The sequence below is a fragment of the Brevibacterium sp. UCMA 11752 genome (assembly GCF_021532235.1).
GTDB lineage: Bacteria > Actinomycetota > Actinomycetes > Actinomycetales > Brevibacteriaceae > Brevibacterium > Brevibacterium antiquum.
The window spans coordinates 919678-977348 of the sequence record NZ_JACBOS010000003.1; the positions used below are offsets into that span (position 1 = coordinate 919678).

Annotated in this window: 46 protein-coding genes and 4 pseudogenes (2 of these 50 only partly in view); 24 read left to right on the forward strand and 26 right to left on the reverse strand. The window is 62.3% G+C overall.

Annotated elements, in window-relative coordinates:
- A protein-coding gene (locus tag HU144_RS04165; protein WP_268825804.1) for a hypothetical protein crosses the window boundary here: on the forward strand, nucleotides 1-239 show its final stretch. 331 nt of this gene lie to the left of the window's left edge; only the last 239 of its 570 coding nucleotides appear in the window; the start codon falls outside the window, past its left edge; the stop codon is at nucleotides 237-239.
- A gap of 124 nt (nucleotides 240-363) precedes the next feature.
- On the opposite strand, the gene HU144_RS04170 is transcribed toward HU144_RS04165, so the two are convergent.
- From HU144_RS04170 to HU144_RS04180, 3 genes are all read right to left on the reverse strand, one after another.
- Entirely contained in the window at nucleotides 364-1656 is a 1293-nt protein-coding gene (locus HU144_RS04170) for a M20 family metallo-hydrolase (RefSeq protein WP_235350256.1), read from the reverse strand.
- Nucleotides 1657-1707: 51 nt separating this feature from the next.
- A complete protein-coding gene (locus HU144_RS04175; RefSeq protein ID WP_235350257.1) occupies nucleotides 1708-3363 on the reverse strand; it encodes a thiamine pyrophosphate-dependent enzyme in 1656 nt (551 codons plus the stop codon).
- A 91-nt stretch (nucleotides 3364-3454) separates the two neighbouring features.
- A complete protein-coding gene (locus tag HU144_RS04180) occupies nucleotides 3455-4786 on the reverse strand; it encodes an MFS transporter (protein ID WP_235350258.1) in 1332 nt (443 codons plus the stop codon).
- A gap of 184 nt (nucleotides 4787-4970) precedes the next feature.
- Between HU144_RS04180 and HU144_RS04185 the strand changes: the two genes are divergently transcribed.
- Both HU144_RS04185 and HU144_RS04190 read left to right on the forward strand, forming a co-directional pair.
- Nucleotides 4971-6140, forward strand: a complete 1170-nt coding sequence (locus HU144_RS04185; protein ID WP_235350259.1) for a helix-turn-helix domain-containing protein — start codon at nucleotides 4971-4973, stop codon at nucleotides 6138-6140.
- Nucleotides 6141-6315: 175 nt separating this feature from the next.
- On the forward strand, nucleotides 6316-7365 hold the full coding sequence (locus tag HU144_RS04190; protein ID WP_235350260.1) for an LLM class flavin-dependent oxidoreductase: 1050 nt from the start codon (nucleotides 6316-6318) through the stop codon (nucleotides 7363-7365).
- 46 nt (nucleotides 7366-7411) lie between these two features.
- Here the strand turns inward: HU144_RS04190 and HU144_RS04195 are convergent, their stop codons facing one another.
- Nucleotides 7412-7780, reverse strand: a complete 369-nt coding sequence (locus HU144_RS04195) for a MerR family transcriptional regulator (RefSeq protein WP_198397872.1) — start codon at nucleotides 7778-7780, stop codon at nucleotides 7412-7414.
- Between the two features lie 215 nt (nucleotides 7781-7995).
- On the opposite strand from HU144_RS04195, the gene HU144_RS04200 reads away from it, so the two are divergent.
- Nucleotides 7996-9519, forward strand: a complete 1524-nt coding sequence (locus tag HU144_RS04200; RefSeq protein ID WP_235350261.1) for a SulP family inorganic anion transporter — start codon at nucleotides 7996-7998, stop codon at nucleotides 9517-9519.
- A 304-nt stretch (nucleotides 9520-9823) separates the two neighbouring features.
- Here HU144_RS04200 and HU144_RS04205 read toward each other — a convergent pair whose 3' ends face one another.
- Nucleotides 9824-11158: a copper amine oxidase gene (locus HU144_RS04205; RefSeq protein WP_235350262.1), complete on the reverse strand. Its 1335-nt coding sequence runs from the start codon at nucleotides 11156-11158 to the stop codon at nucleotides 9824-9826.
- A gap of 262 nt (nucleotides 11159-11420) precedes the next feature.
- Nucleotides 11421-12884: a choice-of-anchor G family protein gene (locus HU144_RS04210; protein WP_235350263.1), complete on the reverse strand. Its 1464-nt coding sequence runs from the start codon at nucleotides 12882-12884 to the stop codon at nucleotides 11421-11423.
- Nucleotides 12885-13534: 650 nt separating this feature from the next.
- On the opposite strand from HU144_RS04210, the gene HU144_RS04215 reads away from it, so the two are divergent.
- Nucleotides 13535-14758 (forward strand): PucR family transcriptional regulator, encoded by a 1224-nt coding sequence (locus HU144_RS04215; RefSeq protein WP_235350264.1) that lies wholly within the window; start codon nucleotides 13535-13537, stop codon nucleotides 14756-14758.
- Between the two features lie 12 nt (nucleotides 14759-14770).
- On the opposite strand, the gene HU144_RS04220 is transcribed toward HU144_RS04215, so the two are convergent.
- A complete protein-coding gene (locus HU144_RS04220; RefSeq protein ID WP_235350265.1) occupies nucleotides 14771-15751 on the reverse strand; it encodes a DUF2332 domain-containing protein in 981 nt (326 codons plus the stop codon).
- A 189-nt stretch (nucleotides 15752-15940) separates the two neighbouring features.
- Here HU144_RS04220 and HU144_RS04225 point away from each other — a divergent pair, with 189 nt between their 5' ends.
- The 3 genes from HU144_RS04225 to HU144_RS04235 all read left to right on the forward strand — a co-directional run bounded on the left by HU144_RS04225 (nucleotide 15941) and on the right by HU144_RS04235 (nucleotide 21096).
- Nucleotides 15941-17308, forward strand: a complete 1368-nt coding sequence (locus HU144_RS04225) for an MFS transporter (protein ID WP_235350266.1) — start codon at nucleotides 15941-15943, stop codon at nucleotides 17306-17308.
- Nucleotides 17309-17392: 84 nt separating this feature from the next.
- Nucleotides 17393-18814: an FAD-binding oxidoreductase gene (locus HU144_RS04230; RefSeq protein WP_235350267.1), complete on the forward strand. Its 1422-nt coding sequence runs from the start codon at nucleotides 17393-17395 to the stop codon at nucleotides 18812-18814.
- Between the two features lie 332 nt (nucleotides 18815-19146).
- Nucleotides 19147-21096 (forward strand): HNH endonuclease signature motif containing protein, encoded by a 1950-nt coding sequence (locus HU144_RS04235; protein ID WP_235350268.1) that lies wholly within the window; start codon nucleotides 19147-19149, stop codon nucleotides 21094-21096.
- 73 nt (nucleotides 21097-21169) lie between these two features.
- On the opposite strand, the gene HU144_RS04240 is transcribed toward HU144_RS04235, so the two are convergent.
- Nucleotides 21170-22069: a LysR family transcriptional regulator gene (locus tag HU144_RS04240; RefSeq protein WP_235350269.1), complete on the reverse strand. Its 900-nt coding sequence runs from the start codon at nucleotides 22067-22069 to the stop codon at nucleotides 21170-21172.
- 82 nt (nucleotides 22070-22151) lie between these two features.
- Between HU144_RS04240 and HU144_RS04245 the strand changes: the two genes are divergently transcribed.
- Entirely contained in the window at nucleotides 22152-23165 is a 1014-nt protein-coding gene (locus tag HU144_RS04245; RefSeq protein WP_235350270.1) for a DMT family transporter, read from the forward strand.
- Between the two features lie 13 nt (nucleotides 23166-23178).
- On the opposite strand, the gene HU144_RS04250 is transcribed toward HU144_RS04245, so the two are convergent.
- Nucleotides 23179-24246: a siderophore-interacting protein gene (locus tag HU144_RS04250; RefSeq protein WP_235350271.1), complete on the reverse strand. Its 1068-nt coding sequence runs from the start codon at nucleotides 24244-24246 to the stop codon at nucleotides 23179-23181.
- A 337-nt stretch (nucleotides 24247-24583) separates the two neighbouring features.
- Between HU144_RS04250 and HU144_RS04255 the strand changes: the two genes are divergently transcribed.
- On the forward strand, nucleotides 24584-25546 hold the full coding sequence (locus tag HU144_RS04255) for an ABC transporter substrate-binding protein (protein WP_235350272.1): 963 nt from the start codon (nucleotides 24584-24586) through the stop codon (nucleotides 25544-25546).
- 96 nt (nucleotides 25547-25642) lie between these two features.
- On the forward strand, nucleotides 25643-26974 hold the full coding sequence (locus HU144_RS04260; protein ID WP_235350273.1) for a D-serine ammonia-lyase: 1332 nt from the start codon (nucleotides 25643-25645) through the stop codon (nucleotides 26972-26974).
- A gap of 60 nt (nucleotides 26975-27034) precedes the next feature.
- Here the strand turns inward: HU144_RS04260 and HU144_RS04265 are convergent, their stop codons facing one another.
- Entirely contained in the window at nucleotides 27035-30208 is a 3174-nt protein-coding gene (locus HU144_RS04265; RefSeq protein WP_235350274.1) for a hypothetical protein, read from the reverse strand.
- Nucleotides 30209-30383: 175 nt separating this feature from the next.
- Between HU144_RS04265 and HU144_RS04270 the strand changes: the two genes are divergently transcribed.
- Nucleotides 30384-31382, forward strand: a complete 999-nt coding sequence (locus tag HU144_RS04270) for a hypothetical protein (RefSeq protein WP_235350275.1) — start codon at nucleotides 30384-30386, stop codon at nucleotides 31380-31382.
- 147 nt (nucleotides 31383-31529) lie between these two features.
- Here the strand turns inward: HU144_RS04270 and HU144_RS04275 are convergent, their stop codons facing one another.
- Nucleotides 31530-32939, reverse strand: a complete 1410-nt coding sequence (locus HU144_RS04275; protein WP_235350276.1) for an APC family permease — start codon at nucleotides 32937-32939, stop codon at nucleotides 31530-31532.
- Nucleotides 32936-33868, reverse strand: coding sequence for an ornithine cyclodeaminase family protein (locus HU144_RS04280; protein ID WP_235350277.1), 933 nt, complete (start codon nucleotides 33866-33868; stop codon nucleotides 32936-32938). The genes HU144_RS04275 and HU144_RS04280 overlap by 4 nt, the downstream gene beginning before the upstream one ends.
- 236 nt (nucleotides 33869-34104) lie before the next feature.
- Here HU144_RS04280 and HU144_RS04285 point away from each other — a divergent pair, with 236 nt between their 5' ends.
- The gene (locus HU144_RS04285) at nucleotides 34105-34491 is read left to right on the forward strand and encodes a hypothetical protein (protein ID WP_235350278.1); all 387 of its coding nucleotides are present in this window, start codon (nucleotides 34105-34107) and stop codon (nucleotides 34489-34491) included.
- A gap of 10 nt (nucleotides 34492-34501) precedes the next feature.
- On the opposite strand, the gene HU144_RS04290 is transcribed toward HU144_RS04285, so the two are convergent.
- Nucleotides 34502-35428 (reverse strand): LysR family transcriptional regulator, encoded by a 927-nt coding sequence (locus HU144_RS04290; protein ID WP_235350279.1) that lies wholly within the window; start codon nucleotides 35426-35428, stop codon nucleotides 34502-34504.
- A gap of 106 nt (nucleotides 35429-35534) precedes the next feature.
- Here HU144_RS04290 and HU144_RS04295 point away from each other — a divergent pair, with 106 nt between their 5' ends.
- Together HU144_RS04295 and HU144_RS04300 are read left to right on the forward strand one after the other, a co-directional pair.
- On the forward strand, nucleotides 35535-36839 hold the full coding sequence (locus HU144_RS04295) for an aromatic ring-hydroxylating oxygenase subunit alpha (RefSeq protein WP_235350280.1): 1305 nt from the start codon (nucleotides 35535-35537) through the stop codon (nucleotides 36837-36839).
- A complete protein-coding gene (locus tag HU144_RS04300; RefSeq protein WP_235350281.1) occupies nucleotides 36839-38050 on the forward strand; it encodes a hybrid-cluster NAD(P)-dependent oxidoreductase in 1212 nt (403 codons plus the stop codon). The genes HU144_RS04295 and HU144_RS04300 overlap by 1 nt, the downstream gene beginning before the upstream one ends.
- 159 nt (nucleotides 38051-38209) lie before the next feature.
- Here the strand turns inward: HU144_RS04300 and soxR are convergent, their stop codons facing one another.
- Nucleotides 38210-38674: a redox-sensitive transcriptional activator SoxR gene (soxR, locus tag HU144_RS04305; protein WP_235350282.1), complete on the reverse strand. Its 465-nt coding sequence runs from the start codon at nucleotides 38672-38674 to the stop codon at nucleotides 38210-38212.
- A 75-nt stretch (nucleotides 38675-38749) separates the two neighbouring features.
- Here soxR and HU144_RS04310 point away from each other — a divergent pair, with 75 nt between their 5' ends.
- The 3 genes from HU144_RS04310 to HU144_RS04320 are packed head-to-tail and all read left to right on the forward strand — an operon-like array spanning nucleotide 38750 to nucleotide 41720.
- Nucleotides 38750-39388, forward strand: coding sequence for a DsbA family oxidoreductase (locus HU144_RS04310; RefSeq protein ID WP_235350283.1), 639 nt, complete (start codon nucleotides 38750-38752; stop codon nucleotides 39386-39388).
- Nucleotides 39385-40317, forward strand: coding sequence for an NADP-dependent oxidoreductase (locus HU144_RS04315; RefSeq protein WP_235350284.1), 933 nt, complete (start codon nucleotides 39385-39387; stop codon nucleotides 40315-40317). The genes HU144_RS04310 and HU144_RS04315 overlap by 4 nt, the downstream gene beginning before the upstream one ends.
- Entirely contained in the window at nucleotides 40314-41720 is a 1407-nt protein-coding gene (locus HU144_RS04320) for an MFS transporter (RefSeq protein ID WP_235350285.1), read from the forward strand. The genes HU144_RS04315 and HU144_RS04320 overlap by 4 nt, the downstream gene beginning before the upstream one ends.
- Nucleotides 41721-41762: 42 nt before the next feature.
- Here HU144_RS04320 and HU144_RS04325 read toward each other — a convergent pair.
- Nucleotides 41763-42093 (reverse strand): annotated as a pseudogene (locus HU144_RS04325) (integrase core domain-containing protein); the annotation flags it as partial.
- 63 nt (nucleotides 42094-42156) lie between these two features.
- On the opposite strand from HU144_RS04325, the pseudogene HU144_RS04330 reads away from it, so the two are divergent.
- Together HU144_RS04330 and HU144_RS04335 are read left to right on the forward strand one after the other, a co-directional pair.
- A pseudogene (locus HU144_RS04330) lies at nucleotides 42157-42366 on the forward strand (transposase); the annotation flags it as partial.
- Nucleotides 42315-43379 (forward strand): IS3 family transposase, encoded by a 1065-nt coding sequence (locus HU144_RS04335; RefSeq protein ID WP_235350286.1) that lies wholly within the window; start codon nucleotides 42315-42317, stop codon nucleotides 43377-43379. The pseudogene HU144_RS04330 and the gene HU144_RS04335, both read left to right, overlap by 52 nt.
- A gap of 26 nt (nucleotides 43380-43405) precedes the next feature.
- On the opposite strand, the gene HU144_RS04340 is transcribed toward HU144_RS04335, so the two are convergent.
- The 4 genes from HU144_RS04340 to HU144_RS04355 form a co-directional block, all read right to left on the reverse strand.
- On the reverse strand, nucleotides 43406-43576 hold the full coding sequence (locus HU144_RS04340) for a hypothetical protein (RefSeq protein ID WP_268825805.1): 171 nt from the start codon (nucleotides 43574-43576) through the stop codon (nucleotides 43406-43408).
- 52 nt (nucleotides 43577-43628) lie between these two features.
- Nucleotides 43629-44612, reverse strand: coding sequence for a helix-turn-helix domain-containing protein (locus HU144_RS04345; protein ID WP_235350287.1), 984 nt, complete (start codon nucleotides 44610-44612; stop codon nucleotides 43629-43631).
- A gap of 169 nt (nucleotides 44613-44781) precedes the next feature.
- Nucleotides 44782-45975, reverse strand: a complete 1194-nt coding sequence (locus HU144_RS04350) for an alcohol dehydrogenase catalytic domain-containing protein (protein ID WP_235352658.1) — start codon at nucleotides 45973-45975, stop codon at nucleotides 44782-44784.
- A gap of 199 nt (nucleotides 45976-46174) precedes the next feature.
- Nucleotides 46175-46393, reverse strand: coding sequence for a DUF4186 family protein (locus tag HU144_RS04355; RefSeq protein WP_235352659.1), 219 nt, complete (start codon nucleotides 46391-46393; stop codon nucleotides 46175-46177).
- 24 nt (nucleotides 46394-46417) lie between these two features.
- On the opposite strand from HU144_RS04355, the pseudogene HU144_RS04360 reads away from it, so the two are divergent.
- Nucleotides 46418-46627 (forward strand): annotated as a pseudogene (locus HU144_RS04360) (transposase); the annotation flags it as partial.
- The gene (locus HU144_RS04365) at nucleotides 46576-47640 is read left to right on the forward strand and encodes an IS3 family transposase (protein WP_235350286.1); all 1065 of its coding nucleotides are present in this window, start codon (nucleotides 46576-46578) and stop codon (nucleotides 47638-47640) included. The pseudogene HU144_RS04360 and the gene HU144_RS04365, both read left to right, overlap by 52 nt.
- A gap of 21 nt (nucleotides 47641-47661) precedes the next feature.
- Here HU144_RS04365 and HU144_RS04370 read toward each other — a convergent pair.
- A pseudogene (locus HU144_RS04370) lies at nucleotides 47662-48315 on the reverse strand (IS481 family transposase); the annotation flags it as partial.
- Nucleotides 48316-48386: 71 nt separating this feature from the next.
- On the reverse strand, nucleotides 48387-49256 hold the full coding sequence (locus HU144_RS04375) for an NAD(P)H-binding protein (RefSeq protein WP_235350288.1): 870 nt from the start codon (nucleotides 49254-49256) through the stop codon (nucleotides 48387-48389).
- Nucleotides 49257-49347: 91 nt separating this feature from the next.
- Between HU144_RS04375 and HU144_RS04380 the strand changes: the two genes are divergently transcribed.
- On the forward strand, nucleotides 49348-50118 hold the full coding sequence (locus tag HU144_RS04380) for a helix-turn-helix transcriptional regulator (protein WP_235350289.1): 771 nt from the start codon (nucleotides 49348-49350) through the stop codon (nucleotides 50116-50118).
- Here HU144_RS04380 and HU144_RS04385 read toward each other — a convergent pair.
- Both HU144_RS04385 and HU144_RS04390 read right to left on the reverse strand, forming a co-directional pair.
- Nucleotides 50070-50243: a hypothetical protein gene (locus tag HU144_RS04385; RefSeq protein ID WP_235350290.1), complete on the reverse strand. Its 174-nt coding sequence runs from the start codon at nucleotides 50241-50243 to the stop codon at nucleotides 50070-50072. The genes HU144_RS04380 and HU144_RS04385 overlap by 49 nt on opposite strands.
- A 156-nt stretch (nucleotides 50244-50399) precedes the next feature.
- On the reverse strand, nucleotides 50400-52493 hold the full coding sequence (locus HU144_RS04390) for an oxidoreductase (protein ID WP_235350291.1): 2094 nt from the start codon (nucleotides 52491-52493) through the stop codon (nucleotides 50400-50402).
- Between the two features lie 167 nt (nucleotides 52494-52660).
- Between HU144_RS04390 and HU144_RS04395 the strand changes: the two genes are divergently transcribed.
- The gene (locus HU144_RS04395) at nucleotides 52661-53386 is read left to right on the forward strand and encodes a GntR family transcriptional regulator (RefSeq protein ID WP_235350292.1); all 726 of its coding nucleotides are present in this window, start codon (nucleotides 52661-52663) and stop codon (nucleotides 53384-53386) included.
- A 133-nt stretch (nucleotides 53387-53519) separates the two neighbouring features.
- On the opposite strand, the gene HU144_RS04400 is transcribed toward HU144_RS04395, so the two are convergent.
- From HU144_RS04400 to HU144_RS04410, 3 genes are all read right to left on the reverse strand, one after another.
- Entirely contained in the window at nucleotides 53520-55043 is a 1524-nt protein-coding gene (locus tag HU144_RS04400; protein WP_235350293.1) for an MFS transporter, read from the reverse strand.
- Nucleotides 55044-55448: 405 nt separating this feature from the next.
- Nucleotides 55449-57146, reverse strand: a complete 1698-nt coding sequence (locus HU144_RS04405) for an RNA polymerase sigma factor (RefSeq protein ID WP_235350294.1) — start codon at nucleotides 57144-57146, stop codon at nucleotides 55449-55451.
- A gap of 290 nt (nucleotides 57147-57436) precedes the next feature.
- Nucleotides 57437-57671, reverse strand: the end of a protein-coding gene (locus HU144_RS04410; protein ID WP_235350295.1) for an aminotransferase class I/II-fold pyridoxal phosphate-dependent enzyme. The gene runs 1280 nt beyond the window's last position; the window shows 235 of its 1515 coding nt (coding positions 1281-1515); its start codon lies off the right edge, out of view; it ends in the stop codon at nucleotides 57437-57439.

Sequence of the window (57671 nt, forward strand, 5' to 3'; positions counted from 1 at the left end):
ACGGGTGGGGAACCCACGGGCAGATCACCGATGCGGTATACGCCTCGAAGTCCTTCTACGGAGTCAATCCGGAGTGCCCGAACCCGGGGCTGCTCCAGATCGCGGGGTGGGAGACGATGGACCCCGGTGCCGCGGCCCAGGCCGTCCAAGGCTCAGGACATCCCGAGGCCTATGACAAGTGGGAGTCGCTGGCCGAAGAGCTCGTCGACGAGAACCAGGACGTCGAGCCCATCGCTTGACGCACCTCTATGTCCCGGCTGCGCGATCCCTGCGAGCACTGACGCCCGCTAGCCAAATGTGCTCACGTAGAGCATTTGTGCTCTACCAGGGCACTTTTGGCTAGCGGAAGCGAGAGGGGCGAGTTCACCCCAGCGCGCCAGCGGCCAGCCGTCGCACCACCTCGGTGAGGTGATGCAGGCCGGACACGAGGTCCTCGTCCTTCGTGAACTCCTGCAGGCTGTGGGAGACGCCGCCGACGCTGGGCACGAAGAGCATGACCGTGGGCACGGTGTCCTTCATGTTCGTCGAGTCGTGTCCGGCCACGGTCATCACCCGCGCCGAGGTGAGTCCCAGGTCCTCGGCCGCTGACCGTGCCAGCTCGACCCCGTCCTCGGAGTACGGGTTCTGATCCCAGCTGTGTTCGGCGACGATCTCGATCTCGACACCGACCACTTCGCGGACCCGGGCGACCGTGGACATGAGGGACTCGTGGGCGGCGGCGATCACCTCGGCGCTGGGGGAGCGCAGGTCGAGCAGCAGGCCGACCTCGCTCGCGACGACGACCGGGGAGTTGGGGTAGACGTTGAGCTCACCGCACGCCGTGTGCAGCGCCCCGGGCTCGAATTCGTCGACGAGTTCACGCGCAGCGACGACGAGGCGGGCGGCACCCAGCAGCGCATCGCGACGATCACTCATCAGCGTCGAACCGCTGTGGGCCTGCTCGCCGGTGACGCGGAACTCGAACTTATGAGCAGCCCACGTGGCGTTGACGAGGCCGATCGTGACACCGTCCTCCTCCATGCTGCGTCCCTGCTGGACATGGATTTCGGCATAGGCCGCGATCTTCGGCGCGGTGAAGTCGCCACGCTCACCGATCGCATCGAGTGCCTCGGCGACAGTGACACCATGCGGATCGGTGGTGGCCAGTGCCGCCTCGAGCTCGGCCTTGCCGGTGAAGACATTGCTGCCCATCATCGACGGTTTGAAGCGCGAGCCCTCTTCGTTGAACCAGTTGATGACGGCGAGGTTGTACTTCGCCCTTGCCGGGTCGGCGCGAAGTTCGTCGGCGACGGCGAAGCAGGCGTGAGCCGAGGACATGACGCCATACGCCCCGTCGAAGCGTCCGGCGGTCGGCTGCGAATCCATGTGCGATCCGGTGAGCACATACGGGGCGCCGGGAACGAGTTCGAGCAGTCCGAACTGGTTGCCGATGGCATCGCGGTGCACGCTGAACCCGTGCTTGTCCAGCAGCTCGGCGAACCATCTGCGCTGCTCACCGTCGGCCGCGCTCGCCGCCTGCCGATCCACGCCGTTCGTGCCCTCGACGGCGCCGAAGCGCGAATGCACCGACCAGTCGGCAAGGAAGTCGTCGTCCCGATCGGTCTGCGTCGTCGCTGGTGAGGAAGCTGGAGTCTGCGAGCGGGGAGTCTGCGTCATGGTTCGTCCTTTGCGGGGTTGTGGGGACTGTCGTGGATGTTCGGGGAACCGTCAGGCCGGGATCTCGTCGGCGGCCGGGGGCATGAGCTCAGAGTCGATGAGGACGTGGACGAGCGCCGGACCGTCTGCAGCCAGGGCTCGGTCCAGGGCGGCCTCGAAGTCCTCGGTCCGCTCGACCCTTTCGCCGTGCCCGCCGAACGAGGACATCCACACTGCGAAGTCGGGGTTGACCATGCGGGTGCCCGAGGGACGCCCGGGATAGTGCTTGACCTGGTGTTGGACGATTGTGCCGTACACGCCGTTGTCGACGACGATGACCAACGGCTTCGCCCCATGAGCGAAGGCCGTGGCCAGCTCCTGCCCATTCATGAGGAAGTCCCCGTCACCGCAGATCGCGACCGCGCGACGCTCGGGGAAGACGAGCGAGGCCGCGACCGCACCGGGAACGGCAAGGCCCATGGCTCCGTTGCGGGCGCCGACTAGGCTCGCCGGCTCACGATGCCGGATGAATCTGTGGCCCCAGATCGTCGCATTGCCGGCTCCGTACGTCAGAACCGCAGAGCCGCCGAGGCGGTCGTCGAGGATCCCGAACGCAACCCCGAGATCGACCCCGGTTCGAGGACGGGCACCAGCCACCTCGGCGTCGGGCCTGTGCTCGGCGACCTGGGACTGCACGTCTGAACGCGACTCCATCCACGCGTCGTTGCGTTCTCCGCGCAGGTCTGAGGCATCGATCGAGTTCAGAGCCGTGACGAAGCTGCGTGGGGAGGCCAGAATCTGCTGGTCGATGCGCCCGGCATGCTGGGTCGCCTCCGGGTCGAGACCGACGACGACGGTCTCCGCGTCGAAGCCGCGGGTGTAGCCGTCGCTGGCGACATCGGAGCGGGTGGCCCCGACGAAGACGAGGAGGTCGGCATCACCGAATCCGGCGGCGACCGCCTCGGTGCGGCCATATCCCAACCATCCGGCCCACGCGGGTCCGGTGTGGGGGACGGCGTCGTAGGCGCGCCAATCGCAGAAGACCGGGATCCCCGCCGAGGCGGCCAGGTCGAGCAGTGCGCGGCCGTGGCCTTCGTGCCACCCGTCCCCACCGAGGACGAAGGCTGGCTTCTGCGCGGCGGCGAAGCGGGCGCTCAGCGATTCGAGGTCGATGGCCGAGGGCCGAGGTTCGGCGATCGGAGCGGGTGTCGTTGCTGGTGAGTCGGTCAGGCGGACGAGGACGTCCTCTGGCAGACCCACGACCACGGGACCGGGGCGACCGGATGCGGCGATGCGCAGGGCATCGGCAGTGAGGTCACCGGCACGGTGCTCGTCGTCGACGATGATGACCTTCTTCGCGGTGGAGGAGAACCATTCAGCCAGGCTGAATTCCTGGAACGATTCCCGGGCGCGGTCCGCGATGGGCACGAGTCCGACGAAGAGGACGAGCGCGGTGGCGTCCTGGTAGGCGGTGTGCACGGAGATCATCGCGTTCGCGGCACCCGGACCACGGGTGACCATGGCGACTCCGGGTCGCCCCGTCAGCCGTGATTCGGACAGAGCCATGAACCCTGCGCCGCCCTCCTGCCGGCACACGACGGGCTCGATGGGAGAGTCGTAGAGTCCGTCGAGGACGTCGAGGTAGCTTTCGCCGGGGACCGCGTAGATCCGCTCGATTCCGGCGTTCTCCAGGGTGCTGACGATGAGGTGACCGGCCGAGCGGGACATGCGTATGGGGGCCTTTCGTGAAGGTGAGTGCAGATGGGGGCTGGTGGTGGGAGTGCCGGTGGCGGGAGTGCTGGTGCTGCGCCGTCTGTCCTCAGTGCTTGAAACCGGGCAGGTCGACGCTCAGGCGCGGTGCGATGGCTCCGGCGAAGGCCGTGAACAGGGACAGGAAGGCCAGCATCGCGGCGGCCGGCCACCAATGATCGGACGCTGCGGCGACGAACCCGGTGGCGAGCAGCGGAATGAATCCGGAGATCATGCCGGCGACGTTCTGTGCCAGGGCGACACCGGTGTAGCGGGTGCTGGCCGGGAACAGACCGGTCATGACTGTGCCCGAGGCGGCGTAGGGCAGTGACAGAGTGCCGACCGCCAGGGTCATCGCGAGGACGACCAGAACCGGGTTCCCGGAGGCGAACATGAGGAAGGCAGGAACCGAGACCACCGCCGAGGCGATGCCGCCCCACAGGATGACCTTGCTGGCCCCGAACTTCGTTCCGAGCGCTCCGCCCCAGATGAGGGCGAAGATCTCGACAGCGGCGGCGACCATGCTGCCCAACAGCAGAAGCGAATCGTCGTAGCCGAGGACGTTGACGCCGTACCAGACGCAGAATGCGGTGACGAGGTAGAAGCCGCCGACGCCGAGGAGAGCCGCGGCCATACCGACGATGATCTGCTTCCAGCTGTCGCGGAAGGTGGTGCGCACGGGGCTCTTCTCGAGCTCGTCGGACTCCTCGAGCTGGCGGAAGACCGGGGATTCTTCGAGGCGGCTGCGGATGTAGACGGCGACGAGGAGGAGTGGGATGGCGGCGAGGAACGGAATGCGCCAGCCCCAGGCGCTGAAGCTGTCCGCCGACAAGATCAGTGTCATGACGAAGAAGCCGCCCGAGGACAGGATCGTGCCGATGGGCGAGCCGATCTGCGGGATTGCGGCGTAGCGCGCGCGCAGGTGAAGCGGGGCGTTCTCGACGACGAGCGTCATGGCGCCCGACCATTCGCCGCCGACGAAGAGTCCCTGCAGGATGCGCAGGAGCACGAGCAGGACGGGTGCCGCGAAGCCGATCGCGGCGTAGGTCGGGAGCGCGCCGATGAGGCCGGTGACGATGCCGATGCCCACGATCGTGACCATGAGGACTTGGCGGCGGCCGAGCTTGTCGCCGATGCGGCCGAAGATGAGTCCGCCGATGGGACGGGCGGCGAGTCCGACGCCGAAAGTTGCGAAGGATGCCAGCGCAGCGGCAGTGGCGTTCTCGCTGGTGAAGTACTGCACGTTGAAGACCAGTGCCGCAGCCGCGCTGAAGAGGAAGAAGTCGTACCATTCGAGCGCGGTGCCGAGGAGGGCGCCGAGCGCGACCTTGTTGGCGTCTTTGACGCTGAGTTCATGAGTTGCGGAGTATTCCGCCGCAGCTGTGGGATCGGTGTGGCTCATGTTTCTCTCCATCGAGTGCGGGACTGGGTGGCATGGTTGGGTTGCAGGGCATGGTCGGCTAGGGCATTCAACCTGTAACTTAGAACACTACAGAGTGAGATCGCACGATTTCGAGTATCTTTTGCCCCGAGATCTCGGTTGCCTATTGTGCATCTGCACAGCCTTCCGCACATAGTCTAGGACGATGCCGCCAACACACGAGAGACAGCTCAAGGATCAGCCGCTGCCCGGTGACCGTCAGCGCTGGATCGAACTCCTCGACGCCCTCGATCTCGAGCAGCTCACCGAACGGTTCATGTCCCGAGTCGGCAGGGTGCCCGGCTACGATCCCGCCCCGATTCCGGTCTCGGAGCTGCGGCGGACCGGGTTCGTCTCATTCCAGTCTCTCGTCGAGGGCCTGCGCGCCGGCGGCTTCGACGGCCCGGTTGCGGTCTCCACGGAGGTCGGGGTCTCTCGCGCTCGTGCCGGGATTCCGCTGGAGGCGCTGATGACGGCGATCAGGCACGACTTCAACGTCCTGTGGGAGGCCCTGACCAGGGTCGCGACGCAGGATGATGCGGAACTCGTCATCCGACATACCGGGATCGTGCTCTCCACCGTCGACGAATACGTCTCCCAGGTCCAGCATGCCTACACAGCAGAACGGGAGCGGATGCGCGAGGAGGAATCCTCCGTCCGGCAGGGGCTCATCGCGGGACTCTTCGATGATCTCAACCCGACGGATGAACGCCTGGCCACGATCGCCTCGGCGCTGGGCCTCGATCCCGACGGACCGCTGCTCGTCGTGGCCGCACGCGGTGAGGACACCTCGGCGCTGCGGGTTCTCGTGTCCGATCATGAGCGTGCGGGCGGGACCATGTTCACGCACCACCTCGGTGATGTCCTCATTGCCTTCACCGGGTCATCCGAGCTCTCCGGGTCGCGCTTGGAGACGGTCGAACGTCGGCTCGCCGAGGCGCGGGTGGGCCTGGTCAATACCCGGGGAATCGGGTCCCTGCGCAGGTCAGCGCTGACAGCTCGGGATCTGGCGCAGGTGCTCACCGCTACCGAGGTGGGGGCGATGACCTGGGAGCGCGGGTGGGCCAGATTGGCCGCTCAGGCGCTGAATGCGGCGGGGAACTCCATCGTCACCGACGTCGAACGGGCGCTCGCCGTCTGCGGATCGGGCGAACGTGAGCGCCTCGTCGAGGCCGTGCACACCTATCTGCGCTCGGGCAGCATCGCCGGCAGTGCCGCCGAGCTGTTCTGCCATCGCAATACGGTGGCCAACCGCCTGCGCCGATTCGCCGACCTGACCGGGGTCGACCCGATGATCCCCGCCGAGGCGGCCCGCCTCGTTGTCGGGTGGGCGTGAACTCGGCTGCGCTTGGTTGTTGGAGTAACGTCGTTGTTGGAGCGCCGTCACGGAGATGAGGATGCGAGCTCGCCGATGCGTCGGTATGACGGCCGATGTTCAGGCGATGCTGATATGAATTGATGGTTCAACTACTTGAGGTGGCGCCTCAGTGAGACGTCATGGGGGAGAAATCGTGAGCACACAGACGACTCGGCCACTCGATCACCTGGGCTTCATCCATCTGGTTCCCTTCGAGCGCAGCAACCCGGCACGGGGGCTGCAGGAAGGCATCGAACTCTTCAGGTTTGCAGAGGAGCTGGGCCTCGACAGCGGTTGGGTGCGCACCCGACATATGCAGTACGGTCTGCCGTCTCCGGCGGTGTACTTTGCCGCGCTGGCCCAACATACGGAGCGCATCGGCTTGGGGAGCGCGGTGATCCCCGTCGGGCATGAGAACCCCTACCGTCTGGCCGAAGACCTCGCTGTTGCCGATGTGCTCTCCGGAGGGCGAGTGCTCCCCGGGCTGAGTGTGCATCCTCCTGCATTCACCGAGGAGGTCAACGATCTGGTCTTCGACGAGGGTTGGCGTGGCAGCGATTTCAGCTACCGACGCATCGATCGGCTGAGGGACTTCCTCGCCGGAGCTCCCGTCCGCGAGAAGCCGGAGTACCAAGGGTTCGGGGGAGACATCGATTCCGAACGCGTCGAACCGTACTCACCAGGGCTCTCGGACAGGCTCTGGTACGGCGGTGGTTCTCTGAAATCAGCCACCTGGGCCGGAGGAGCCGGGCTCAACTGGCTGATGAGCAACATCTCCTCCGCCGAGGACGGCATCGAGGACTTCTCGCTCAACCAGGCCAACCAGATCGAGACCTTCCGCAAGGCCAGGGCCGGTGGCGCCGGAGCTGAAGATTCGGGCGGCGAAGGCCGAGTCAGCATCGCTCGGGTCATCGTCCCCACCGACGGTGCCAGCCCCCACCAGGTGAAGAAGTATCGCGACTATGCGGAGGCCAGGACTCCGCGGACGAAGAAGGTCCACGGGAAGAACACGATCATCGCCACCGATGTGCTGGGGTCTAACGAGGAGATCGTCGATCGGCTGCTCAGCGATCCGGCGTTCGGGCAGTCCGATGACTACCTCTTCGAGCTGCCCTTCGAGTTCGAACTCGAGGATTGGAAGCACATCCTCCACCAGCTCGCGACCGAGATCGGACCGAAGCTGGGGTGGACAGCGAAGATGTGAGCGAGTCGGTGTCGGCCGTGTAGGGGCAGTTGCGAGCAGGCGTTCCTCAGCCGAGGCGATGACGGAGGATACCGAGGAACTCGTCGGCGCGTTCGACCTGGCGGGCGAGTTTCTCACGTCTGGCATCGGCATCGTCGAGCAGTGCCAGCAGTCTGCGCCGAGCCTCGGCTCGTTCCTCCTCGGGAGAGTCTCCCTCCAGGATGTCCAGGTGGGCCAGCAGCTCACCCATCTCGGCGGTGGAATAGCTGAGGGCCTTCATCCGCCGGATCGTCATCAGGCGACGGAAGTCCTCGTCGGTGTAGACGCGGAAACCACCCTCGGTCCTGCCCGTGGCAGGAATGAGCCCGATGTCTTCGTAATGCCGCAGGGTCCGTGAGGACAGTCCTGATTTCTCCGTCATCTCGCCGATGTGCATGCCACGCACCCTTTCGTCGCCTCCGGTCTCGCTCCAGAACTGTGCCAGCCTCGCTCCGGTCTCGTTCCTGGCCTGTGCCGGCCGCAGGAACTGGTTTGCACCAACCTTAACGCAACGTTAATGTTGGTTGGGAACTCTGACGTGCCGTGAAGGTTCGTGACGACTCCCGGTACCAACTCGTTTCCCGTCTTCTTCCTGCCTGTAGGAGCCCCACTGTGTCCACCACCCTGCCCCCAGACAGTGCACGGCACACTCCGACACCGGAGGAGCGCCAAAGTGTGCTCCGGACGCTGAAACGGCCCGGTTGGCTCAAGACCGAGATTCTGGGCGGGCTCGTCGTCGGTCTGGCGCTCATCCCCGAAGCGATCGCCTTCTCCGTCATCGCCGGTGTGGACCCGCGAGTCGGACTCTTCGCATCATTCACGATGGCTGTGACTGTGGCGATCCTCGGCGGACGACCGGCAATGATCTCTGCGGCGACCGGTGCAGTGGCGCTCGTCATCGCACCCCTGGTGGCCTCGCACGGCACGGACTACTTCATCGCCACAGTCATCCTGGCAGGTCTGATCCAGGTGATTCTGGCACTGGTCGGAGTCGCCCGCCTCATGCGATTCATCCCGCGACAAGTCATGGTCGGATTCGTCAACGCCCTGGCCATTCTCATCTTCATGGCCCAGGTGCCCGAACTCTTCGACGTCCCGTGGCTGGTCTACCCACTGTGCCTGCTCGGCCTCATCATCGTCTTCGTCCTCCCGAAGTTCACGTCCATCGTGCCGGCGCCCCTGGTCGCCATCGTCGTCCTGACCCTTCTCGTCGTGCTCTTCGCCTGGGATGTTCCCAATGTGGGTGACAAGGGCCAGCTGCCTGAGTCGCTGCCGACCCTCCTTGTTCCGCAGGTGCCGCTGACACTTGAGACGCTGAAGGTCATCGCCCCCTACGCGGTGGCGATGGCCCTGGTCGGTCTGCTCGAATCACTGATGACGGCCAAACTCGTCGACGATGTCACCGATACCCGTTCGAACAAGACTCGAGAGTCCTGGGCGCAGGGTGTGGCCAACATCGTCACCGGGTTCTTCGGTGGCATGGGCGGCTGCGCGATGATCGGTCAGACCATGATCAACGTGCGTGCCTCGGGGGCTCGGACACGGCTCTCGACGTTCTGCGCCGGTGTCTTCCTGCTCATCCTCGTCGTCGTCCTCGGCGACATCGTTGCGCTGATCCCCATGGCCGCACTGGTAGCGGTCATGATCTTCGTTTCCTGGGCGACCTTCGACTGGCACTCCATCCGCCCCAGCACTCTCAAGCGGATGCCGAAGTCAGAGACCACCGTCATGCTGGTCACCGTCATTGCGACTGTCTGGACGAACAATCTGGCGATCGGAGTGATTCTCGGCGTGCTCGTGGCCATGGTCGCCTTCGCCAATCGAGTGGCGCACTTCGTCAGCGTCAACCGTGAGATCGTGGAATCTGACGGACGTCCGAGTGCCCGCTACACCGTCAACGGTGAACTGTTCTTTGCATCCTCCAACGACCTGTACACGATGTTCGACTACGCCGAAGACCCTGAGCGCGTCGTCATCGACATGCATCAGTCCCATCTCTGGGATGCTTCGACGATCGCTGCATTGGACTCTGTGACCGACAAGTACGAGCACTATGGAAAGCACGTAGAGATTGTGGGACTCAACGACGCCAGTGCCAGAATGCGGGCCCGCCTCGGCGGTCAGGGTCTTTCGTAGCTCAGGTCGTGCGGTCCGGTCAACGCGATCGCCGCGTGACATTATTAGTGCAAATCTGATGTAGTTAATAGATATTAGGACTCCCGAGCGCACGGGAAGCTGCGTGCGCTCAGGAGTTATCGCATTTCCGCTCTGAGGTACTTTAATGCGATTGCCAAGTAGCTAATATGCTAAGTCAGCAAAATCAGCCTACCTTGTAACGCTATTTACCCGCAATGCTAATCTCGCGCCTCAAGACGATTTTGCCAGGCAGATCAGCAGTCCTCTCAGGGGAATTTTCCATTTGCTACTAAACAGTAGCTAATCAATTCGTCGGTTCCTGATTCCATTCGGAGTCGGGAACACCATTCACTTCTTCATGCCCTTCGGGAATGTCGAATCGTTGAGCGGTGAGATCACGAGGGAGCAGTTTGAATCCCTGCCAGTGCATCTCCATGGGCGACTGCTCTTCATCACGGGGGACATGATGGAATCCGACAGCGACCCACGACACGACGTCGTCGAGCTTCTGACCCTTGCCGTCATCGACGAACTCAGGGACTCCACGGCCGCAATCGCCTCGATTGTTCGTCGCATACTGCTCGCATTCGTTGAAGTTCGTGAAGCCGACGTCGTACCCGGGCTCTTCCTCGTGGGAGTGGGCATGTTCGACGTCATCGACGAACTCGAATGAGTCCGACTTTCCGGTATCGATCTCATAGGAGATGGGATGGCCGTCGTCGTTGAGTACATCGGGGTTGAGGACTCGCCACCAACGGCGGTCCTTCCATCGTGCGAGAGTCGGGTGGTCGATATCCTTGAGCTTGCCGGTCATGATCGGTGATTCCGGTCCGGATTCGCCCGTCGGCGTGGCGTCGAACTGCTGCGCCTTCATTCCGCCTTCGCCTCCGAGTCCCCAGCGGACCTTCCAGACGGCGTTATGCGAATGACTTGCCGCATGTTCATCGTCTCCGACGTCCCAGCCGTGATCCTTGTCCGTGTAGTCGGCAGGCGAGAGGTCGCCGGTTGCCCCGAGCTGCACGTCGATGGATCCATCCGAGCCGAATGTGTACTGAGAGACGTACTCATACCAGCCCACCCGTGAAACCGTCGACAGTCGCAGAGCGTTCTTTCGGTCGGAGGCTGGTGCTACGAGATCGCTCGAATGATAGGCGAGTCCGTCGTCGATGACCTCGGTGCACAGGACATTGCGTGTCTCGGTTTCTCCGTACTTGCCGTCGCCGATCTTCGGGATCTCCATCGAGTTCAGGTCTCCCGCACAGGCATCGGCCTTCAGCGTCTTCATCTTGCGGCCGCCGAAGCCGGCCGCGGTGATATCCGATGTATTGCGTTTTCCGGTGTCGTACGGGACTTCCAGTTGAGCGATGGAGGCAGAATCGATGATTCTGATCGGGTCCTTGCCGGGAGGTGCGATGAAGACCTCGGAGAGACTGAGGCCGAAATCGGGATGGACACCCCAGCACATCGTCCAGGTCGCTCCGCTGGATAGGGTCTGCGAGACCTTCTTCGCGGGCTCCTTGCAGCTGCTGGAGGCGACTGCAGAGGAATCCGCGGTCTTCGCATCTTTGAGTGAGGTGTCACCTCGAGTGCACGCCGAGACGAAGAGGATGAGACATAGTCCTCCTGCCAGGATCTGCAACAGACGTCTGTACGTGTAGGCATGTCTACTCAAGGTTGTTCAGCTCGTCTTTCCCGGCGGTATCTGATGGACAAAGCGGTATCCGATGGACAAATGGGAGTGGTGGCGGCACATGAAATGTGTCGCCACCACCCGGGTGCTCATCGCGGAATGAGCGTCGTGCATTCGCTGTGTTCGCCGCATTCGCAGTGTTCGTGAACGCGTGTGCTGCATTGTTGTGGACTGCGATGACTGGCATCGCGATCAGCAGCGGTCAGGAGTCTCACAGACCAGGGAACAGATTGCGTGGGTCGAACATCGACCTGTTGCTGTGCCGCTCGACCGGTCCCGGCTTGACGGCGTCTGCTGACTCACCACAAGGGTCGGTGCGGACTCCAGCGTTGCCGAAGCCCATCCGTGACTTGCCACCGGCAACGCCGAGGCTCAGGGCGGAGACGTCCACGCCGCTGACGACCTTTTCGCCGTCCGCAGTCTTGCACTCAGTCGTCTCCTGGTGGTTGATCTGCAGCGAAACGAGGTTATCAGCCAGCAGCTCGAGGAATGGATCAACTGCCGCGCGAATCGGGACCGTCATCATGTCGGTCTTGATCGTGGTGAACGCCTTGTACAGCAGGCCTGATGGGTCCGAGAGTTTGTCATAGATCGGGCCTGTGACGGTCTTCATCGAGTTCATCACGGTGTCGATCGTCGTGCAGGACACCGATCCCGTTGCGCCCGAAGGTTTGCAGTCGTAGTTGCTGACCTTTCCGGTGAGGTCCATGTCCCATCCTGCGGTGGTTCCATCGAGGGCGGTGATATCAACGTTCACTTTCGCGCTGCGCAGCGATTCGATCGCTGTGTCCACTGCGACGTCGATGACCTTCTCAATGGCATCGTGAATGCTGCTGGCGATGAGCGGGTATGTCTCATCGTCGATCAGCTCGGAGTTCGGGTCCTGATTGTTGATTCCGACCGGACGATCGGTCACTCCGTCGTCGTTGCCGCCGAGGCGGGCGAGGTCGACCTCCACCGAGCCCTTTCCAAGGTCGATCGTGGCGAGTCCGTCATCCGTCTTGATCGGTTCACGCAGGATCGCATCGAGAACGTCTTCCTCGATGTTGGAGGTGACGGTCGTGTCGACCTTCATTCCCGGGAGGGCTTTGCCGAGTCCGAGCGCGTCGTTGACCTTGTCGGCCACCTCGTCTTCCATCTGACCTGCAGCGTCCGACACTCCGTCGCCGGCATCTTCGATGGCGGGGGAGTGGAGATTGAGCTTTGCGTCACCGACGCGGTACTGTCCGTACCCGCCCACACCGTCTGGGTCCTGGAGCTCGCCGTCAACTGCTTCGACCCAGGCACCGCCGAGACCGAAGTTCAAGTCTGCCTGGTCGATGAGTCCGTCGGTGACATCAGACTTTCCGGTGGCATCGACCAGCGAAAGGAGGTCGACGCTCGCGGTGCCGAAGTCGCTGTCTTTGCCGTCGAGTGTGAGTCCACCGTCGGCGCCGACGATTCCGGTGACGGACTTGCCGTTCTTCGAGTCGGCAGCGGTGGATTCGCTGTGGATGGCTCCGGCTTCACCGAAGCTGAGGAAATCATCGAGCGGGATCTCGTAGCCTGCACCGAAATCGACGACCTCGTCGGCGCCGATGGCGCCGTTGAATGCTTCGCGGTTCGGGCCCGGATCCGATTCGGATGCGGCCTTGGACTTACCCAGTGCGACAAGTTCTTTCGAGTCTAGAGTCATGCCTGCGACACTGGCTCCGGCTTCCGTCGGCTCATCGGCTTTGACGTCCTGTGCCGATACCGCGGTCGAAGCCAACAATGTTCCCGCGACTCCGACAGCGAGGCCAGGCAGAATTCGCCTGAGAGCCGTCTTTCTCTTTCGATGACCATCGTGGGGACGTGATTGCACGTGGTGAGACACGAATTTACCTCCAAAGTACCGCTCGTTGTTTGGACCGCTCCCTCAGATGTCGGCATATGCACCAACGAGCGTTACCCACAGGACATACTTCCGAAACGCTCAGGCCGTGTCCAGAGATTTTGAGAGTTCTATTGAACTTTGACACGAAGAACAAGCCTGGTTGTGATGTGCAACAATTGCTGGATAGCGACAGGAGACCTGAGGTTTTGCGTCATAGTTGATCGCTTTTTACCGATCGATCCGCCTGAAGCGAGATATTTTCGTGATCGTCCTTCCGGTGCTTTCTTCGTCGCGGAAATTACGTACACAGATAACGGCGTTTTTCCAGGGAAATCAAGGTGAATTGTCCTTGGGTCGAATATGACGGTAACGAGGATCATGCGTGCATGACTAGCTTGAAACTTGTACTATCGGTACACATCGGTTGGACGCGAGGTTGAGGAATGGGTACAGGGTTGCACCTTTCAGAGATGAGCCGGCCGGCGGGAGCGCTGACGATGTCGGATGCCGATCAGCTCGTGTATTGGGCTGATTCGCAGATGCCGCGCATTGTCAGGGAGGCCCACGACATGATTCTCGAGCGAATTCCGCTCTACGAGCGCGCAGATCCGCTTCTTCAGAAGGACCTTCATCGATCGATCGAGGACAACCTGAGGGCCGCGGTCAACGCGATGAACCACTGTCACGACACGTTGCAGATGACGGCGCCCCGTGAGACAGGCAGACGTCGAGCCCAGCAGGGGATTCCTCTGGCCGAGATCCTGCAGGCGAACCATCTGAGCTTCGGCGTTCTGTGGGGCGCGCTGGTCGAGGCAGCGAAGCCTGGAGGCGATTGTGAAGCCCCGGAGGCCATCTTCGCGGTGGCAACTCGACTGTGGTCAGTCGCGGATGCGCACGCATCGGCGTTGACTGATTCCTATCGGGCGGCATCGGCTGAGCTTCTCGCCGAAGAGGGGCGCCGACGCTCGGCTCTGGTCGAGTCGCTGCTCGCTGGACGGCCGAGTCCGGATTGCAGCTCCTGGGAGATGGCCACATTGCTCGGCCTTGCCCCGGGGGCGGATCTCATCGTGGTTGCGCTCGACAAACGTCACCAGCCAGGCGGAGATCTGGCCGACGTGGAACGGAAGCTTGCGGACCAAGGCATTGTCTCTGGGTGGCAGCTGACGCCGACGCTGCAGCTCGGAGTTGTGTCACTGCACTCCGAGCAGCACGAAGCTGCCCTGGGTGTACTGAGAAGCATTGCAGTACGGGCAGGAGTGAGCCCGCCATACAGGGCGCTGGCTGAGACGCCGCGTGCTCTGCAGCTGGCACGTACAGCTCTGTCGACATTGCGACCAGGTCAGACAGAGGTGCGTGAGTTCAATTCGAGTCCTTTGGCTGCGCTCCTCGCATGTGAGCCGAATGAGGGTCGCCGGCTGGCCTATGAGGTGCTCAGCGGGGTCTTGGAGCTGCCCGCCTCGGACCGGTCGATGATGCTCGACACGCTCGTTGCCTATTTCGACAATGAGGGATCGGCCGAGCGCGCCGCCGAGCAGCTGTACTGCCACTCCAACACGGTTCGTTATCGACTCCGCCGTGTGCACGAACTCACGGGACGCTCGCTGAAAGATCCGCTGTGCTTAGCGGAGCTCGTCAGCGCGGTCTTTTCGCTGCGGATGTGCAAGCTGTATACGGCCAGTTCTTCGATTGCCTGAAGAGCAACTTCGTCAGCCCAGTCCCTCGAAGCTCTGCCCGTGCGGCCCGGTCAGTGCAATCGCCTGCCCGTTGACAGCGAGCACGAATCGTCCGTCGGTTTCGCGGCCAATCTGAGTCCCGATATCGGGCAGTACCCCGCCTCCCTCATTGCTGATCCACACGACGTCATCACGCGACCGCATGAGAGTGGCGAAGCTTTCGCGTTCGGCCGGTTCGACATAGGCGAGCACTGCGCTGTGGAATACGACCTTCTGCGTGCCTGCGGGAGCCTCGGCCAACAGGCCTTCCACAGTCTCGAGCAGATCTCCTGGAACCAGCCTCGGCGGGTCAGCGGACACAAGGGCGGCCGCGGCACTCAGACGATCCCGGCGCAGTCCGTGCTCCGGCCAGATCAGCGCGCGTAGCCATTCCTGCTGGTCACTGTCGGTGATGTCGATGGGATTGAGATCGATTCCGGCTCGCCACGCGACCTCGGGGATCCGCTCGGGTGGCGCTGCATTCGTCATTTCGCAGGCGAGTTCGACAGTGCTCGGGCCGGCCTCGGGGTGAAGGGTCAGCGGCCCTGACTCTGTGGTGTACGTGTAGCTGTAACGATCGGGGTACAGGCACAGGCCCGCCGAGGCGCCGACCTCGAGGAGGGAGATCGGCCCCTCGATCCGTGCAAGTGCCGGCAGCAGCACGGCGCACCTGCCGGCTTCGTTAGTCTGCGTCGAGCGCGCAAGCATCAGGTCCCGGGTCACGCCCCAGTGCGCAAGCAGCCACGTTCGCAGTGATGGGTAGTCACCCTCACCGGCGCCGAGGTGGCGGGCAGCTGCGAAGAGAAGGTTGGCCTGACGCTTGGGCTTGGGCAGTTCGAGGAGCAGTGCGATGATCTCGTCATCCTCGGCCACGCCTGCGGCCCATGCGGCGTAGATCGGTGAAGTGCCGCTCGCTTCGAATCGGGCGAACTTCCGATAGTAGTCACGCAGGGAATCGGCATCGAGCTCGGTCATCGGCTGCATGGTGCGTCCTCCTCTGGTTCTTGGGGTCAATCCTAGGCCCGGCGGTCGTCAGCACCTGCGTCCCGATATTTGGCACTTTGGAGCCGATCTCTAGGATCCTGAGCGAAAGCTGACGTAATGTGTTCGACGTAGTGTGCCGAGAGCCGCCACCGCGGCTTCAGCCTGATCGAGGGAGATCACATGTCATCCGAGGTGAACCCACCTGTGAGCCAGCAGCCGCCGAGCGATTCAGCAATGGAGAAGCGGACCCTGAGGAAGGTCACAGTTCGGCTGATTCCGTTCATCATCGCGATGTACTTCATCAACTACCTCGACCGCACCAATCTCGGCATCGCGGGCCCTGGTGGCATGAACGAAGATCTCGCGATGACGGCTACTCAGTTCGGTTTCGCAGCGGGCATCTTCTTCTTCGGCTACCTCCTCCTCGAGGTGCCCTCGAACCTTGCGCTGCACAAGTTCGGTGCTCGGATCTGGCTCGCCCGAATTCTCATCAGTTGGGGCATCGTGGCCGCGGCGATGGCGTTTGTGCCCAGCCACGGATGGCTCTATTTCCTGCGCTTCCTTCTGGGCGTCGCCGAGGCGGGATTCTTCCCGGGCGTCATCCTCTACCTCACGTACTGGTTCCCATCATCGATGCGGGCACGGGCCACCGCGCTGTTCATGCTCGCGATCCCGATGTCCAGCGTCATCGGCTCTCCACTGTCCTCGTGGCTGATCTCGAGCGGCAACTCGATCTTCGAGAACTTCGCAGGCTGGCGCTTCATGTTCGTCGTCGAAGGCGTGCCTGCGGTCCTGCTCGGCATCATGTGCATCTTCTACCTCACTGATCACCCACGCGACGCCAAATGGCTGACTTCCGAGGAGCGGAACTGGCTGCAGTCGAGGATGGACGCAGAAGAGAAGGACAAGGCTGACAACTTTCACTACCCGGTCCGCCGTTCCCTTCTGCAGCCACGCGTGTGGGCGCTGTCCTTCGTCTACTTCGGCATGGTCTACGGCCTCTACGCGATGAGCTTCTTCCTGCCGACAATCATCTCCGGCTTCCAGGAGACCTTCGGCGTCGAATACTCGATTGTCGAGATCGGCTTCATCACCGCGATTCCGTACGTCTTCGGTGCGCTGGCCATGTACTTCTGGTCCCGTCACGGCGACAGGACCAATGAGCGTGTATGGCACGTTGCGCTCCCGCTCTTCATCGGCGGCGTCACGATCCCGATCGCCCTGTACCTGAGCTCACCGTTCACCACGATGATCGCCGTGACCATCACCTGCATGGCCATCTGCGCCGCCCTCCCGACCTTCTGGCCCCTGCCGCAGACCTTCCTCGCCGGCGCCGGAGCCGCCGCAGGACTCGCGCTCATCAATTCGCTGGGCAACTCGGCCGGATTCTTCGCGCCCTACATCACCGGCGGACTCGCCGAGCTCACCGGAACTCAGAACGCGGGCATGTGGGTCGTCGGTGCCGCCATGGTCGCGGCCGGAATCGTCACCCTCATCCTCAAGGCCGCTCCCGCGCCCGATAAGGTGAATCCGGAGATGGCGAAGTAGGGGCGAACACACACCCGATCGTCATCAGAAGACAGTCGCCGAGGCGGTCGTGACCACCCCGGCCGTTCCGTTCGGAAGGACGTCATGACAGTACAGGACCAGACCGCAGTCGGTGCGGCCGAACTCGATGCGCTCGCGGCACGGTTGAGTGAGGGGGCGCTGACGACGGATCCCGACGTTATCGAAGCCCACGCCCGCGACGAAGCTCTGTTCTGCCCCCACGAAGGGGCGATCGCTCTGGTCAGGGCCACCTCGGCGACCGATGTGCAGGAGGTCATGCGCTTCGCGACGGAGCACGGCGTCCCCGTCGTCCCGCAGGGTGCTCGGTCGGGGATCTCAGGTGGGGCGAACGGCTCACCAGGGGCGATCCTGCTCAACGTCTCGCGCATGAAGGACGTCGTGTCTGTCGATGAGGCCGAACGGCTCGTCACCGTCCAGCCCGGCATCATCAACCAGGACCTGAAGGATCACCTCGCACCCTTCGGCCTGTCCTACCCACCCGATCCGGGTTCGGTCGCGTTGTCGTCGATCGGCGGCAACATCGCCACCAATGCTGGTGGCCTGTGCTGCGTGAAATACGGCGTGACCAGGGATTACGTTCGCAGCCTCACGGTGGTTCTGGCCGATGGCACGCTCACGAAGTTAGGCCCGCAGACAGCCAAGGGCGTCGCCGGGCTCGACATGCGCCACCTGTTCGTCGGCTCCGAGGGCACGCTGGGCATCGTCGTCGAGGCGACCCTGCGCCTGATCCCGAAGCTGCCCGATCCATTCACCGCCGTCGCGACCTTCCCCGACGAGCGCTCCGGCCTCCAGACCGTGGCGGACTTCATGGCCGCCGGCGGTGTGCCGAGTCTGCTGGAGTTCCTCGATTCGTCGAGCCTGAAGATGCTCAACGGGTTCGGCGACTTCGGCCTCGACTCAGATGCCGGATCGATGCTCATCATGCAGGTCGACCAGAATCCTGCGGATTCCGAAGCAGTTATGGCCCAGTTCGCCGAGGTGGCCGAAGCCTGCGGTGCCCTCGACGTCGCGTACTCCGACGATCCGAGCGACTCGGCGGCGCTCATCGCTGCACGGCGGATGATCCAGCCCGCCTACGAGAAGTTCGCCAATGCTCACGGCGGAGGCCAGCTGCTCGACGATGTGTGTCTGCCACGTGTGGCGATGCCTGAGTTCTGCGACCGGCTGAAAGAGCTGCAGGAGTCATCTGGCCTGATGATCGCCCTGGTGGCCCATGCTGGTGACGGCAATACTCACCCCTCGGTGTTCTTCGATGCCAGCGACGTGGAGCAGACTGCTAAGGCGCAGGAGATCTTCGGCGAGATCATGCGCATCGGCCTCGAGTTGGGCGGCACGATCACCGGTGAACATGGTGTGGGCTTCCTCAAACGCGATTGGCTCAACAACGAGCTCGACGAGGGCTCGAGGCGGATCCAGATCGCTGTGAAGAATGCTCTTGACCCCCAGGGGATCCTCAACCCAGGGAAGATGCTCAGCGCGATCTGAGAGGGCTGCATTGAGCTGAGGCGGCCAGCTTTCGGCGTCGAGTCGCGACATCGTGATCACACGATGTCGCGACTCATTTTTGTGTGATCAGCGTTCTGTCGGGCTGAAATTTTTTCCGACGTTCTGGTTTCAGGTCTCCGACTTTCGTGGGGTGATTGTCGTTCTACCCTCTGACCTGGGGCTTTGTGGGAGCATTCAGTTTCTGGGTCGGCAATTGATACGAGAATTGAGGAATGAACGAACTGAAATCGAAACTCAGGGTGCAATTGGGTGAAATGAATGTATAATTAAGGGAAGAGCAACGACGATGTTGGCGAATGGACTTCAGTACCATGACTCTCACCCCCGACCGCACACCAGGAAACCCGGAAGAGCGTGACCCACGCCCCGGTCCCAGTGATGCTGTGGCGGGTTCAGGTGCCGCTGATGCTTCGTCTTCTGCGGGAGAGTCGTCCTCTTCGGCAGTGGGACAGCAGTCTCTGTTCGACCAGCTCAAAGACTCCAACCTCGACCTCACCGGCCACCCACTCGCGGGCAAGTTCGAATCCCTCGCGGCCGTGCCCACTGGCGAGTCAAGCGATCAGGACGGATCGGGCGCTGAGGGTGCGGAGGCCGACGGTGCGCACGCCGAGGGTGTGCCGGCCACTGATGGCGATGAAGCTGATGGCCACGGTGAGTCAGAGGCACGTGGTTCGGAAGCCAGCGAAACAAGCGCAATTGGCGAAACTGGTGGAACTGGCGGTGGCAACGAAACCGGCGAGGTCGCTGGGACTGCAGACGACGGCAGGACTGTCGAGGCTGCCAGCACTCCAGCCGCCAATACTTCGGGTGACGACACAGGTCCGGCTATTCCCGGTCCCGGTACCCCTGGTCCTCATCCTCTGCTTTCGAGCGAAGAGTGGACAGATCTGTCACGGTTCGCTCCCGAAGTCACGACCAGCCTCACCGCGCTCAGTGGACTCAAGGACGGGCTGCGATCCTTTGACCGGCGGATGGGTCCTGATGATGCGATCAAACTCATCGACGGACTCGAGGCCCTGGGCCGAGTCAACGAGGCTCTATCGACTCTGGCTCTGGCCGTGTGTGAACGAGTCGGAACACCCACCGACTATGGTGCGAAGACAACGAAGGCCCTCATCCAAGACAGGCTGAATATCACCGCCCGGGAGGCCAACCGGCGGACCGATATGGCCAAGAGCCTCGGCGGGCGAGTGACTCTGACCGGGCAAGCACAGCCACCACTGTTTCCCCTGGTTGCTGATGCCTTCAATGAAGGCAGACTCTCAGCCGATCAGGCCAGGGTCATCAAAGACTGTTTGACGAAGCTGTCCACGTGGGTCAGTCAGGATAATCGTGATTATGCCGAATCGACTCTCGTGGAGAAGGCCCCGAGCGTGCGGGTTCATGACCTGCGGGCGATCTTCGCGCGGATCCTGGCCCATATCGATCCCGATGGTCAGGAACCAACAGATGCCACGGATCGGACCATGTACAAGGTGACTCTGCATGCTCGTGATAATGGTGATTGGGAGATCTGTGGTCTCCTGGACCCGGTCACGGGTGGTGTCCTCAATGGGTTGCTGACGCAGAGAACGAAGATCGCGAAGAGCGTTGAGGGCAGTTTAAGTGCGGGTGGATCCGGTACGGAGTCTGGTGTCCTCGAAGACGGAACTCTCGTTGACATGACGGGTCAGAGGTTGAGTGCCCAGGAGTGGATCTACGAACGCTTCGCGACTCTCATTGGCCGGATCGATATGACGCGGACCGGTCAAGGTTCGCCCTACGCTCTGGTGGTCACGGCAAAGGCTGAAGATCTTGCCAATGGTACTGGTGCTGGGACGACGGGGACTGAGAATCCGGTCCCGATCAGTGAGCTTGTCCGTCATGGTTTGAACGGGGCGGTGTTCTTCGATCTCATCTCTGACAAGGCGAAGACGATGCAGGTGGTCACGGAGAATCGGTTTGCCAATGCCAAGCAGATCGCGGTTCTCACTGCTCGTGATCAGGGGTGTACGTTCCCGGGGTGTGATGCTCCGCCGGGGTGGTGCGATGCCCACCATATTGTTGAGTGGGCACAAGACGGTAAGACGGATGTCAATAATATGATGTTGAGTTGTTCTGCCCATCACCATCTTTTGGATCGGTCGGATTGGGAGACGGTGATGCTCAAAGACGGGCGTCCTGCGTGGGTGCCTCCGGCATCGATGGATCCGGCCCGGCGGCCGGTATTGCATGCGAGGTTCGTGGCTCAAGAAGTCATCGACACACTCTTCAACGACTGATTCAACTTCTGCAGGATCGACTCAATTGCGCATCTGTCTGGTAGGACTTTCACCGAATCAAACCTTCCTGGCTCTACCGGATCACGGCTTCATCGCTGGCGAGTTCACGAAGTGCAGTGATCGCATCGTTGATGACGCCTTGCTGCGGATGGCCCAAATCGCTGAGTGCGTGGACATAGCGAATCGGCTCGGGCGCGGCCAGGGGAATGATGGCCACTCCTTCTGGCAGTTGGTCGATCCCTAGGCGCGGCAGCAAGGTGATGCCCAGACCGCGGCTGACCATGTGGAGTGCGGCAACGAAGGTATGGGCCTCATGTTTGAAGTGCACCTGAACGCCGGCCCGAGCGCAGGCATCGAAGAGGATTGTTCTGCACGGCCCCTCGCCCTTGTCGTTGTCGATCCACGAGTAGCTCTCAATCTCTGCCAACGAGGCCTCTTTGCGCGCGGCGAGCTCGTGATCCGCTGGTACGGCGACGACGTACGGATCCTCAAGGAGAAAACTGCTGTTGATCTCGGGCGGGAACGCCGGATCTTTGGTCTCGGTGATGATGATCTGGATGTCGGATCGGTCTTCGTGCCACGCACCCTCATCCAGATTGAGCTGGACTGCCATATGTGGGAATCTGTGCTCGAGGAAAAGGACCAGCTCCGGCATCCATCGGTTGCCCGCGGTGCTGAAGTATCCGATCGAAAGGCGGTCGACTCGGCTGTCCTTCAGATCCATCACGCGTTGCTGCAGGCGGCTTGACGACTCGAGGACGCCATCGACTTCTCCCATCAGGGCCGAGCCGGTCTCGGTCAGACACAGGCCCCGGCCGTGCCTCTGGAACAGGGTGAGGCCCATGTCCTGTTCGAGCAGCTTGAGATGGTGGCTGACGGCCGAAGGTGAAAGTCCGAGGTGCTGTGCCGCTGAGCGTACTGAACCTGTGGCAGCGACCGACTTCAGGGACTGGAGCTGAATGACAGTGCTCATTGCACAACTGTACGAAGAATACGTACATATGTGCAATGATGTGCGCTTTTCTTCGATGGTCCAGACAAGAATAATCGAGGTCATGAAGAACAACTCGGCCAGTGGAGACAGCGCCCAGGCTCAGACGGCGGCTACTCCCGCACAGATTCAGGCGGCGACTCCAGCACAGCAGCAGACGGCGAGGTCTCCTCGGGCCATGCCGTGGATCGCGGCACTGTTGACGATGATCTTCTGGGCCTCTTCCTTCGTGGTCATCCGAGATGCGGCTGCTCACTACACACCGGGGCCGATGTCGTTGCTGAGAATGGGCGCGGCCGCGGTCGTGCTCTCTGCGTGGATGCTCTTCCGGCGGCCGAAGTTTCCGACCACTAAGCTGACTTGGATGATCACTCTCATCTGGGGAGTTGCATGGTTCGCCGGATACACGGTGATTCTCAACGCCGCAGAGCGTTCGATCGATGCGGGAACAGCCGCCATGATCGTGAACATCGCACCGTTGATCGTCGCGATATTTGCGGGGCTGTTCCTCGGCGAGGGCCTTCCTGCGAAGCTCATCATCGGAATCGCGGTGTCCCTGGCAGGCATCGTTCTGATCACGATTGCGAGCTTCTCGGGAGTCGTCACGATCGGCGGTCTTCTGCTCAGTCTGGCAGCCGCCATCCTCTACGCGGCAAGTGTTCTGCTGCAGAAGCATTTTCTGTCACGTGACGATTCGGTGACTGTCACGTGGACCGGAATCGTGGCTGGAACGATCGCGTGCCTGATCTTCACGCCTGCCTTGATCACCGAGGTGGCTCACGCGCCAATGGACATCACCATTCAGGTCATCTATCTCGGCGTCGTACCGACTGCGATCGCTTTCAACCTGTGGGGTTATGCGATTCGCTTTCTGCCCGCTGGGGTGCTGAGCTCCTCGAGCCTGCTCGTTCCCGCGATCGTCGTTGTTCTGGCATGGCTCGCACTGGGCGAAGTCCCACCGCCGCTGGCGGCCGTCGGTGGGGTCATGTGCCTCATTGGCGCGGCATTCGCAATTGTCCCGCAGATGCTTCGCTCGTCCGCGAAGCGCCCGCTGCGGACCGAGCAATCACTCGACTGATCGATTCGGCTGGTCAGCCCTCGGCTTTGCCCTGCCGCCAGTAGCCCATGAAGGCGATCTGATGACGATCGACACCGACTTCCTGAACGAGGTAGCGACGCAGTCGCTTGACGGGCCCGGCCTCGCCGGCAATCCAGGCGTAGAACGGACGAGAATCCTTTTGGGTATTGCTCGAGCTGCCTTGGGCCGCCTGAGTCAGGGCAGTCGGTACGTCCCAGAGGATCGCCTCGTCGATGTTGATGTCCTCGAGTTCGACCGGCCAAGCGCTTGCTGTGCCTGTGTCCGAAACGCCACGCGATTTAACGTCTGAAGCGCCGCCCGATGCGATCAACTCAGCGAGGACCTTCTTTTCGGCGAGAGCCGTGTCCTCGACACGGACAGCATCACGGACGGCTGGTTCGAGCAGTTCCCCGTGATCGGCGTCGCCGCGGGGCAGCCATTCGATCTCGAATCCCACGGGAGCGTCGAGGTCGAGAACATCCTCGGCTGTCGGGACTTCGAGGAATGCTTTGCCCTGCGCCCCGGAATCCTTGATGGACTCGAGGATCGAGGCGATGGCAGGGACTGCTGTCTCGTCGCCGGCGAGCAAGATGTTGTCTGCATCTCCGGGCGCGAATTCGATCCCTGCGGTGGGGCCTTCTGCGTGGCGGGACGGCCCGATGATGTGCAGGCGGTGGCCGAGCTGCGCGGATTGGGCCCACGCGGCGGCTGGACCCGAATGCCCCTGGCCATCGAAGTGGAGAACCATATCGACAACGAGTTCGCGAACATCTTCGCGCCACTCGCGCACAGTGTAGGTGCGCATGGCACCTCGGATCGCCGGGTCGATCTGCAACCACGCCTGATACCACGAGAGGCCGGACTCCGGATCCTGTTCATCGAGGAATCGGAGAAGATCGAACTCGGGTTCCGTCTTGCCCGCAGAAGGGATGATGAGCTTGAACCGCAGGTCGCGCGGATGGCCGCTGACCCCGAAATCATCCAGACCCGGGCCGCCGAAGGTGATGCGACGGAACACAGGGCTGAGATCCTCGATCTTGATGACAGTGGCTTCAAAAGCGGCAATGGGTGCTTGTGGCACGGATGCTCCTTCGGTCCCCGTTGCGACGGAGAGCACGGTATGGACGACTGCAGGGCGAAGCTGCCTGCAGCGTGAGTGTACGACCTTCATCAACGAGTCTACGCCATATTGGTAAGGGTAGCCTCTCCAAATAATGCTAATGTGTTCACAGCTGGACGGTGTTTGCCTCGTTCACTGGAGGTCAACGATGAGCGATCCGCACGAATTGCGCTCTGAACTTCATTCGACATCCACTTCTTCACCTGCGACGGCAACGCCTCGCTGACAGCTATGCCACACCGACAGCAACGCCACAGTCGACGAAGACTTCATCTCTGACAAACCCGGAAGGTCACCCATGCGCCGCCGCCAACTGCTCGCACTGTCTGCACTCGCCCCATTCGCCCTTGTCGCATGCGGCAACCCGGACAGCGAGGCTGCCGCGAGGTCCGGTGATTCAGGATTCTCCTACTCCCCGGAAGGCTATGACGATGTCACCATCACACTGGATCGGCCGGTCGAACGGATCGCAATGGACTTCTACTCTGCTGCGGCGCTGGCTCCCTATGGAATCAAGCCGGTGGCGGTCTACGGCTTCGGCCAGAATGAGTCACCCGGAAAATCCTTCGATCAGACGGGAGTCCAGGTCGTCGGCACCGATATGGAACTCGATCTCGAGGCACTTGCGGCGACCAACCCCGATATCGTCATCGCCTACGGCAACGAGAAGGGTGACGGCTGGACCTGGTGGGAAGACAAGCTCACGGAGCAGGTAGGCTCGCTGGCCCCATTCGTTCCGGTCAAGCTCTCCGGGGGAACCCCGGATGACATGTTCGCTCAGTACGCCGCGATTGCACAGGCGCTTGGGAAAGACACTGAAACCGGAGCGATCGCGGAGCAGCGTCAGGGGTTTGAAGACGCTCGACAGCGCATCCGGGACATCGCCGCCGACAGAGAAGAGCTGACAGTTCTCCTGGCGAACTTCAGCCGCGAGATCATCTACACCGCCAAAGAACTCGGGGTCGCGTCGATGCTCGCCGAGGATGGGCTTCACCTCGTGGGCCCTGATTCGGGAGCAGACAGCAGCTGGGCTGAAGTCTCATGGGAGAAGATCAGCGACTATCCGTCTGATGTCATGCTCATCCACGATGCCTCGGCCGATTACGAGAACAACCCCATCTTCAAGAGCCTGCTTCCGGTCGAACATGATCAGCTCGGTACCTGGGACGACAAGCGGGCCTATACCTACGACGGCTACACGAAATGGCTCGGTGAACTCGCGGACGTGCTGGAGGGCGCGAAGGACATCCATAAGGACTGACCCCCAGATCATCAGGTTGACTCACCGGGGGTCTCGACCGGAGAGGTTAGGCTGAAATGAAGAACCATCTCCAGTCACGAAGCGGAGCGTGAAGGCATGACCCCACACACAGATTCCGATTCTGAGTTCGATGCCGATGACCCGGTCGTCCGGGCATTGGCGGCAGGTGCGCCGACGACCTGGACCCGTCATGATCTGTCCCTCGCCGAGGTGGTTCTGCGAGACATGAAGGTTGATCCTGACCTGATGAATCGTGCCGCACAGCGTTTCGAGCGATTCGCCCCGTGGTTTGCCGAAACCTTCCCGGAAACCGCGCCTGCACGGGGAATCATCGAATCCCCGCTCGTCCCTGCCGATGCTGCGCAGGCGGATCTCAACGAGCGCCTCGGTGTCGAACTGCCCGGCAGACTGTGGCTTAAACGCGACGATGCTCTTCCGATCAGCGGATCGATCAAAGCGCGTGGTGGTTTCCACGAGGTCCTCGAATACGCCGAGGTGGTCGCCGCTGGCCACGGACTGGACCCGAACGATCCCGCCACTTACAGCGCCGAGGAATTTCATGCGCTCGCCGGAACCCACCGGATCGTCGTCGGCTCCACCGGAAACCTGGGACTGTCGATCGGCATTCTCAGTGCGGCACTCGGCTTCGCCGCCTCGGTGCACATGTCGGCCGACGCTCGAGAGTGGAAGAAGGAGCTCTTGCGCAGTCATGGTGTCGACGTCATCGAACACTCTGGAGACTTCGTCGAGGCAGTGTCGGCAGGCAGAGCGTCCGCCGAAGGGGCACCGCGCACTCACTTCGTCGACGACGAAGACTCACGCAGTCTCTTCGCCGGGTACTCGGTGGCCGCTCTGCGTCTCAGAAACCAGTTCGAAGCCGCACAAGTGACAGTCGACGCTGAACACCCTCTCGTGGTGTACTTACCGTGCGGAATCGGCGGCGGACCAGGTGGAGTGACCTATGGGCTCAAGAGTGTCTTCGGCGATGATGTGCACTGCATCTTCGTGGAGCCGAGCCAAGCACCTGCCATGTTCCTCGGCGTTCGTACCGGTCTGCACAGCGAGATCTGCGTCCAGGACATCGGCCTCAGCGGGGCCACGGCCGCCGACGGTTTGGCTGTGGCACGACCTTCACGTTTCATCGGACCGGTGATCAGCCCTCTGATCTCCGGATTCGCCACAGTCTCCGATGAAGTCATCAAAGCAGGCGTCGGTGTGCTCCACCAGACCGAGGGGCTCGATGTCGAGCCTTCGGCGACTGCGGGACTCACCGTTCCCTGGCGAACGATGGACCACCTCGGCGAGGGGTCGCGCTATGCCGATGCCACTCACTTGGTCTGGGTGACCGGAGGGGCCATGGTGCCCAGCGAGGAGCGCGAACACTATGTGGCTGAGGGGCTGAACCTGCTGTCGACGATCCAGCCCTGAGCAGTGCCACCCAACCGTGAGTAGAGCGAGCCAGCCCTGACCGGAGCGACCCGGCCCTGATCAGAAGTCGTACGGGTCGCCCTCGATGTTGATCACGACCTTGCCGTCGACGATCTCAGCGGTGCCGTCGACCGAGAACGTCACCGTGTCGTCAAAGGTGTCTGATTCATCGAAGAACGAGTCGTACTTTCCCGTCACAAACGCCTCACCTGTCGTCTCTGTCGAGATCGGCCAGGCGGGTCCGCCGTTGGGCCCGGTGGATCCCTCAGGGTCGAAGTAGCCTTCGCCCGACGGATCGCCCACGATTGCCGTCGGATACGAGGAGATCGACCATTTGATGTTCGTCGCGTCGTAGCTCTCAGCGCTGTACGAGCCGAAGGGGCAACCATCGGGCTGAGCGACGGTCTTCTTGGCGCAGCTGTCGATGAGAGTCTTGACCTGCTTGTTCACCTCGGTGCGGAAGGCATCGGTGGGCTGGGCCGCGAGCAGCGCAGGCTCGTACCCTTCCATGTCGCCTTCCTCGGCGAAGAACGCTCGAGCCTCGATCTCGTCTGCAGATACCAAGTCGGTCTCCTCCGAGAGTCCGATGGTGTACATTCCCGGGAAAGCGGGAAGGGAGAGGCCGGATTCGCTGGTCTCGATATCGATGCCGTTGATCTTGACCTTGCTCAAATCGGGAGTCTCGACGGAGAGGTAGAAGAGCTCGGGCGCCTGCAGCCTCCAATCGTCGAAGAACAGTGCCTTCTTGCCCGCCTTGTGCAGAGAGAAACTCGTCGTGCCCTTGCTTCCTCCGACGTCGTAGGTCGCGGTCACTGTCGCCGAGTTCCCGTTGACATCGGCATCTTCGACGGTGACGTCCTTCGGCAGGGCCTTTGCGGCACCAAGGACGTCGTTCGTCAGCAGCTGCCGCTGCTCGGTGGGCACGTCGACATCGGCCATCTTCAGCGCGCTCTCGGCATCGCCATCGGAGAGTTCGGAGAAATACTTCTCAACGGCGGCCTCGGGGCTGAACGTATTCCCGTTGACCTGCGTGACGACGATGAGTGCCGCGACGATTGCGAGTACCGCCGAGCCGCTGATCACGCCGACCAGAATCGCCTTCTTCTTGTTGAAGGGTTGGGCAGGTGCGGTTCCGGGAGGTGGGGGCGAGCCGGCCCCTGCATAGGCACCGTTCGGGGGAGCGGACATCGGATAGGCAGTACCTGCAGATGGATACGCGCCAGGTTCCGCTGCAGGTGGATAGGCACCAGGGTCTGCGTGCGCCGAGGGCCCTGACTGCGGGACGCTTGGGTAGGCCGAAGCAGCGGCCCCGGCCCCCGCACCCGCACCAGCAACGGCACCAGCTCCGGCGGCTGGTATGCCGGCTCCGGCACCACGGCCAGCGACGGCATCTGGATGGATGAGGGGATGGCGTGGTTCGCTCATGCCCAGCGCCTGGCCCCAGTGTGGGTGGACGGCCCGTCCAGCGAAGAATTTCGCGACGGCCGGAACAGTCAGGACAAGCCGCGGGCCGAGGGTCCTTGACAGAACCTCGATGACAACGCCCCAGAGTGCGAAGAGGAGGAACGACCAGGCCAGAGGGCCGACACCGGCGCGGGCGGTGCCGAAGTCGTTGAACATCGTTGCAGCCGCGGCTGAGCCCTCCAGATGGATGCGGAGGGGGACGGCCAACACGGACAGCAGTCCCCAGATAGCGCAGAACGCCAACGGAATCTTCCACGCAGTCGTCCACTGCGCCTTGTCCTCGCCGGCGACTGTCCAATAGGGACGGCGAGTCACGGTGGCGACAAGGGTTGCGACGAGGACGGCGGCCACGACCGCAAGCAGCCCGATCCACAGTTGCCCGGGTGCCTCGCGGCTGAAGATGGTCAGTGACTCCGAGAACCCGCCGGAGTCGTAACCCATCATGTCTCCCTGTGCCGAGGCGCTGACTCCGCCGAGGTGGACGAGCATGGTGAGGATCAGACCCACATTGATGAAGAGCGCTGGAATCGTCTGCCAGGGCATGTCAAAGGACAGCGGAATGATGAAGACTGCGACGATCGACAGGGCAAGGGTGGCCACGATGAGGTGGGTCCACGTCACGAGAATGGGCGGGACGAGCCACCGCAGGAAGGGAGCACCGATGGCCTCACTGCCCTTGAAGTGCCCGGCGATCCTTGCGCAGATGCTGGTGATGAGCACGGCGAGCAGCGGCAGGAAGAACGAACGGACGGTCACGGCGGAGAACTCGAGATCGATCACCCCGCCGCTTTCTGTGATGGAGAAGCGCGCCGCAAAGATCAGTTCGAGAAGAAGCAGAACGAAAGCCATCGACAAGGTCGTGATCCCGATGCGGATCCAGGTGACGCCGCGATTGGGTGACGGCGATTTCAGCTCGCTGCGCTTCGTGAACCACCACAGCACACCGATGACGATGATGGTGATGAGCAGCGGTGCTCCCGAGGCGAAGAGGCTGCCCGACGCCTGGCCCATGTCTCCGGCCTGCACGTTGAAGCGGAATACAGCCGAACCGAACAGGGACATTGCCAGCAGGACGAAGGGCAGCGCATAGCTGATTCCGTCGGTGTTGAATCCGGTCTCTTCAGCGAGAGCGGTGAAGTCGCTCATCGAGGTGAGCAGCGCCGAGATGATGATCGAGACGATGATTCCAGCCAGCAGCGCCAGCCCCGGCGGGATCAGGGCGCTGCGCCATGTGGCTCCCTGACCCAACGCAGACAGGTACTTCGCCGCTGACGGAGACATCTGAGACTGAGGGTATTGGGGAGGCTGAGGATAGGGAACTCCTTGAGGCTGGTCGCCGAGGTGGCCGCCGGGCCGGCTGCCCATGTGCCCACCGGGTTGGCTGCCGGGGTATCCACCCGGTTGGCTTCCCGGTTGGCTTCCCGGGAACCCATTCGTCTGATTGCCCGAGTGAGAGTAGTACGAGTTCGGGTCGGGATGCTGCTGCCCGTGGGGAGCACCGTACGCAGGATATGGCGAGCCCTGGCTAGAGGCAGGGGGGTCCGGGCTCGGGTGGGGTGATCCCATCCCTGGAGAAGGGGATGGAGATGGGGATTGCGCCTGCGGTTCTGAGTCATAGAGATGGGACTGCTGCTGGTTGGTCTGGTTCCAGCCAGGAGCGAATCGCGCTGTGGAGTCCGGGTCGTCGTTGTCCGAGTCAAACCCGGCGGCAGTGCTGTCCGACTCTTCTGCGGCTCCGTTGTCTTTGGCGTCGTGAGATGAGTCGCTCATGAGTGGTCCTTCATCCGTGTGGGTCTGCTTCGATGCAGGCGAGGGGTGTGTATTTGGATATAAGCCAATATGCGACCGCATATTCATTTTGTAGTGGCAATCCTATAATAGGCTTGTTAAACCATGGAAGTTGTCCTCAAGGACTCATTTCGCAAAGAAGGATCGAGAGCCGCTGATGAGTGAGAATCCACCTCCACCCGGGAGTGGTCGCGACCCTGCGTGGAACGGCAACGGTCAGCAAGGACGCGGGGCGAACCCTCCGCAGCAGCCCAACACAGGGTGGAATCAGCAGTCGGAATCGGGCTGGAACCAACAGGCCAATACTGGCTGGAGTCAGCCGGAAGAGCGTGCCAGCAATGGTTTGGGCGAAGGGCCTCCTGCGGCTCCCACCACACCCCCGTACCCCAGGCCGAAGCGCCCGCAGAGCGAATCCGCTTCGGCGCAGGCCTCACCGGGTCAGTATCAACAGTATCCACAGCACCAACAGCATCCACAGCACCAGCCGGCGCCGGCACAGAACTCCAATGCCCAATATGCGCAAGGGCCTTATCCCGCCGCACCGGCTGGGAAGTCCCGCAGCCGGAGAGGGCTTATCGCGATGGGCGTGGTTCTCATCGTCGTTGTCGCTCTCGGAATCGGATGGGGCGCAGCTACTCTGTTCGGCAATGACTCCGACGGTGACACGGTCGCCGCACCCGCCTCATCGGAGGCGACGAGCCCGGGAAGCGAGGCCTCATCAAGCCAAGACCCCTCAGAGAGTCCCGATCCCTCGGAATCACCGGCCCTGTCGGATGACCCTGCGAAGGCACTTGAGCAGCTGATCGAAAGCGACAGACCCAGCGTCAAGGCCGACCTCAACGGGAAATGGGTGCCGCAGCTGAGTTCGAAGAAGCTGGGTCTTGAGGCCGAAGGAAAGACCTGGAAGGAAAAGGACATCCTCGCCGAACACCAAGAGTTGCGGGAGGAGTTCCCTCGCGTGCAACTGGTATGGTCTGGTGATTTCGCCAGCTTCAAAGAAGACGACTTCTGGGTCACGGTCGTGGGTATCGGATACGACGATCCAGAGGAGGCGCTGTCCTGGTGCTCATCGCACGGTCTTGGCGCCGACTACTGCTATGCCAAGCAGCTCAACACCTCAGGTGGGATCGATGGCACAACCCGTCTCCAAGACTGACCGTGATACTGCCTGGCATTGACTGACCGTGACACTGACTAACCGTGACACTGCCTGAACTCGACACTGCCCGGTCGAGGCTGGGCCCGGCAGTCAGACTCCGACCAGCAGTCGGGCCCGTCTGCGCAGTCAGGCCCGTCTGCGCAGTCAGGCCCGTCGGCGGTTGCGCACCAGATAAACGACGATACCGATGGCCAGCCACACCGCACCGATGATCAGGGCCAGCGGATTCGCGCTGACGAGGACGATGGCGAGCAGGACGGCGCCGATGATCGGAATCGCCCCATGCGTGAACCAGCTCGGGGTCTCGGAACCCTGGCGTTTGACGAGGAAGTATCCGACCACCGAGGCCTGCACGAAGATGAACGCGCTCAGAGCGCCGACGTTGACGATGGATGTCAGCTGGTCGAGACCGTCAGCACGGGTCGTGGCCCATCCGGCGACGATGACGTTGCCGACGGCTGCGACGAGGATTCCCTTCCACGGGACACCGGTCCGCGGGGACACCTGACCAAGGAACTTCGGCACCTGACCGTTGCGGCCCATGTCCATCAGGATGCGTGAACCGGCGGCCTGTCCGATCATGGCGGAGAACGCCGCACCGACGGCCTTGGCCAGGGCCAGCAGCCAGTGCACCCAGGTCCCGAGGGTGGCATCGACGGCATCGTAATACGCTGCGCCCTCCAGCTCAGGATTTGCCTGCAGCTCGGCAGGAGACACCGGCGAGAGCAGACTGCCCACCCAGGTCTGCGCCACGAAGAAGACGCCTGCCAGAACAAGGCAGACCAAGGTGGCGCGACCGACGATCTTCGGCCCGCCCTTGGCCTCCTCGGCGAATGTCGCCAGAGAATCGAAGCCGAGATAGGACAGAACAGCCACGGACACCGCGGCCAGAACCGCGGTGATCGAGAACGCGCCGACGCCCGTCAGCGGGGACAGCCAATCTCGGCTGGGCCCGTTGGCCGCCAGATAGATGACGCCGAGAACGAGGACCAACCCGAGCACGAGCACTTCGATGACCACCACCAGCGTGATCACCCGCGAGGCGATCTTCACGCCGGCAAGGTTGAGACCGGTGGTGAGAATGACGGCGATGCCGGTGAACAGCCAGACGGAAATGCTCGGAAAGATCGAATTCAGAGCGATGCCCGTGAACAGATACGCCACGGACGGAATGAACAGGTAGTCGAGGAGGATCATCCATCCAGCGGTGAATCCCGCACGCGGACCGATCCCCGCCGAGGCGTAGGCGAAGACCGTGCCTGCCCGCGGAATCTCCCGTGACATCCGCATATAGCTGACCGCAGTGAACGACATGACGATCGTGGCCACGATATAGACGAGCGCAACGGCACCGCCCGAGTTCGCGTCGAGCGTGCCGAAGACGCCGACCGCGGCCGCCGGTCCGATGAACACCAGGCCGATGAAGACGAGTTCGGTCAATCCGATGCTGCGGCGAAGTTCGCCCGATTTCCCTGCGGCCCCAGAGGACCCTGAAGCCCCAGAGGATCCTGTGGCGCCTGTGGACCCGTCGGATCCTTCGGCAGACGTGCTCACGTTTTGCCTGCCAGTTCCGTGGCCACGGCCAGGTCCTCCCACGACATGCCTGAGCCCTTGAAGATGACCGTCTGACCCGCCTCGGCGCTGATCTCGCCGTTGCTGAAGCGCTTCATCGTCACGAGCGAATCCGCGTCCAGTGCCCCGTCGGAGATCGCGAGGACGACGTCCCCGCCCTCCCGCAGCACTGTGCTGAGGTCTTCAACTATCACCATCGCCGAGGTGAAGAGTTCAGGTGGCAGCTCACGCGAATGGGGATCGTGGGATCCGCACGCCATGATCACAGCACCGGGCTTGACGAGATCTGCTGAGAACAGGGGTTCGCTCGCGGTGGTGGCGGTGACGATGATGTCGGCGGCGCGCAGTGCTGAGTCCACCTCGGCGGTCTGCGCTTGCAGCACCCTGCCGCGGTCACGGACATCGGACGTGACCTGTTCGGGGGAGCGGACGACGAAGGCGACATCTGCGAGCTCGACATCGAGGACATCAGCGATCGTGTCGGCATGCCCCACACCCTGCGGGCCGGCGCCGAAGACCACGACATTGACCGGCTGAGTGAACCTGGTCAGGGCAGGTTCGATCGCAGCGACGGAGACCGCCGGGGTGCGCAGGGTCGTCAGCGCTGCACCATCGATGACGGTCCGCAGCTCGAGGGTTGCGCTGTCGTACATGAGGTACTGGGCCATGATTCGGGGGAGGCCGCGTTCGGGATTGCCGACGGAGACGCCGGCGAGTTTGACCCCGACCCAGTCGCCGATCTCCGAGGGCATGAAGATCATGTTCCCGGCGGAGATGTCGGTGATCGTGCGCGGGATGTCATCGGCGGGGTCGAAATCGCTCGTCAACGCTGCACGCAGGGCGGCGACCGCCTCGGCGGGGGAGAGTGCGGCGAAGACAGCTTCGGCATCGAGGTTCTTCACTTCGTCCATCGGTGTGCACATCCTTCGTGATTAGCCCTGGGGCTGGCTTCTTGCAATCGACCTTATGCCACCCCCGGTCGGCGTGTGAATGCTCTTCAGGATGCGAAAGTCCGGGTGAGCGCGTCACCATCTCGTCACATGAGCACGGCTGTCCAGCGTCGAGGCGCGGCTACGATGGACAGCGACAATGGTCAACGGTCGAAGACTGGTGGTCAGCCGGTTGAGGGCGAAGGGCGAATGCGACGATGGCTCAGCAGAATTTCGGAATGCCGCAGCAGCCGGTGCCGCGGCACCCGGTGGCACAGCACCCGATGTCGCCGAACGCTGCCCCGCAGTACCTCATGCCGCGGCTGCCCTCGGTGGTTCCGGGGATTCTGCTCATTGTGGCGGGAGCCCTCGGAGTGCTGCTGGCGATCGGAATCATCATGATTCCCGGAGTGCTGTTCCTGCTCGGTGGTGGCGGCAACGTCGATGCCTTCGATGACTTCGCCTCCGGTTTCGTCATTACCGCAGTCATCGTGGGCGTGATGTCACTGGCGGCTCTCGTCACCGGAATCGTCCTCGCGGTCCGCACCGCGAAGAAGCGTCGTCGCATCAGGCACGCGGCCATGGGCTGGCCGACGTACCGGTGAGGCCCTGCCGTCACACCCCGCGCTGAGCCACCGAGGCGGCGACCTCGTGGAGGATCTCGAGCGCGGCCGCGATGATCGGCTGGCCGGCAGACCCGCTTCGCACCCCGGTGAGTATCTTCCGGGACGGAACCGGATCGCCGCGCAAGGGTACGCGGGCCACATCGTAGCCCTCGGGCAGTCTGGCCAGCCGGGGGATGAGTGCGACTCCCAGCCCGGCGGAGACGAGCGCGGCACCCGTCTCCCACTCCCGTGACTGGTGTGCGTTCTCGGGGAAGAATCCGGCAGCGGCGCAGGCGGTGCGCACGAGACGATAGTAGGGCGAACCGGGACGGTCGAGGATCCAGCTCTCCTCTGCGGCTTCGCTGAGGAGCACCGCGGACCGGGTCGCCAGGCGGTGATCGCTGCGGACGAGGAGGTCGAGCCTGTCGCTGACCAGTGCATTCTGTTCGAATCGGATGTCGCTGCGCGGCGGGAGGGGGTCTGTGGCCACGACGACGGCGATATCGGCCTGCTCGGTGACGAGGAGTTCGAAGCACTCCTCTGGTTCGGCCTCGATGATGGTGACCTGCGAATCGGGGAACAGCTCGTTCACCCTCTCCGCAGTCGGTGGCAGCAGTGCCGCCGCGGCCGTCGAGAAGCCGCACAGGCGCAGTCGCCTCTGCCGCAGGGGAGAGCCGGAATCGGCTTCGGCGAGCTCTCCGCTGATCTCCTCCCAGCGAGTGAAGAGCTCCTGTGTCCGTTCGAGCAGGAGCTGGCCCGCTCGGGTGAGGACGAGGCCTCGTCCTCGCTGTTCCAGGATGGTCAGCCCGAGATCCTTCGACAGAGATCGCAGCTGGTGGGACACCGCAGACGGAGTGTAGCCGAGACGGTGCGCGGCCTCGGTGAGGGTCCCGACCTCGGCGAGGATGCGAAGCACCTGAAGACGATGATCGATCATGCAATATTATTGCACGATCGAGTCGAAAAAGATTCGCTTTTCTTCGTAGGTTTTCCGACGGACACTGGCACTAGGCAACAGCAATCGCAGCGAGGCGGTGATACCGATGACTTTGGCACCCGAAGTCGATCCCAGAACAGACAATCCAGACAGGCTCATCGACGAGCGTCGACCCGGCTTCTGTCTTGAGGCCCCCTTCTATCTCTCCGATGAGTTCTATCGCAGGGACATCGACGCGGTATTCGCCGCGACATGGATCTTCGCAGCGGCAGCTGCCGAGGTGCCCGAGCCCGGCGATTTCGTCACCATCGACATCGGCGACTATTCGGTCATCATCATCCGCGATGACGACGAGGAGATCCGCGCCCACCACAACGTCTGCCGCCACCGAGGCGCTCGCCTCCTGTCCGAGACCAACGGGTCCGTGGGCAATATCGTCTGCAGCTACCACCAGTGGACCTATTCACCCGAGGGCGACCTGATGTCCGCAGGTGTCCAGGCTCCCGGCTTCGACCGGACCTGCTTCTCCCTGCGCTCGGTCAACGTCCGCGTCGTCGCCGGCCTGGTCTTCATCTGCCTGGCGCAGAATCCTCCGGAGGACTTCGCCGAGGTGGCCGAGCGGATCTCGCCCTACATCGAACCGCACGCCCTGGGTAAGACCAAGGTCGCCGCCCAGGTGGATCTCATCGAGCACGCCAATTGGAAGCTCGTCATGGAGAACAACCGCGAGTGCTATCACTGCGAGGCCGGGCACCCGGAGCTGACCTGCACCTTCTTCCCAACCTATGGCTACGCCCCGGACGAGATCCCCAAGCGGCTCAAGCCCGCCTATCAGCGCTACCTCGATGCCGAGGAGCGACTGAAGACCAACAGCGAACGCAATAACCTGCCCACGCAGCTCATCGCAGAGCTCAGCGGCCGAGCCACCGGCTTCCGGATCGAACGGGCGGCTCTCGACGGAAAGGGGGAGTCGTACACGATGGACGGCGGGGCCGCCTCGGCGAAACTCCTCGGTGAACTCGATACCCCTGAGCTGGGGCGACTGTCGATGCACACCCAGCCCAACGCCTGGTTCCACTTCATGGGCGACCACGCGGTCACCTTCTCCCTCATCCCCCTGGGGCCCGACACCACGCGGGTGCGCTCGACCTGGCTGGTCCATGAGGATGCGGTCGAAGGCGTCGACTATGACGTTGAGAACCTCACGACTGTGTGGGTGAAGACGAACGAGCAGGATGCGGCGCTGTGCGCGAAGGCCCACCGTGGGATTTCGTCGCCAGCCTATGTTCCGGGACCCTATGCGCCTACGGAGAGCGACCTCGAAGAGTTCTGTACGTGGTACATCGAACGGCTGCAGGCTCACAGGGCGCAGACCGACGTGCGGCAGGCTGACCAGGGAGGACAGAGCTGATGACGATCTACCAGGAAACACTGAACGCCGACTTTGACGCGGCAGCTCCCGGCTATGCTGCGACGGCCCCCGGCACTGACGCGGCAACCCCCGATGCCGACGCAGAACTGACCGGGATGGTCGAATGCGTGTCCATCACCGAGGTCACGCACAACGTCAGAAGCTTCGAGCTCTTCGCCCCTTGGATGACTCGGATCGACTTCGAACCCGGACAGTACGTGACGGTGCGCATCCCCGAACTCGAGTGTGAGCGCTGCTATTCGATCGCCTCGGCGCCGTTCGGGACGAACACATTCACTCTCACCGTCAAACGCGTGGACGGCGGCGCGGTCTCGACCTACCTGCACGATGTGCTCCGGGTCGGCGACCGGGTCCACGTCGACGGTCCGTACGGTCTGTTCAGCACCAGTTTCCATCCGGCCGCGAAGCACCTGTTCGTCTCCGGCGGCTCGGGCCTCTCCCCGATCATGTCAATGGTGAGGTCCCTGCTGGCGCGGTCCGCCGGTGCCCCGACCGACATCGTGCTCATCCACAACGCGGCCACCCCGGCCGACATCATCTTCCGACCCGAACTCGAGCAGCTGGCCGAGGTCCCCGGCGTGAGCGTGGTGACGATGTGCTCGAGAGACTCCGCCGCCGAGGTGTGGGCCGGCCGCCGTGGTCGCATCACCCGCGAGGCACTGGCCGAGGTGGTTCCCGAGGTGGCAGATCGTGAGACCTTTGTCTGCGGTCCCGGCGACTACATGGCCGCAGTTCGAGTGATGCTCGACGAGCTCGGCGTGCTGGGGAGCCGGGTGCACGAGGAATCCTTCGTCTTCGCGACCTCACCAGCCGAACGGCTGGCCAAGCGGGCCCAGTTCGCGGAATCCGAGGCGTCGACCGGAACAGCCCCGGGACGGGCAGCAAAGGCTGTTGGTCCACCGTCCGGGTGCGGCTCGTCTCCGCTGAGGAGATTCGGCATCGACTTCACGGGCAGCGGCAAGCACGTCGAATGCGATCCTGAGACCACGGTTTTAGACGCAGCAGTCGAGGCCGGTATGGTCTTCCCGTCTTCATGCGAAGAGGGAATGTGTGGAACCTGCAAGTCAGTCCTGGTCAGCGGCGAGGTCGAGATGAACCACGCAGGAGGCATCCGCCCCAAGGAGATCGCGGCCGGGAAGTTTCTGCCCTGCTGTTCGACGCCTTTGAGTGACCTCGTTGTGGAGCGGTGACAGGCACCGTCACGCGCAGGCAGTGCTCCAGTTGAGCCGCCGAGAGGGCGGACGTGATCGCTTGGCGCGAATCCGCGAATCGCCGGTGAAGGGCTGCGCCCGTTGAGGTGCCCGGTTCGGCCGGGTGAGTCGTGCAGAGCCGGGAATCGCCAGCTCACTTCATTCTGAGGCGTCCCCTCCGAGGCGTCGAGCGCCCGCTCCGTCGGACCCCAGAATATCGTTCGGGTTGGAATAGGGACAGGAACGCAGTGACAGACAGCCGCACCCGATACAGTTCGAGAAGGTGTCCCTCAACGCAGTCAGATGTTCGATCCTCTCGTTGAGATCGTCATGCCAGCGGCGTGAGATCCGTGCCCAGTCGCGCTTCGTAGGAATTCCCTCCTCCGGCAGACCTTCGAGTGCCTCCTTGATGCGGTCGAGTCCGATGCCGACACGCTGGGAGGCGCGGATGAAGGCGATGACCCTGAGTGTGTCACGGCGATATTCGCGTCGATTTCCGGGGGTCCGACGGCTGCTGATCAGCCCCAGGCTCTCGTAGTAGTGCAGCGCGGAGACCGCCACGCCCGCGCGTTCGGCGACCTGGCCAGGTTTCAGCCACAGCAGGTCCTCGGGAATCTGCGGCATGGGCAACGACCTCCTTGACGTCAAGTCCACTTCATGTAGTCGACTGTACATGTACACCTCGACCGAGAAGGAGATATGAAGATGACCGATGTGCAGATCTGGGCAGATGTGCGGTGCCCCTGGTGCTGGATTGGACACCGCAGACTCGAGCGGGCCGCACGTGGAATCGGCGAAGACGTCGTCATGCATCACCGGAGTTTTCTGCTTGACCCCGATGGGCCACCTGATCATCGCCAACCGCTGCCCGATATTGCGACGAGTGAGTGGGGCATGAAGCCGGAGGAGTGGGCCTCGCTCTCGCGGAGGATCAGGGAGGCAGGGCAGGAAGTCGGACTCGACATTTCGATCGACACCGCTAGCCGGACCGACTCTCGAGCGATTCATCGGGTGCTCAAATCGGCGCAGGAGAGAGGCCTGGATGCCAACGGCGCATGGGAACGTGCTTTCGACGCGCATCTACATGACAACCTCGATGTCTCAGATCCTGACGTGCTGCAGAAACTTGGCGTCAGCATGGGGCTGAGTGCGACCGAGGTCCACGCAGCAATCGCCAGCGAGCATCTGGCAGATACGGTCCGAGACGATCATCGGGAAGCGTTGGATCGAGGATTTCCTTCGGTTCCGACGTTTCTGATCGGTGATCGTTCGCTCTCTGGGTCCGCCTCGGTGGAGGAACTGACCTCCTTCCTGCAGCATGCGAGGGTTCCACAATGACAGATCTGACGATGGAGGCGGCGGCCTTCGACGAATTCGGCTCCGCTGAAGTTCTCCGGGCCCAGCTGCTGCCTCGTCCCCGTGCGGGAACCGGGGACGTGCTCGTGCGCATCATCCGCGCAGGAGTTCAGCTGACCGATGCCGCGATCCGGGCCGGCTGGACTCCGCCCGGTGTGACGATCGAGTTCCCACAGGTGCCCGGAAACGAATTCTCCGGGATCGTCGAAGATGTCGGTTCCGACGTTTCGGCTATGCAGGTCGGTGATGAGGTTCTCGGCTATTCGATGCTCGGCTGCTATGCAGAGTTCGCCGCAGTTCCGGCAGATCAGGTCATTCCCAAACCCCCAGGTCTCGATTGGGAACAGGCCGGCGCGTTATCGGCTTCGGGCCAGACGGCCCTGACCGCCTTCGAGGATCTGGAGATCACCAGCCGTGATCGCGTCCTTGTCCATGGAGCAGCTGGAGGGGTGGGAACGATCTTCACTCAGCTCGCCGTGTTGGCTGGTGCCGAGGTCGTCGGAACTGCGAGCGAGGGAAACCACGACTACCTGCGATATCTTGGTGCCGAACCGATTGCGTATGGGCCGGGGCAGCTTGAGCGAATTCGCGAACTGCCGGGAGGCTATGACGTGGCCTTCGACGCTGCCGGTCATGAGAACCTGCAGACTGCCGTTCAGGTCGTTGCCGACAGAAAGCGTATTGCGACTATCGTAGACATGCCACTTGCCGATGAACTCGGGTGTCGCATTGTGCGGAGCAGAAGGTCGGCCGACCGACTGGCAAGGCTGGCTCGCCTGGTGTCCGACAACAGGCTCCGTGTGCACGTGCGCCGCAGTTTCGATTTGGATGAGGCAGGCGAAGCACACCGCGATGTGGAGACCGGCCGCGGTCGGGGCAAGGTGGTTCTTCGTATTGCGGAACTGCGATGAGAAGGACCGCAACGTCACGACGCGAGAATCTCTGGTCGGCACAAAGGGCACCTTTCATTCTCAGCGCCCTGGCATTGATGGGCTTCATCGCCTTCGAATCCTTCGCCGTCACCACCGTCCTTCCGGTCGCCATGACCGACATTGACGGGCAGAACTGGTACTCGATGGCCTACGCGGCGACGATCACCACCGGGCTCGTCGGCTACGTTATCGCCGGAGTGTGGATCGACGCTCACGGAGTTCGGAAACCACTTGCCATCGGTGGTGCCCTCTTCTTGCTCGGTATCGCCGTGTGCGCAATGGCCCCGAGTGCGCCCGTATTCGTCCTCGGAAGGCTGATTCAAGGTTTCGGCGGAGGAATCGATTCCGTAGTCGTCTACGTGCTCATCGCCCGAACGATGACCGTGGACATGCGCCCGCGCATGTTCGCTCTGCTCAGTGCGGCCTGGCTGCTACCCTCGCTCGTGGGCCCTCTCGCCGCAGGGTATCTCACGGAGGCGACCACGTGGCGAACTGTCTTCTGGCTGGTTGCTGCCGGGTCAGCGACAGCGATCATCTCTCTGCTGATGGCAGGTGCCAGGCCCTCCACGTCTTCCGGTTCCTGCTCGTCCGCGGGATCCGAATTCGAGGACGGAGCCGACGGGCCTGCGGCGAAATCACCCCGCAGGAACCCTATTCTCGCGCTGGTGGCAGCCGGGGCCCTCGTCTCTCTGCATTTCGCCGGTCAGCTTCCGGTCGTGGAGGGCATTGGGCTTCTCGCCCTTGGCAGCCTCGTTCTCCTTCCGGCTGCTCGTATCCTCCTGCCTGCGGGAACATTCACCCTGAGGTCGGGAGCTCCGCGACTGGTGGGACTACGTGCGATCTTGGGGGGTACATCCACGGCCTGTGATGTTCACCTGACACTCTTCCTCCAAGATCAACGGGGATTCGCGTCTTCGGTGGCGGGTCTCGTTATTGCCAGCGGAGCAGCAGGCTGGGCAGCCGGTTCATGGGTTCAGGGCAGATTCGACGCCGACGGGAGGCGTGACGGTCAACTGCTTGGTCTGGCGGCGCCGCTGGTCTCCTTGGGGCCCGTGATCGTTGTTGGCTACACCCTCGACTTTCTCACTCTTCCGGCGGTCATCCTCGGATGTGTGCTCATGGGCGGTGGGATGGGCATTGCCTACCCCCGCATCGCCTCGGCGACCTTGCGGATCACGGATCCGTACGAGCACGGAAGGTACAGCGCATCGTTGCAGGCATCCGAGAGCATGGGAACTGCGGCGCTGCTCGCTGTGACCGGCATTCTGCTGTCGGCCATTGTCGGGAGCTCTGGATTTGTCATCAGCTACCTCGTCCTCGCCGGTCTGGGGCTCGCAAGCATCGCGATCGCATGGTGGCCGACGGGGTCTCTTCGTGATTGATTCCGCACATGTTCGACGGGGGTGGGCATGATCGCATCTTCACTAGTTGTGTTGATCGGGGACGTTGATTAAACGTGTGAAGGGTGGCTGATTGCCGCAAGCTGAGTGTGGGAGATGCTGGTTGTAGTTGATGCAGCCAGGCCTCGATCGCGTCGCGTCGTTCCTGCCCTGATCTGTAGCAGCGGGAATAGGCTCAACCATCCGCCATGGTCAGGTGGAAGCGTTCGACTTTGCCATTCGTCGGTGGCCGGTAAGGGTGCGTCCATCCGGGACGGATAGCTAGGGACTCACAAGAGTTGACCCACAGGTGCGAATGGTAGTCACTGCCATTGTCCGAGAGAACATGCTCGACGGTGACGCCACGTTCGGCGAATCAGTCGACGGCCCGGTGCAGAACACGGGACTGATGCAGGGGTTAGGTGACATCTAATCTGGCTTGTTTACAGGCAAGCCTGGAAGGATAGACACCATACCACAGCCCTACCCGAAAGAATTCCGCGACGACGTCATCCGCGTCGTCCAGACCAGGGATTCCAAGACGACGATCGGACAGATCGCCAAGGACTTCGGGATCCATGAAGGCACCCTGAACAAATGGCTCCGCCAAGCAGAAGTCGATGCCGGCAACAAACCCGGCAACACCAGCGACGAGTCCGCCGAACTACGAGAGATGCGTCGGCGCAATCGTCTGCTGGAGCAGGAGAACGAGGTCCTACGCCGCGCGGCCGCCTATCTGTCACAGGCGAACCTGCCGTCAAAAGGCTCTACCCGCTCGTGAGAGAGCTCGCCGCCGACGGGATCCCCGTGGCGGTGTCGTGCCGGGTCTTGAAGCTCTCCCGCCAGCCCTACTACCGGTGGCTGGCCGCGCCTGTCCCTGATACCGATCTCGTTGAGGCATATCGGGCCAATGCGCTCTTCGATGCCCACCGTGATGATCCCGAGTTCGGGTACCGATACCTCGCCGACGAAGCCGAAGCGGCCGGCCAACCCATGGCGGCACGCACTGCGTGGCGGTTGTGTTCGGCCAATGACTGGTTCTCCGCCTTCGGCAAGGGCCGGGCCAAGAACGGGAAGAAACCCGGCCCACCGGTCCACGACGATCTGTGCGCGGTTGTCGATGCCGATGGGAAGACCCGGCACGAGTTTCGAGCTGATGGCCCGAACCAGCTGTGGTTGACCGACATTTCGGAGCACCATACGAATGAGGGCAAGCTCTACCTCTGCGCGGTCAAGGACGCCTACTCGTCACGCATCGTCGGCTATTCGATCAGCTCGAGGATGAAGGCCCGGTTGGCTGTCGATGCCCTCGAGATGGCTGTGACCAGGCGCGGTGACGTGGCCGGATGCGTGACGCACAGCGACCGCGGCAGCCAATTCAGATCGAAGAAATTCACTCGGGCTTTGGCCCGTCATGGCATCATCGGGTCGATGGGACGAGTCGGCGCAGCGGGCGATAACGCGGCCATGGAATCGTTCTTCGCCCTGTTGCAGAAGAACGTTCTCGACCGTCGCCGGTGGGTCACTCGCGACCAGTTGAGAATCGCGATCGTGACCTGGATCGAGCGGACATATCACCGACGTCGCCGACAAGCCCGGTTGGGTCGATTGACGCCAGTAGAGTACGAAGCAATCATAGAGCCAGCTGCCCTCGCAGCATGACACTCACGCTGTCACCCTTCTTTGCATCAGTCCCTGTAAGCGGCCGACACCAGTCGCGGTACGAGCCGGACGAAGACGACCATGGCGACGAGCTCGACCAAGGTCTGGGTGACCACGACCAGCGGGGCGAGGTCGAACGCCGCGTGCAGTGCGAGGCCCAAGGGGGAGCACGACGAGCGAGTTGCGCGTCGCGCCACTGAACACCACATCGATCTGAACCACTAGTTTCGGCGTCGCTATCGTGCTTCGCTAGAGACCCCGTGGAAGTCCCTGAGCACGATATTCGCCAGGAGTCATCGATGTTGACGCCCGAAAAACGCGATAGAAATGAGCCACGCTCGAGAAACCTGTATCACGCGCAATCGAGCTAACTGGCCGATTCGGAGAACCGAGCAAAAGCCGTTTAGCCTGCTCCACTCGGAGTTCCCTGAGCACTCCAATCACTGAATCGCCAGTTCCTTGAAACTCTCGGTAGAGGCTTCTTCGAGAGATGTGAATTCCCTCGGCGATGCTGGTTGCATGCACACTTGGATCGCTAAGATTCGCACGCATATATGCGATGGCTTGTTCTCGTCGAGCAGCGCCAGGGAGATCTGCACGAGCGGTGGTTGGAGTAACGAGATTGAGCGTAGAGAACGCAAGGTCAGAAGCATGGGGTTCCAGCCGTACTGCGCCTTCAGGATCACGGATCTGAGATTGCGCCAGGTTAACGAAGAAGGAGGCGACTGCCGATACCGCCCCGTCACAAGGCAAGGTTCGCGCGAGTAGATCGTTGCCGCGCGAGACACCTGCACGGGCGAAAGCTTCGTCGGCAGGAAGTTCGACAATGACCTGTTCGTAGGGGCCAGCATTGTGCATGACAAAAGGTGCAGAACTGTCGTAGATGACCGCAGACCCCGGAGGAACCACTGCGGTCCGATCAAATTGCTCTAGGACACAAGTTCCGCTGACTTGAAAGACGGTGTAAAGATACTCATCGCGTTCGTCGCCTTGTGCGATATGGCTGCGGCTGCGCCAGACATCCTCACCTCCGGCTCTTTTGATGGACAGTGCGAAGCTGGGAAATCGTCCGAGGGTGACCTCGCCGTGGAAATCAGTGGTTAAGGGGTCGGTAGAGACGTCGACGTAAGCCTGTTGACGGATGTGCTGCCAGTGATCTGCAGCATCGTTCTTCGAGTTCTGTGTAGTCGACCAGCTACTCAACCGCAAACTGGGGACAGTTGGCTCACTCATGTGACGGCACCCCTTATATTCTCGCGAGAATTGTTTCAATCGGTTTGGTGGTTGGCCGGAAGCCCATTACTGACGAACTATACAGTTCGGGTGCCACCATTGGTGGCACCCGAACTGAGTCTCGTAGGCCGCTGAGTGGACCCGCTGACCTCCAGAGACGTGGGTCAGATCAGGCTGGAATGACCCCGTGTGGATCGATGATGAACTTGTCCGAAGCACCCTTATCAAAGGTTGCGTAGGCGTCTGGAGCATCGTCGAGACTGATGATCTTCGTGTTGAGCATGTCGCTGAGGTACGGCATGCGATCCCAGAGAATGGCCATCATCAACTCGCGGTTGTAGTGCATGATCGGTGCCTGGCCGCCCGAGATTCGAGGTGACTTGATCCATGCTTTTCCGAAGTCGAGTGGGAAAGTTCCTTCCTGCTCTGCTTTCGACTCTGCAAGCGGATCGGGTCCGTAGACTCCGATAATGCCGGTGGCTCCGCCAGGTCGGGTAGCGTCCATGACTTGATTGATCGCGTGCGCGGGATCCATATCTCCGGCCTCACGACCGATTCCATGTGCTTCCGAGCCCACGTAGTCCACAGCACAATCCACCATGGGCTCGCCTAGAATAGCTTCGATCTGATCGGTCAGAGGAACATCCTCGTTGAGGTCAATGGTCTCGCAGCCGTTCTGCTTCATCAGATCGAGGCGGTCCTTGTGGTAGTCGCCGACAATGATGCATGACGCTCCGAGGAGGCGAGCTGCCGCTGCCCCGCACCGGCCGACAGGTCCTGCACCGGCAATATAGACTGTCGAGCCCGGCTTGGCGCCGGCCTCCATGAGTCCGTGGAATGCAGTGGGAAGAATGTCTGACAAGAGGGCCAAGTCGCGGATCTTCTCCATGGCCTGGTCCTTGTCTGGGAAGCGGAGCAGCTGAAAGTCGGCATAGGGCACAAACAGGTATTCCGCCTGTCCACCTTGCCAATTGCCGAGGTTGAACCCGTAGGCTGCGCAGGCGACATCTGGATTCGTAGTCTCGCAGACTTCCGTCCTGCGCGCCCGGCAATTGCGACACCGGCCGCAAGCGACATTGAACGGCACCGAGACGAGATCGCCTTCCTTGAGGAAAGTGACGTCGGATCCGAGCTCAACTACCTGGCCTGTCATTTCGTGTCCCATGACCATGCCTTGGGGCACTGGGAAAGAGCCACGGTAGATGTGGAGGTCGCTTCCGCAGATATTCGTAGCGACAATTTTCAGGATGACCCCGTGCGGTGCTTTTGCTCCGTCGGGCATCTCCAGTTTTGGAAAGTCGAGGTTTTCGACTCGCATGTCTTGTGGATTAGCGAACACTACTGCGCGATTGCCATCAGCCATGATTCTCGTGTCCTTCCATAGGATGGTCATCCAGCTTTCCGCCGGAAGTTGCATGCGAAATCGCTTATGTTTCGCCTGCCATTTCAGACTAGTAATCGGTTCGGTTGATGTCGTTCGCTACACGTGCCACTCCAGTCAACGATCGTGCCAGGCACCGTAGTCGGACGATCGGGCAACTGTCGACGTGCCTGGCTAGGTTTCAGAACAGACGCGGTTGGGTTGTAAGGGGCGGCTCTGGGACAGCAGCGTCGTATTCGGCTTCTATCCACCGGCAGATCACTTCAACAACATAGGCTCGCGCCTGTTCATCGAGTTCGCGGCCCCTCGCAAGATGGTGGTTAGTTTCGAGGCATCCGCGACAGCATGTCGCCGTGGCATGTTGGGCTCGAAAGACCGGGTGCCCACGGGACTGATGCAGGGGTTAGGTGACATCTAATCTGGCTTGTTTACAGGCAAGCCTGGAAGGATAGACACCATACCACAGCCCTACCCGAAAGAATTCCGCGACGACGTCATCCGCGTCGTCCAGACCAGGGATTCCAAGACGACGATCGGACAGATCGCCAAGGACTTCGGGATCCATGAAGGCACCCTGAACAAATGGCTCCGCCAAGCAGAAGTCGATGCCGGCAACAAACCCGGCAACACCAGCGACGAGTCCGCCGAACTACGAGAGATGCGTCGGCGCAATCGTCTGCTGGAGCAGGAGAACGAGGTCCTACGCCGCGCGGCCGCCTATCTGTCACAGGCGAACCTGCCGTCAAAAGGCTCTACCCGCTCGTGAGAGAGCTCGCCGCCGACGGGATCCCCGTGGCGGTGTCGTGCCGGGTCTTGAAGCTCTCCCGCCAGCCCTACTACCGGTGGCTGGCCGCGCCTGTCCCTGATACCGATCTCGTTGAGGCATATCGGGCCAATGCGCTCTTCGATGCCCACCGTGATGATCCCGAGTTCGGGTACCGATACCTCGCCGACGAAGCCGAAGCGGCCGGCCAACCCATGGCGGCACGCACTGCGTGGCGGTTGTGTTCGGCCAATGACTGGTTCTCCGCCTTCGGCAAGGGCCGGGCCAAGAACGGGAAGAAACCCGGCCCACCGGTCCACGACGATCTGTGCGCGGTTGTCGATGCCGATGGGAAGACCCGGCACGAGTTTCGAGCTGATGGCCCGAACCAGCTGTGGTTGACCGACATTTCGGAGCACCATACGAATGAGGGCAAGCTCTACCTCTGCGCGGTCAAGGACGCCTACTCGTCACGCATCGTCGGCTATTCGATCAGCTCGAGGATGAAGGCCCGGTTGGCTGTCGATGCCCTCGAGATGGCTGTGACCAGGCGCGGTGACGTGGCCGGATGCGTGACGCACAGCGACCGCGGCAGCCAATTCAGATCGAAGAAATTCACTCGGGCTTTGGCCCGTCATGGCATCATCGGGTCGATGGGACGAGTCGGCGCAGCGGGCGATAACGCGGCCATGGAATCGTTCTTCGCCCTGTTGCAGAAGAACGTTCTCGACCGTCGCCGGTGGGTCACTCGCGACCAGTTGAGAATCGCGATCGTGACCTGGATCGAGCGGACATATCACCGACGTCGCCGACAAGCCCGGTTGGGTCGATTGACGCCAGTAGAGTACGAAGCAATCATAGAGCCAGCTGCCCTCGCAGCATGACACTCACGCTGTCACCCTTCTTTGCATCAGTCGCCACCGGTCACAGAGGGCAGTGACTGCGGTCCAGTCATCGTGCACTTCTGTATAGGCAATGCGCGAATGGTCGTCGAGGACGGTGCGGACCAAGGCGTAACCGAACTTGGGTTTGTGCCACTTGCTCTTCGGTCTGCCTGGCGTCGCTGTCCGGTTCTTCTCCCCTTGCCGGCGGCCGAGGTAGCGCCGTCCGCCGTCGTCAGAGATATTTCCGAGCTTCTTCACATCGAGGTGCACGAGCGAGCCTTGATGGTCATGCTCACAGCGTCATATGGGCTCGGCCGTGGCGTGGACGGTGTAGGAGAGTCGATTGACCCGTGCAGTGCGCAGAATCCGATACACAGCCGACGGGGCAATGCCGAGCTGAGCGGCGAGCTGAACTGGCCCCTCCCTCAACCGCATTCGCAGGCTCACGCACCGTATTGTTACTGCCTTCCGCGTTTTGTTCGGCGAGATTTTGGGTTGCGACGAGCGGTCGAGCATGGCTTCCCCAGCGCGATACCTTCCGACCCATCGCTTGACGGTTGGCGCTGAAACTTGAATGCGGGCTTCGACGTCACTGTTGAGCCACCCATCCTCGACGACGAGACGAGCGACTTTGAGTTGGTGATGTGGAGCCAGGGCAGTGATGACGTGTGACATCAGGTCTCCTATATTCAGGTGGGCTGCCCCGCGCGGGGCAGCCCACCGTTTGATCCGGTCTGCCGAGTTCTTCAGAGTAGCGGGATGAGCTCCTCATGGATCCAGGTGCGCAGGCGAGTCGGCGTAGTGGTGAGTACTGACCGGTTTTGTTCGGGTTCGAACCCCTCACGCAGGCCGGCGGACATCCCCAGGATTGCGTCGGCCATGCCGGGTGACATGCCCATCTGAAGGTACTGGACACGCATCTGGGCATCGCTGATGTGCTCAACGTGAACCTCCCGACCGAGCTCCTCAGAAATGATCGTCGCCGCTTGGGACCATGTCAGATCCTCGGGGCCGTGAATTGCCCGAACATGACGTCCAGACCACTCTGGATTCAATAGGATAAGCGCTGCCACCTCAGCAATGTCTCGTGGGGCGACCCAGCTCATCGGCGAGTCGAGTGGCAGCACGGTCTGGAGCCGCCCGGACTTGATCGATGCGAGGTCCAACAACAAATTCGTGAAGAAGAAACCGCACCGCAGGTGGGTGACATCCACATCACAGGCGTCGAGGGCGACCTCCGTCTCAGCGAGACCGTCGATCTCGCCCGCGCCATGACGCTTTTCCGCGCCGACGCTGCTTTGAAAGACGACCCGTTCGATGCGGTTCGCCTCGACCGAGGCGACGATTGACTCCGTCGCACGGCGATAGTCGCCCAGCGGATCAGGGGAGTCAGTGGATGGGTCGACCCAATAGATCGCATCGACACCAGCAGTAGCAGAGACCACCTGGTCCGGGTCGTGTGAGTCAGCCTGCACCAGGTCCACATGCTCGGCAACGGCCGTGGCGATGTTCTCAGGGTCGCGGCTAAGCAACAGCGGTCTGACGCCGGCCCGGATGAGCATGCGCGTCAGGTGTTGACCAACGTTACCTTGCGAAGTTGTGATGGCGATCTTCATGGTCTGTCCTCTCAGCTGTTCGTATGTCGTCCTACCACGCTAGATGCAGATCAGGCCTGATCCTGGCCGCATTTTCTGGGAACATGGATCCATGGACACCCCTTCGACACGATCACTCAGATTGCTGGCGCTGCTCCAGTCGGGGCGCGATTGGTGCGGTCGCGATTTGGCGGATCGTCTGCAGGTGAGCGAACGAACCGTGCGGCGGGACGCCATGCGTCTGCGCGATATGGGTTACGACGTCCGCTCCCGTCCGGGCCCAGGCGCTGCTTACTCACTGCGGCCGAGCATGAAGATCCCACCGTTGCTGTTCACGGCGGACGAGGTCGCGACAATCATCACAAGTCTGTTGATTCTCGAGGCATGGTCGCCCGACGACGCCACCGCCGGGACCGCACGCGCGAAGCTCGAGCAGGTGCTGCCCAGAAAGCTTCAACAGCGTGCCGCGGCAGTGGCGGTCTCGACACAGGTCTTGCGGGAGCCTCCGGCGTCCGTGGATTGGCATCTCGTCGGGGAGATCGCCGACGCCGTCGCGAATGCCTCGCGGCTCACCTTCGACTACACAGACCAGCATGGCCGTCATTCGCATCGGACCGTAGAACCGTATCGACATCTCCTGCGTCAGCAGCGCTGGTATCTCATTGCCTATGACCTCACACGCGAGGACTGGCGCATTTTCCGCCTCGACCGTATGGAGGCAGCCGCAATCTCGCTCGGGTCGCATGATCCGCGGGCCTTCCCATGGGCCTCGATCGAGGATTGGCTCACAAGCAACTTCGGAGCAAGCGACGAACACTCAACTAATGTCCCCGGTCAGTACAGCTGGGCAACCGCCTCCGGAGTGGCTTTGTCACCGAAGTAGGCAGCGGCAGGATCACCGGGGGCGAGCTGCATGAGTACGAACGAGAGTGTGGCAACGCCGAGGACGATGGGAACCATGAGAAATATGCGCCTGGCGATGTATTTGCCCACGTTCGCTCTCTCCATCGATGCGTAAAGGTATGTTCAATCTACCTTTATGTGACTCAGCTAACAATGATCTGCCGAAAAAAGTCTAGCGGCAGATGGGCTTGCCATGGCTCCCTGTCACTGAGTGTCGCAGAGTCGCTGAGTGTCGTAGAGCTGAGAGCGAAGGAGGCAGCGCTACAGCCCCATTCCCACTCGCAGTCCCTCGAGGACCGCGGCATGGACGTTGCGTGAGGCGACCGCATCACCGATCCGGTACAGCGCGAAGGGAGCGCTCGCCTCGGCGCCGGTGCCTGCGAAAGCAGCTCCTGCTGTGGTGGGCGGGATCGCACCGCTGTCGCGATCCGGCTGGGTGCGACCGTGGACCCAGGCGTCGAGTTCGATCTCGCCGAGGTTGGACGAGCGCGCCTTGAGCGCGAAGTAGACGTCGTCGTTGGGCGTGGTTCCGAAATCGACGACCACGGCGTCGGTCTCGAGCTCGGTCTCGATGCCTGAATAGTCATTGCGCAGACGCGCCGTGACCAACTTGCCCGCGATCTTCGGCTTCGCCGCGAGCCGCTCGCCGAGGTGGACCGTGACTCCGAATTCGGAGAACACCTGGAGGTAGGCGGGGGAGTTCATCGATCCGACATCGACGCCGATGGTGCGTTCGGGGCTGACGTAGGTGACCTCCTGACCGTTGCGGGCCAGGTGTTCGACGGCGTCGAGGGCAGGGTAGAAGCCATGGTCGTCGAAGACGAGGACCCGGGACTTGTTGCGCAGGCTGTCATCCATGACGTCCCAGACGTCGAACGAGGGCCCCTCCTCACGGAAGGGATAGCTGGAATCGGGGACACCGCCGGTGGCGACGATGACGACATCGGGTGAGAGCGCGAGGATCTCGTCCTCCTCGGCGAAGGTGTCCACGCGGATGTCAACGCCGTGCTTCCTGCACTGCTGCTCCCTCCAATCGATGATGCCGATGAGGTCACGGCGGCGCTGGGAGCGTGCAGCGATCTTCACCTGACCGCCCACCGCAGAATCGGCCTCGAGCAGGGTGACCCGATGCCCGCGGACCGAAGCGACTCGCGCGGCTTCGAGGCCGGCGGGACCGGCACCGACGATGACGACGTGCTTGGGGCCGGACTCGACGTCGCGGGTGACCTCCTGTGGCAGATCGGCCTCGCGCCCGCTGGCGGGATTGTGGATGCAGGTCGCAGCGCCTGAGGTGTAGATGCTGTCGAGGCACATGTTCGCCCCCACGCACGGGCGGATGTCATCCTCCCGCTTCTCCTCGATCTTCTTCACCAGATAGGGATCAGCAAGCTGCGCCCGGGTCATGCCTACGAGGTCGACGCAGCCGTCTTCGATCGCAAACCGGGCCGTGGGCGCATCGGCGATGCGAGCGGCGTGGAGAACGGGGATGTCGATCGCTTCGCGGATGCGACGGCAGGTTTCGAGCCAGGGTGCCGAGGGGGTGCCCATGCCGGGGATCGCGTCGGCGAGCTCCTTGTCTGAGCTGATGCTTCCGACATTGAGGTTGAGGAAATCGACGCCGTGGGCCGCGTACTCCTTGAGTACCGCGATGGAGGCTTCTTCGGTGATGCCGTCCTCGAGCTGCTCGAGGACTGACATGCGGACGCCGAGGGCGAGGCCCTCCGAAGCGCCGCGCATCGCGTCGATGATCTGAAGCGGAAAGCGCATCCGGGCCGCGAGGTCACCGTTGTACTCATCGGTGCGCTCGTTGAAGCGGGAGGCGAAGAAGTAGTCGATGAGGTGGCCGGTGTGGAGGAACTCCAGACCGTCGAATCCTGCTGCCTTGACTCGAGCCGTGGCCGCCGCGAAGTCGTTGACCACCCGCTCGATGTCGAAGTCCTCCATGGCCTTGGTGAATGACCGGTGGGTGGGTTCGCGGTGGCGGCTCGAGGAGATGAGTGGCAGCCAATCGGCGGTGAAGTTCGAGTTGCGCGGGCCGAGGTGGGTCAGCTGGATCATCACTGCGGTCCCCTCGGCATGGCAGTCCTCGGCGATGGCGGACAACCAGGGAATCACCTCGTCGGTGGAGAGGTCGACATTGCCGAAGGCGGCGGGGGAGTCCTTGGACACGATGGCCGAGCCGGCCGTCATCGTCAGGCCCACCCCGCCGCGGGCCTTTTCTCGGTGGTAGAGACGGTAGCGGTCCTTGGGCATGCCGAGTTCGGTGTAGGCCGGCTCATGCGCGGTGGAAACGATGCGGTTCTTGAGCTGCACCGGGCCCAGGGTGAAGGGCTGGAGCAGGGGATCGTGGGACATGGTTCCTCCTTCTTCGCAGGAACGACAGTGGTCACTTCGCAGGAACCACACCGAGGTGTTGACGAGCTCATCCCGACTCAATCGAAATGAGAGTAGTCGATAACCGATTACTTCACTCAATCGTGAGTCGTTGTGGTTATGCTGTCAATAGCCATCGAAGGAGAATTTTGATCAGAAGCGAGTCCTCCACCTCTGCTGCGAAGCGACAGGCACCGACGCCGGCTCCGAGGCCTGCCCCGGTGCGACCGGAGTCGGCTCCGTCGCTGCGGGAGCATGCGCTTGTCGTCATCCGCCATGCGATCACAACCGGTGATCTCGCCGAGGACACGATCTACTCGGCGGCGGGACTGGCCAAGCAGTTGGGGATCTCGTTGAGCCCGGTCAGGGAGGCCATGATGTCTCTCGTGACAGAGGGAACCGTCGAGGCCGTGCCGAATCGCGGCTTCCGTCTGGTTCCGGTGACGCGAGAAGACCTGGAGGAGATCATCCGGATCAGAGCGCTGCTTGCCGATCCGGCAGTGGAAGCTCTGTGCTCCCGTGCCGTGGAGGATCCGACATCGTGCGCGGCCGCACTCGGTGATCTGCGCAGAAATGCCGAGGACGCTCTGGCCGCTGCCGCCCGGGACGACACGATCGGATTCATGACTGCCGATCGCCTGTTCCACGAACACCTTCTCGAATACGGGCTCGGCAGGAGAGCTGCAGAGATCAGCCTGCGCCTGCGCGACCAGTCGCGAGTCTTCGCGGCGCACTCGATCGCCTCGGTCGTCGATAGCGAGTCGGCTCAGCAGATCGTCGACCTCGTCGGACTCATCGAGGCAGGCCGCTCTGACGAGGCACGTGCCCTCGTCGTCGACAACCTCTTCTATTTCAAACGCGCCATAGATCGCTAGCTCCTCCTCAGGTCAGCCAGCTGCGGGTAGGCGACGAGGCGGCCGTCCCCGGATTGGGAACGGCCGCCTCGTCGCTGGCCAGGATCGGGGCTCGACGCTTGACCTCAGACTGGGACCCGACCTCAGACTGGGGCTAGACCTGGGCCACGACCGGGATCGGCATGGTGTCCGTATCGAGGTCGGGGTTGTCATCCTGGGTGCGCACCAGTTCGACGGCTTCCTCTCGGGAACCCACGGTCGGGAAGGAGCCGAGAAGCGGCCTGTGAGCCGATTCCTTCATCAGGAGAACCGCCACGAAGGCGATGACCGAGAAGAACATGATGTAGAACGCCGGCATGTACGAGTTCCCCGTGAGGTCGATGAGCGCCTGGCTGAACAGCGGAGTGGTGCCGCCGAACAGTGAGACCCCGATGTTGAAGGTCAGGCCCATTGCGCCGTAACGCGATGCCGTTGGGAACAGTGCCGGCAGCGTCGATGCAAGGCAGGCGATATAGAAGGCAGCCGGCACGGCGACCATGAACAGAGCGATGATGACGGCCCACATCTCGCCGATCTGCATGATTGCGAAGGCGGGGACCATAAGGACGATCGTCGCTCCCGCTGCCACCAGGAAGACGAACTTGCGGCCCATCTTGTCGGAGAGCCTGCCGATGAGCGGAAGGCACAGGGACATGATCACGAGCACCGGAATGGTGGCCACTGCTGCTTGGACGTTCGAAACCTTGACGGTCTCCTCGAGGTAGGTCGGCATGAAGCTTGTGAGAGCGTAGCCGACCGTCTGTGAACCGGCGACGATGGCGATGCCGATGAGGATCTCTCTCCAGAAGTGTCGGACGACTCCGATCAGACCATGGCGAGCATACTTATCGTCTTTGACCTTGACATCGAGCCCCTCGGCGACCGAGGCTTCGAAGCTGGGGGTCTCTGGAATCTTCAGTCGGAACCAGATGGCGACGGCGCCAAGGGGGATTGCGATGAGGAACGGGATCCTCCAGCCGCCGTCGACCATGGCGGTCTCACCTGCGACGCTCGTTGAGATGACGGTGGTGATGGCGACGGTGCCCGCGCCCGCTGCGAAGCCGAGGTAGGAGCCGACATCGAGCCAGGAGGCCCAGAATCCACGTGACTTGTCAGGAGCGAATTCGGAGACGTACGTGGTGGCACCGGCGTATTCGCCGCCGGTGGAGAAGCCCTGGATCATCTTGAGCAGGTAGAGAGGGATGATGACCCACAGGCCGATCTGAGCCGCAGTGGGCAGCACGCCGATGAGCGCAGTGGCGGTGGCCATCGTGGCCATAGTGAAGAAAAGGACCTTCTGGCGCCCGATTTTGTCGCCCAGCGGTCCCAGAACCATGCCGCCGAGGGGACGGACGAGGAAGGAGACTGCAAAACCGAACAGGGTGACGAGCAGACCCATCTGCCTGTCCATGCCCTCAGTGAAGACGGCGGTCATGGTGACGGCGAGGTAGCCGTAGACACCGAAGTCGAACCACTCCATGAAGTTGCCGACTGTGGTTCCGCCGATTGCGGTGCGAATGGACTTCTGCTCGATGACGATGCAGTGGTCGGCCTCCAGGCGCTTCTTCTTGAGTGCCTTCCGCTCCCGGCGAGACGGCTTCATCCCATCCGGCATGGGGGTTGCTTGGCCTTCTGACATCAGTGGTTCCTCGTTTCAGATGCAATTCGATTTTCTACCGTCCGTCGAACCTGGGGGTTCCAGGGCGTTCGGTTTTCGACAATGCTGAACATCCTCACTCGATTAAACACCCATGTCAACAAAATTGGTGATCCAGATCACGATCAATTGTCGTTCGGATAGGAATTCTATGGAACTGCTGAATGCGACCGGGGTATTTACCTCAGGCGAACCTGTGGTTATTAGGAGCAGTCCCACGCGGAGAGTTTTTGGGCGTGCGAACGGGCGATGCGCGTCAGCTGGCGCTTCAATCTGAGGTGCAGCCAGCCCATTTGGAGGGGCACTCAGCCTGAGGAGTGCCCCAGTGTCCAGCGCTCACTTCGATGAAGAGCCTGCGTTCAGTTCGAAGTGCCGTTCTGTGTCGGATCAGGGGGTGGGGTTTTCGGAGCCTGGTGAGCTCGGCTCCTCAGGCGACTCATCAGACGGTTCATCGCTTGGCTCATCAGATGGCTCATCAGTTGGCTCGTCTGACGGCTCTTCGGACGGCTCGTCGCTTGGCTCCTCAGTCGGCTCATCCGACGGAGGTGGGTCCGAAGGTGTTTCGGGGTCGTCGGATGGTGGTGGTGTCGGCTCCGAAGGCGATTCAGGGTCTGGTTTGTCAGAATCCGACGGGCTTGGTTCGTCAGGTTCTTCTGCTGACGGGCGATCAGTGCTGTCGCCCTTGTCGCCGGGATCGTCCTCGGTCGATGGACTGTCGTCGGACCGGCTGTCATCGTGCCCTGGGGTCCGGGATGACTTCTCATCCTCGTCCCTGTCGGGGTCGGATGTCTTCGAATTCTCGGATCCCGCCTCTTGGTCGTGCTTATCCGAGTTCGTGTCATCTGGAGACTGGGAGTTGGTGTTCTTGTCGTCCCTCTTCGAGGAAGAGTCTTTCTTCGACGAGGAGTCTGCAGGTGAGACTGCAGTGCCTGCGTTGCCGGATTGAAGCCCCGTCTGCTCTGCTTGCTGCGGCACTACGGCCACACCGACGAGTGTTCCCAGGAGGCCTATGCACGCGGCGACCACCGGGATCAGAACGGGTTTCGGCATGCTGAAGCCCGCTGGTGCAGGCATTTGGGCCGAGGTCTGAGCGGCTGCGGATGGCGCACCGAACGCGGTGAGAGAGGCAGACTCATCCTCGGTTTCTGGTACCAATGTCGCACCTGCACCTGCACCTGCACCTGCACCTGCGGCGAGGCCAAGGCTCGGCGGGGCAGCCGCGGCTGCGTCCGTGCCTTGATCGTCTGCGCTCTCGGTTTCGGCATCTGAGCCCTCGGCGACGGTTGGGGCCGGCGTCGGCTCTGTGGCTGGTCCGTCTGCAGCTGCAGCTGTCTCGGCTCCAGGCCTTTCGGCAGCAGACGTTTCGAGGACGGCGGTTTCGGTGACGTCAGTCCCGGTGGCAGCGGTTTCGGCAACCGAGGCTTCGGCGACAGCGGGAGCTGGTTCTGGAATCGCCTGTGCCAGGGTGGACGAGAGGCGCTCGATGACGATCGGCGAGGTCAGAAGTGCAGGAATGAGCACAGCGCGGTGATCGGCGGTTGCTCTGCTGTCCGCGGGTCGGACCTGCTGCCATTCGTCCTGCAGGCCTTGACGAGCGCGACCGGCCAACCTGTCTACAGTCGATGCTTTGATATTCAGCTGCTCGGCAACGGCCTCGGGTGAGAGCCGTTCGACTTCGCGCAACCACAGGATCCGCTGCCAGTTATCGGGCAGGTTCGACAGCGCCTGTGAGACAAGGGCAGCTTCCGGAGCCTGTGCGTCCGAACCACTCGCTGACGTCTGATCTGTGGACGTGAGATTCGCGAGACGTGCGTCGATCTCGGCATCCACCATTGAGCGGAGGCCCTCGGCTGTGTCGGAGGACCTGTTGAGCAGGGACCTGAGCACACTGAGGAAGGCATCGTCTGTGACCTGTCTGGCCTTCGCGTCGGGCAGAGGCGATGATGCTCTTGCTACGGCGTCATCGCGGTAACGGCGGTAGATCTCGGAATAGGCACCGGCGGTTCCGGCCTCGATGAGCGAGAGGAGCTCGCTCTCCGTGAAATCGGCGAGTTCTTCCCCTGGCTGATGTGCGTGCACGTCCATCCGGTCCCTGAATCATTCGGTAGCGTCATGCAGTCTGCAGCTCGTCGTTGCAGACTGCGTCTGGTCCAGCAGCGAGAATAGGGGAAGCACAATCTGTGTGAAATCTATCCTCAGCGGTGACTGTAGCCGACAAGATAGCTTTTTGCATCCAGTATCGCTATTTGAACAATCAACCAGTCTCATGGGGTCGACGAAAGGATCCGATCAGAGGCAACGGGCCGCTTCGAGGCAATAGTCACGCTGGAGGCAACAGGCACGCTGACGGCAACGGAGAAGCGTCAGGCTGGAAGTCAGTCCTTGAGCACTCGGAAGGTGCTCAGCTTCGGATCTACTCCGCCGCGGACGTGTCCCGATGGGCTCGCCGCCACGGCCTGCAGGAACTCGACGGTCTCCGCGGTGATCTCCTCACCGGGGAGGACATTCGGTATTCCGGGTGGGTACGCGGCCAGCGAGCTGACGCTGGTTCGGCCGACAGCCTCGGCGGCGGGAACGAGCTCGGAATCCGCGAAGTACGCATCACGCGGC

What these genes read in the sequence shown, in the direction of transcription:
- HU144_RS04385 (WP_235350290.1), bottom strand. Translation starts at nt 50,243, where the DNA reads ATGGAGAGAGCGAACGTGGGCAAATACATCGCCAGGCGCATATTTCTC.
- HU144_RS04320 (WP_235350285.1), top strand. Translation starts at nt 40,314, where the DNA reads ATGAGAAGGACCGCAACGTCACGACGCGAGAATCTCTGGTCGGCACAA.
- HU144_RS04350 (WP_235352658.1), bottom strand. Translation starts at nt 45,975, where the DNA reads ATGGCTGATGGCAATCGCGCAGTAGTGTTCGCTAATCCACAAGACATG.
- HU144_RS04290 (WP_235350279.1), bottom strand. Translation starts at nt 35,428, where the DNA reads ATGATCGATCATCGTCTTCAGGTGCTTCGCATCCTCGCCGAGGTCGGG.
- HU144_RS04245 (WP_235350270.1), top strand. Translation starts at nt 22,152, where the DNA reads ATGAAGAACAACTCGGCCAGTGGAGACAGCGCCCAGGCTCAGACGGCG.
- HU144_RS04175 (WP_235350257.1), bottom strand. Translation starts at nt 3,363, where the DNA reads ATGTCCCGCTCGGCCGGTCACCTCATCGTCAGCACCCTGGAGAACGCC.
- HU144_RS04310 (WP_235350283.1), top strand. Translation starts at nt 38,750, where the DNA reads ATGAAGATGACCGATGTGCAGATCTGGGCAGATGTGCGGTGCCCCTGG.
- HU144_RS04280 (WP_235350277.1), bottom strand. Translation starts at nt 33,868, where the DNA reads ATGGACGAAGTGAAGAACCTCGATGCCGAAGCTGTCTTCGCCGCACTC.
- soxR (WP_235350282.1), bottom strand. Translation starts at nt 38,674, where the DNA reads ATGCCGCAGATTCCCGAGGACCTGCTGTGGCTGAAACCTGGCCAGGTC.
- HU144_RS04170 (WP_235350256.1), bottom strand. Translation starts at nt 1,656, where the DNA reads ATGACGCAGACTCCCCGCTCGCAGACTCCAGCTTCCTCACCAGCGACG.
- HU144_RS04225 (WP_235350266.1), top strand. Translation starts at nt 15,941, where the DNA reads ATGTCATCCGAGGTGAACCCACCTGTGAGCCAGCAGCCGCCGAGCGAT.
- HU144_RS04315 (WP_235350284.1), top strand. Translation starts at nt 39,385, where the DNA reads ATGACAGATCTGACGATGGAGGCGGCGGCCTTCGACGAATTCGGCTCC.
- HU144_RS04195 (WP_198397872.1), bottom strand. Translation starts at nt 7,780, where the DNA reads ATGCACATCGGCGAGATGACGGAGAAATCAGGACTGTCCTCACGGACC.
- HU144_RS04260 (WP_235350273.1), top strand. Translation starts at nt 25,643, where the DNA reads ATGACCCCACACACAGATTCCGATTCTGAGTTCGATGCCGATGACCCG.
- HU144_RS04285 (WP_235350278.1), top strand. Translation starts at nt 34,105, where the DNA reads ATGGCTCAGCAGAATTTCGGAATGCCGCAGCAGCCGGTGCCGCGGCAC.
- HU144_RS04210 (WP_235350263.1), bottom strand. Translation starts at nt 12,884, where the DNA reads ATGACTCTAGACTCGAAAGAACTTGTCGCACTGGGTAAGTCCAAGGCC.
- HU144_RS04380 (WP_235350289.1), top strand. Translation starts at nt 49,348, where the DNA reads ATGGACACCCCTTCGACACGATCACTCAGATTGCTGGCGCTGCTCCAG.
- HU144_RS04215 (WP_235350264.1), top strand. Translation starts at nt 13,535, where the DNA reads ATGAGCCGGCCGGCGGGAGCGCTGACGATGTCGGATGCCGATCAGCTC.
- HU144_RS04270 (WP_235350275.1), top strand. Translation starts at nt 30,384, where the DNA reads ATGAGTGAGAATCCACCTCCACCCGGGAGTGGTCGCGACCCTGCGTGG.
- HU144_RS04180 (WP_235350258.1), bottom strand. Translation starts at nt 4,786, where the DNA reads ATGAGCCACACCGATCCCACAGCTGCGGCGGAATACTCCGCAACTCAT.
- HU144_RS04405 (WP_235350294.1), bottom strand. Translation starts at nt 57,146, where the DNA reads ATGGACGTGCACGCACATCAGCCAGGGGAAGAACTCGCCGATTTCACG.
- HU144_RS04220 (WP_235350265.1), bottom strand. Translation starts at nt 15,751, where the DNA reads ATGACCGAGCTCGATGCCGATTCCCTGCGTGACTACTATCGGAAGTTC.
- HU144_RS04255 (WP_235350272.1), top strand. Translation starts at nt 24,584, where the DNA reads ATGCGCCGCCGCCAACTGCTCGCACTGTCTGCACTCGCCCCATTCGCC.
- HU144_RS04335 (WP_235350286.1), top strand. Translation starts at nt 42,315, where the DNA reads ATGGCTCCGCCAAGCAGAAGTCGATGCCGGCAACAAACCCGGCAACAC.
- HU144_RS04185 (WP_235350259.1), top strand. Translation starts at nt 4,971, where the DNA reads ATGCCGCCAACACACGAGAGACAGCTCAAGGATCAGCCGCTGCCCGGT.
- HU144_RS04295 (WP_235350280.1), top strand. Translation starts at nt 35,535, where the DNA reads ATGACTTTGGCACCCGAAGTCGATCCCAGAACAGACAATCCAGACAGG.
- HU144_RS04375 (WP_235350288.1), bottom strand. Translation starts at nt 49,256, where the DNA reads ATGAAGATCGCCATCACAACTTCGCAAGGTAACGTTGGTCAACACCTG.
- HU144_RS04400 (WP_235350293.1), bottom strand. Translation starts at nt 55,043, where the DNA reads ATGTCAGAAGGCCAAGCAACCCCCATGCCGGATGGGATGAAGCCGTCT.
- HU144_RS04390 (WP_235350291.1), bottom strand. Translation starts at nt 52,493, where the DNA reads ATGTCCCACGATCCCCTGCTCCAGCCCTTCACCCTGGGCCCGGTGCAG.
- HU144_RS04235 (WP_235350268.1), top strand. Translation starts at nt 19,147, where the DNA reads ATGACTCTCACCCCCGACCGCACACCAGGAAACCCGGAAGAGCGTGAC.
- HU144_RS04240 (WP_235350269.1), bottom strand. Translation starts at nt 22,069, where the DNA reads ATGAGCACTGTCATTCAGCTCCAGTCCCTGAAGTCGGTCGCTGCCACA.
- HU144_RS04365 (WP_235350286.1), top strand. Translation starts at nt 46,576, where the DNA reads ATGGCTCCGCCAAGCAGAAGTCGATGCCGGCAACAAACCCGGCAACAC.
- HU144_RS04230 (WP_235350267.1), top strand. Translation starts at nt 17,393, where the DNA reads ATGACAGTACAGGACCAGACCGCAGTCGGTGCGGCCGAACTCGATGCG.
- HU144_RS04265 (WP_235350274.1), bottom strand. Translation starts at nt 30,208, where the DNA reads ATGAGCGACTCATCTCACGACGCCAAAGACAACGGAGCCGCAGAAGAG.
- HU144_RS04345 (WP_235350287.1), bottom strand. Translation starts at nt 44,612, where the DNA reads ATGAGTGAGCCAACTGTCCCCAGTTTGCGGTTGAGTAGCTGGTCGACT.
- HU144_RS04300 (WP_235350281.1), top strand. Translation starts at nt 36,839, where the DNA reads ATGACGATCTACCAGGAAACACTGAACGCCGACTTTGACGCGGCAGCT.